Origin of the sequence: Nonomuraea polychroma (assembly GCF_004011505.1) — a bacterium.
Lineage (GTDB): Bacteria > Actinomycetota > Actinomycetes > Streptosporangiales > Streptosporangiaceae > Nonomuraea > Nonomuraea polychroma.
This window is the reverse complement of the sequence record NZ_SAUN01000001.1, coordinates 229,761-286,227: the sequence shown is the minus strand read 5'-3', so window position 1 is coordinate 286,227 and position 56,467 is coordinate 229,761. Positions and strand designations below refer to the sequence as shown.

The 56,467-nt window shown below is 69.8% G+C and carries 50 protein-coding genes and 2 pseudogenes (2 of these 52 only partly in view); 27 read left to right on the top strand and 25 right to left on the bottom strand.

The features are described from left to right. From EDD27_RS01260 to EDD27_RS01240, 5 genes are all read right to left on the bottom strand, one after another. A protein-coding gene (locus EDD27_RS01260) for a carbohydrate ABC transporter permease (RefSeq protein ID WP_206641192.1) crosses the window boundary here: on the bottom strand, positions 1 to 640 show its 5' portion. It extends 239 nt beyond the left edge of the window; the window shows 640 of its 879 coding nt (coding positions 1-640); it begins with the start codon at positions 638 to 640; its stop codon lies beyond the left edge, outside the window. Continuing rightward, positions 641 to 1,897: an extracellular solute-binding protein gene (locus tag EDD27_RS01255; RefSeq protein ID WP_127930673.1), complete on the bottom strand. Its 1,257-nt coding sequence runs from the start codon at positions 1,895 to 1,897 to the stop codon at positions 641 to 643. A gap of 57 nt (positions 1,898 to 1,954) precedes the next feature. Continuing rightward, positions 1,955 to 3,322 carry a cellulose binding domain-containing protein gene (locus tag EDD27_RS01250; protein WP_127930672.1) on the bottom strand — a complete coding sequence of 456 codons (1,368 nt, stop codon included), beginning with the start codon at positions 3,320 to 3,322 and terminating at the stop codon, positions 1,955 to 1,957. 89 nt (positions 3,323 to 3,411) lie between these two features. After that, on the bottom strand, positions 3,412 to 4,158 hold the full coding sequence (locus tag EDD27_RS01245; RefSeq protein WP_127930671.1) for a sugar isomerase domain-containing protein: 747 nt from the start codon (positions 4,156 to 4,158) through the stop codon (positions 3,412 to 3,414). Continuing rightward, entirely contained in the window at positions 4,155 to 5,024 is an 870-nt protein-coding gene (locus EDD27_RS01240) for a MurR/RpiR family transcriptional regulator (protein ID WP_241563796.1), read from the bottom strand. Before EDD27_RS01240 ends, EDD27_RS01245 begins: the two co-directional genes overlap by 4 nt. Before the next feature lie 60 nt (positions 5,025 to 5,084). Between EDD27_RS01240 and EDD27_RS01235 the strand changes: the two genes are divergently transcribed. After that, on the top strand, positions 5,085 to 6,170 hold the full coding sequence (locus EDD27_RS01235; RefSeq protein ID WP_127930669.1) for an N-acetylglucosamine kinase: 1,086 nt from the start codon (positions 5,085 to 5,087) through the stop codon (positions 6,168 to 6,170). Positions 6,171 to 6,174: 4 nt separating this feature from the next. Here the strand turns inward: EDD27_RS01235 and EDD27_RS01230 are convergent, their stop codons facing one another. Continuing rightward, positions 6,175 to 7,248 carry a thiolase C-terminal domain-containing protein gene (locus EDD27_RS01230; protein ID WP_127930668.1) on the bottom strand — a complete coding sequence of 358 codons (1,074 nt, stop codon included), beginning with the start codon at positions 7,246 to 7,248 and terminating at the stop codon, positions 6,175 to 6,177. A gap of 138 nt (positions 7,249 to 7,386) precedes the next feature. Between EDD27_RS01230 and EDD27_RS01225 the strand changes: the two genes are divergently transcribed. Beyond that, positions 7,387 to 8,235 (top strand): LysR family transcriptional regulator, encoded by an 849-nt coding sequence (locus EDD27_RS01225; RefSeq protein WP_127930667.1) that lies wholly within the window; start codon positions 7,387 to 7,389, stop codon positions 8,233 to 8,235. Between the two features lie 15 nt (positions 8,236 to 8,250). Then, entirely contained in the window at positions 8,251 to 8,868 is a 618-nt protein-coding gene (locus tag EDD27_RS01220) for a MerR family transcriptional regulator (protein ID WP_127930666.1), read from the top strand. Positions 8,869 to 8,890: 22 nt separating this feature from the next. Here EDD27_RS01220 and EDD27_RS01215 read toward each other — a convergent pair whose 3' ends face one another. Then, complete coding sequence (locus EDD27_RS01215; protein ID WP_127930665.1) at positions 8,891 to 9,778, bottom strand: hypothetical protein; 888 nt, start codon at positions 9,776 to 9,778, stop codon at positions 8,891 to 8,893. A gap of 131 nt (positions 9,779 to 9,909) precedes the next feature. Between EDD27_RS01215 and EDD27_RS01210 the strand changes: the two genes are divergently transcribed. Next, the gene (locus EDD27_RS01210; protein ID WP_241563795.1) at positions 9,910 to 10,323 is read left to right on the top strand and encodes a TIGR03668 family PPOX class F420-dependent oxidoreductase; all 414 of its coding nucleotides are present in this window, start codon (positions 9,910 to 9,912) and stop codon (positions 10,321 to 10,323) included. Here the strand turns inward: EDD27_RS01210 and EDD27_RS01205 are convergent. Then, positions 10,313 to 10,987, bottom strand: coding sequence for a ThuA domain-containing protein (locus EDD27_RS01205; RefSeq protein ID WP_127930664.1), 675 nt, complete (start codon positions 10,985 to 10,987; stop codon positions 10,313 to 10,315). The genes EDD27_RS01210 and EDD27_RS01205 overlap by 11 nt on opposite strands. 113 nt (positions 10,988 to 11,100) lie before the next feature. On the opposite strand from EDD27_RS01205, the gene EDD27_RS01200 reads away from it, so the two are divergent. Together EDD27_RS01200 and EDD27_RS01195 are read left to right on the top strand one after the other, a co-directional pair. Further along, positions 11,101 to 11,946: an RNA polymerase sigma-70 factor gene (locus tag EDD27_RS01200; RefSeq protein WP_241563794.1), complete on the top strand. Its 846-nt coding sequence runs from the start codon at positions 11,101 to 11,103 to the stop codon at positions 11,944 to 11,946. A gap of 25 nt (positions 11,947 to 11,971) precedes the next feature. Beyond that, complete coding sequence (locus tag EDD27_RS01195; RefSeq protein ID WP_127930662.1) at positions 11,972 to 12,733, top strand: SDR family oxidoreductase; 762 nt, start codon at positions 11,972 to 11,974, stop codon at positions 12,731 to 12,733. On the opposite strand, the gene EDD27_RS01190 is transcribed toward EDD27_RS01195, so the two are convergent. Further along, the gene (locus tag EDD27_RS01190; protein ID WP_127930661.1) at positions 12,723 to 13,295 is read right to left on the bottom strand and encodes a TetR/AcrR family transcriptional regulator; all 573 of its coding nucleotides are present in this window, start codon (positions 13,293 to 13,295) and stop codon (positions 12,723 to 12,725) included. The two genes, EDD27_RS01195 and EDD27_RS01190, sit on opposite strands and share 11 nt — an antisense overlap. Positions 13,296 to 13,380: 85 nt before the next feature. Here EDD27_RS01190 and EDD27_RS01185 point away from each other — a divergent pair, with 85 nt between their 5' ends. The 3 genes from EDD27_RS01185 to EDD27_RS01175 all read left to right on the top strand — a co-directional run bounded on the left by EDD27_RS01185 (position 13,381) and on the right by EDD27_RS01175 (position 17,858). Beyond that, complete coding sequence (locus EDD27_RS01185) at positions 13,381 to 15,030, top strand: NAD(P)/FAD-dependent oxidoreductase (protein WP_127930660.1); 1,650 nt, start codon at positions 13,381 to 13,383, stop codon at positions 15,028 to 15,030. Further along, positions 15,027 to 16,451, top strand: coding sequence for an ATP-binding protein (locus EDD27_RS01180; RefSeq protein WP_127930659.1), 1,425 nt, complete (start codon positions 15,027 to 15,029; stop codon positions 16,449 to 16,451). The genes EDD27_RS01185 and EDD27_RS01180 overlap by 4 nt, the downstream gene beginning before the upstream one ends. A gap of 273 nt (positions 16,452 to 16,724) precedes the next feature. Then, positions 16,725 to 17,858 (top strand): M20 family metallopeptidase, encoded by a 1,134-nt coding sequence (locus EDD27_RS01175; RefSeq protein WP_338324628.1) that lies wholly within the window; start codon positions 16,725 to 16,727, stop codon positions 17,856 to 17,858. A gap of 3 nt (positions 17,859 to 17,861) precedes the next feature. On the opposite strand, the gene EDD27_RS01170 is transcribed toward EDD27_RS01175, so the two are convergent. Next, positions 17,862 to 18,896 (bottom strand): ROK family transcriptional regulator, encoded by a 1,035-nt coding sequence (locus EDD27_RS01170; RefSeq protein WP_241563793.1) that lies wholly within the window; start codon positions 18,894 to 18,896, stop codon positions 17,862 to 17,864. Between the two features lie 73 nt (positions 18,897 to 18,969). Between EDD27_RS01170 and EDD27_RS01165 the strand changes: the two genes are divergently transcribed. Continuing rightward, the gene (locus EDD27_RS01165; protein ID WP_127930657.1) at positions 18,970 to 20,199 is read left to right on the top strand and encodes an MFS transporter; all 1,230 of its coding nucleotides are present in this window, start codon (positions 18,970 to 18,972) and stop codon (positions 20,197 to 20,199) included. A gap of 67 nt (positions 20,200 to 20,266) precedes the next feature. On the opposite strand, the gene EDD27_RS01160 is transcribed toward EDD27_RS01165, so the two are convergent. Then, positions 20,267 to 21,304: a trypsin-like serine peptidase gene (locus EDD27_RS01160; RefSeq protein ID WP_127930656.1), complete on the bottom strand. Its 1,038-nt coding sequence runs from the start codon at positions 21,302 to 21,304 to the stop codon at positions 20,267 to 20,269. A gap of 594 nt (positions 21,305 to 21,898) precedes the next feature. Here EDD27_RS01160 and EDD27_RS01155 point away from each other — a divergent pair. The 3 genes from EDD27_RS01155 to EDD27_RS01145 are packed head-to-tail and all read left to right on the top strand — an operon-like array spanning position 21,899 to position 24,772. Next, entirely contained in the window at positions 21,899 to 22,096 is a 198-nt protein-coding gene (locus tag EDD27_RS01155; RefSeq protein ID WP_127930655.1) for a hypothetical protein, read from the top strand. A 46-nt stretch (positions 22,097 to 22,142) separates the two neighbouring features. Beyond that, positions 22,143 to 23,201 carry an LLM class flavin-dependent oxidoreductase gene (locus tag EDD27_RS01150; protein ID WP_127930654.1) on the top strand — a complete coding sequence of 353 codons (1,059 nt, stop codon included), beginning with the start codon at positions 22,143 to 22,145 and terminating at the stop codon, positions 23,199 to 23,201. Positions 23,202 to 23,203: 2 nt separating this feature from the next. Further along, the gene (locus tag EDD27_RS01145) at positions 23,204 to 24,772 is read left to right on the top strand and encodes an AMP-binding protein (RefSeq protein ID WP_127930653.1); all 1,569 of its coding nucleotides are present in this window, start codon (positions 23,204 to 23,206) and stop codon (positions 24,770 to 24,772) included. Here EDD27_RS01145 and EDD27_RS01140 read toward each other — a convergent pair. The 3 genes from EDD27_RS01140 to EDD27_RS01130 all read right to left on the bottom strand — a co-directional run bounded on the left by EDD27_RS01140 (position 24,757) and on the right by EDD27_RS01130 (position 27,547). Continuing rightward, positions 24,757 to 25,365 carry a TetR/AcrR family transcriptional regulator gene (locus tag EDD27_RS01140; RefSeq protein ID WP_127930652.1) on the bottom strand — a complete coding sequence of 203 codons (609 nt, stop codon included), beginning with the start codon at positions 25,363 to 25,365 and terminating at the stop codon, positions 24,757 to 24,759. The two genes, EDD27_RS01145 and EDD27_RS01140, sit on opposite strands and share 16 nt — an antisense overlap. 54 nt (positions 25,366 to 25,419) lie before the next feature. Continuing rightward, a complete protein-coding gene (locus tag EDD27_RS01135; protein WP_127930651.1) occupies positions 25,420 to 26,562 on the bottom strand; it encodes a phosphatidylinositol-specific phospholipase C1-like protein in 1,143 nt (380 codons plus the stop codon). Between the two features lie 76 nt (positions 26,563 to 26,638). Further along, positions 26,639 to 27,547, bottom strand: coding sequence for a cyclase family protein (locus EDD27_RS01130; RefSeq protein ID WP_206641191.1), 909 nt, complete (start codon positions 27,545 to 27,547; stop codon positions 26,639 to 26,641). 30 nt (positions 27,548 to 27,577) lie between these two features. Between EDD27_RS01130 and EDD27_RS01125 the strand changes: the two genes are divergently transcribed. Beyond that, on the top strand, positions 27,578 to 28,771 hold the full coding sequence (locus EDD27_RS01125) for a serine hydrolase domain-containing protein (RefSeq protein ID WP_127930649.1): 1,194 nt from the start codon (positions 27,578 to 27,580) through the stop codon (positions 28,769 to 28,771). Positions 28,772 to 28,929: 158 nt separating this feature from the next. Beyond that, positions 28,930 to 30,036: an RNA-guided endonuclease InsQ/TnpB family protein gene (locus EDD27_RS01120; protein ID WP_127930648.1), complete on the top strand. Its 1,107-nt coding sequence runs from the start codon at positions 28,930 to 28,932 to the stop codon at positions 30,034 to 30,036. A gap of 97 nt (positions 30,037 to 30,133) precedes the next feature. Here the strand turns inward: EDD27_RS01120 and EDD27_RS01115 are convergent, their stop codons facing one another. Together EDD27_RS01115 and EDD27_RS01110 are read right to left on the bottom strand one after the other, a co-directional pair. Continuing rightward, positions 30,134 to 30,874 (bottom strand): SDR family NAD(P)-dependent oxidoreductase, encoded by a 741-nt coding sequence (locus EDD27_RS01115; protein WP_127940399.1) that lies wholly within the window; start codon positions 30,872 to 30,874, stop codon positions 30,134 to 30,136. Next, positions 30,874 to 31,464, bottom strand: a complete 591-nt coding sequence (locus EDD27_RS01110) for a cysteine hydrolase family protein (RefSeq protein ID WP_241563792.1) — start codon at positions 31,462 to 31,464, stop codon at positions 30,874 to 30,876. Before EDD27_RS01110 ends, EDD27_RS01115 begins: the two co-directional genes overlap by 1 nt. A gap of 162 nt (positions 31,465 to 31,626) precedes the next feature. Here EDD27_RS01110 and EDD27_RS01105 point away from each other — a divergent pair, with 162 nt between their 5' ends. From EDD27_RS01105 to EDD27_RS01075, 7 genes are all read left to right on the top strand, one after another. Continuing rightward, positions 31,627 to 33,402: a serine/threonine-protein kinase gene (locus EDD27_RS01105; protein WP_127930647.1), complete on the top strand. Its 1,776-nt coding sequence runs from the start codon at positions 31,627 to 31,629 to the stop codon at positions 33,400 to 33,402. Positions 33,403 to 33,495: 93 nt separating this feature from the next. Continuing rightward, the gene (locus EDD27_RS01100; RefSeq protein ID WP_127930646.1) at positions 33,496 to 33,858 is read left to right on the top strand and encodes a Zn-ribbon domain-containing OB-fold protein; all 363 of its coding nucleotides are present in this window, start codon (positions 33,496 to 33,498) and stop codon (positions 33,856 to 33,858) included. Further along, on the top strand, positions 33,855 to 34,178 hold the full coding sequence (locus EDD27_RS01095) for a VOC family protein (protein ID WP_164903417.1): 324 nt from the start codon (positions 33,855 to 33,857) through the stop codon (positions 34,176 to 34,178). Before EDD27_RS01100 ends, EDD27_RS01095 begins: the two co-directional genes overlap by 4 nt. Before the next feature lie 34 nt (positions 34,179 to 34,212). After that, positions 34,213 to 35,733: a class I adenylate-forming enzyme family protein gene (locus EDD27_RS01090; protein ID WP_127930644.1), complete on the top strand. Its 1,521-nt coding sequence runs from the start codon at positions 34,213 to 34,215 to the stop codon at positions 35,731 to 35,733. After that, positions 35,730 to 37,757, top strand: a complete 2,028-nt coding sequence (locus EDD27_RS01085) for an acetate--CoA ligase family protein (protein WP_127930643.1) — start codon at positions 35,730 to 35,732, stop codon at positions 37,755 to 37,757. The genes EDD27_RS01090 and EDD27_RS01085 overlap by 4 nt, the downstream gene beginning before the upstream one ends. Continuing rightward, the gene (locus EDD27_RS01080) at positions 37,744 to 38,493 is read left to right on the top strand and encodes a glucose 1-dehydrogenase (RefSeq protein WP_127930642.1); all 750 of its coding nucleotides are present in this window, start codon (positions 37,744 to 37,746) and stop codon (positions 38,491 to 38,493) included. Before EDD27_RS01085 ends, EDD27_RS01080 begins: the two co-directional genes overlap by 14 nt. Positions 38,494 to 38,751: 258 nt before the next feature. Further along, positions 38,752 to 40,554: a CHAP domain-containing protein gene (locus tag EDD27_RS01075; RefSeq protein WP_127930641.1), complete on the top strand. Its 1,803-nt coding sequence runs from the start codon at positions 38,752 to 38,754 to the stop codon at positions 40,552 to 40,554. Positions 40,555 to 40,593: 39 nt separating this feature from the next. Here the strand turns inward: EDD27_RS01075 and EDD27_RS01070 are convergent, their stop codons facing one another. The 3 genes from EDD27_RS01070 to EDD27_RS01060 are packed head-to-tail and all read right to left on the bottom strand — an operon-like array spanning position 40,594 to position 43,509. Continuing rightward, complete coding sequence (locus tag EDD27_RS01070) at positions 40,594 to 41,424, bottom strand: TIGR03619 family F420-dependent LLM class oxidoreductase (RefSeq protein WP_127930640.1); 831 nt, start codon at positions 41,422 to 41,424, stop codon at positions 40,594 to 40,596. A 13-nt stretch (positions 41,425 to 41,437) separates the two neighbouring features. Further along, positions 41,438 to 42,400 carry an acyl-CoA dehydrogenase family protein gene (locus EDD27_RS01065; RefSeq protein ID WP_127930639.1) on the bottom strand — a complete coding sequence of 321 codons (963 nt, stop codon included), beginning with the start codon at positions 42,398 to 42,400 and terminating at the stop codon, positions 41,438 to 41,440. Next, positions 42,397 to 43,509, bottom strand: coding sequence for an acyl-CoA dehydrogenase family protein (locus EDD27_RS01060; RefSeq protein WP_127930638.1), 1,113 nt, complete (start codon positions 43,507 to 43,509; stop codon positions 42,397 to 42,399). The genes EDD27_RS01065 and EDD27_RS01060 overlap by 4 nt, the downstream gene beginning before the upstream one ends. Before the next feature lie 67 nt (positions 43,510 to 43,576). On the opposite strand from EDD27_RS01060, the gene EDD27_RS01055 reads away from it, so the two are divergent. Beyond that, positions 43,577 to 44,629 carry a helix-turn-helix domain-containing protein gene (locus EDD27_RS01055; protein WP_127930637.1) on the top strand — a complete coding sequence of 351 codons (1,053 nt, stop codon included), beginning with the start codon at positions 43,577 to 43,579 and terminating at the stop codon, positions 44,627 to 44,629. Here the strand turns inward: EDD27_RS01055 and EDD27_RS01050 are convergent. Further along, positions 44,607 to 45,581 carry an alpha/beta hydrolase gene (locus EDD27_RS01050; RefSeq protein ID WP_127930636.1) on the bottom strand — a complete coding sequence of 325 codons (975 nt, stop codon included), beginning with the start codon at positions 45,579 to 45,581 and terminating at the stop codon, positions 44,607 to 44,609. The genes EDD27_RS01055 and EDD27_RS01050 overlap by 23 nt on opposite strands. A gap of 95 nt (positions 45,582 to 45,676) precedes the next feature. Beyond that, a complete protein-coding gene (locus tag EDD27_RS01045; RefSeq protein ID WP_241563791.1) occupies positions 45,677 to 46,345 on the bottom strand; it encodes a type 1 glutamine amidotransferase domain-containing protein in 669 nt (222 codons plus the stop codon). Between EDD27_RS01045 and EDD27_RS01040 the strand changes: the two are divergent. Together EDD27_RS01040 and EDD27_RS53825 are read left to right on the top strand one after the other, a co-directional pair. Continuing rightward, positions 46,326 to 47,213: pseudogene (locus EDD27_RS01040) on the top strand (LysR family transcriptional regulator); the annotation flags it as partial. The gene EDD27_RS01045 and the pseudogene EDD27_RS01040 sit on opposite strands and share 20 nt — an antisense overlap. Before the next feature lie 17 nt (positions 47,214 to 47,230). Then, positions 47,231 to 47,329 (top strand): annotated as a pseudogene (locus EDD27_RS53825). Positions 47,330 to 47,596: 267 nt separating this feature from the next. Here the strand turns inward: EDD27_RS53825 and EDD27_RS01035 are convergent. Beyond that, positions 47,597 to 47,800: a hypothetical protein gene (locus EDD27_RS01035; RefSeq protein WP_127930635.1), complete on the bottom strand. Its 204-nt coding sequence runs from the start codon at positions 47,798 to 47,800 to the stop codon at positions 47,597 to 47,599. Positions 47,801 to 48,256: 456 nt separating this feature from the next. Further along, positions 48,257 to 48,490, bottom strand: a complete 234-nt coding sequence (locus EDD27_RS01030; RefSeq protein ID WP_127930634.1) for a hypothetical protein — start codon at positions 48,488 to 48,490, stop codon at positions 48,257 to 48,259. Between the two features lie 168 nt (positions 48,491 to 48,658). Here EDD27_RS01030 and EDD27_RS53820 point away from each other — a divergent pair, with 168 nt between their 5' ends. Beyond that, positions 48,659 to 49,159 (top strand): transposase family protein, encoded by a 501-nt coding sequence (locus EDD27_RS53820; protein WP_164903416.1) that lies wholly within the window; start codon positions 48,659 to 48,661, stop codon positions 49,157 to 49,159. A 100-nt stretch (positions 49,160 to 49,259) separates the two neighbouring features. Here the strand turns inward: EDD27_RS53820 and EDD27_RS01020 are convergent, their stop codons facing one another. Beyond that, positions 49,260 to 49,649 (bottom strand): hypothetical protein, encoded by a 390-nt coding sequence (locus EDD27_RS01020; protein ID WP_127930632.1) that lies wholly within the window; start codon positions 49,647 to 49,649, stop codon positions 49,260 to 49,262. A 67-nt stretch (positions 49,650 to 49,716) separates the two neighbouring features. Next, a complete protein-coding gene (locus tag EDD27_RS01015) occupies positions 49,717 to 55,173 on the bottom strand; it encodes a LamG-like jellyroll fold domain-containing protein (protein ID WP_127930631.1) in 5,457 nt (1,818 codons plus the stop codon). 178 nt (positions 55,174 to 55,351) lie between these two features. Here EDD27_RS01015 and EDD27_RS01010 point away from each other — a divergent pair, with 178 nt between their 5' ends. Continuing rightward, positions 55,352 to 56,467, top strand: partial view of an IS1380 family transposase gene (locus EDD27_RS01010; protein WP_241563790.1) — the 5' portion only. 312 nt of this gene lie beyond the right edge of the window; 1,116 of the gene's 1,428 nt are visible here — the first part of the coding sequence; it begins with the start codon at positions 55,352 to 55,354; the stop codon falls past the right edge of the window.

Genomic DNA, 56,467 nt, shown 5'->3' with positions numbered 1-56,467 from the left:
TGAGTATCGGCAGGGTGACCTTCCAGAACACCTGCCATCCGGTGCCGCCGTCGATCCTGGCGGACTCGTACAGCTCGGCCGGGATCGTGGTCAGGCCGGCGTAGAGGGTGAGCGCGGCGAACGGCACCGACTGCCACACCACGAGGATCACGAGCACGGCGAACGTGGCCGTGCCGTTCGCGAACCACGTGTAGCCGCGGAACGAGTCGAACCCCAGCGTGACCAGCAGCCAGTTGACCACTCCGAGCTCCGATTGGAAGAGCCATTGGAAGACCGTGGTGGCCGCGACGATCGGCGTGGCCCAGGCCAGGGCGAGGGCGCTCATCAGGGCCAGGCGCAGGCCGCGGCGCAGGCGGACGAGCATGAGGGCGACGCCCGTGGACAGGACCACGATGAGCACCACGTTGATCGCGGTCCACACGACAGTGCGCCACAAGACCTGCCAGAACTCCTCGCCGGCGAGCAACTCGGCGTAGTTGTCCAGGCCGGCGAACGCGGCCCCGCCCCTGATCAGCTCGCCCATGCGGAAGTGCTGGAACGAGATCACCGCCGCCTTGAGCAGCGGGTAGAGCAGGAGGAAGGCCCCGCCAGCCACCGTCGGCGCGATGAGCAGGTAGGGCCACAGGCTCCTCGTGCGCATTCAGGATCCGCTGTTCAGCGTCGTGGTGATGGACTCCGAGACCTTCTTCGCCTCCGTCGCGGGGTCGCCGCCGGTGAGCACGGCGGTCATGTACTGCTTGATCACGGAGGTGGCCTCGACGGCCGCCCAGTTCGGCGTGTTCGGGGTGGCCCGGCCGTGGGCGGCGCCCACCGCCATGGCGGCGGTCCCCTCGTCGCCGGACAGCACGCCGGCCAACGAGGTGCGATTGGGCACGAAGGCCATGGTCTTGGCCAGCTCGGTCTGGAACTGTTCGCCTGCCAGGGCCTTGACCAGCTCGTACGCCTGCTCCTGGCGCTGGGACGCGGCCGGGATGATGAGGTCCGAGCCGCCGGTGAAGACCGCGCCGGGCTTGTCGGCCGTCTTGCCCGGAATGGGGAAGAAGCCCATTTTGCCGTCCATCGTCTTGTCCACCTCCAGCACGCGGGCGGCGATGCCGGGAACGGCGATGATCTGGGCCACCTTGCCCTGCGCGAACACCTCGTGCTGCGGCGGGTTGGCCTCGTCGGCGTCCTTGGGGCCCTTGCCGAAGGCGTGGAGGCGCTTGTAGAAGTCCATGCCGGCCAGGGCCTGCGGGGTGTCGAGGGCGCCCTTCCACTTACCGCCCTCCTGGACGGCCAGGTCGCCGCCCTCGTCCCAGACGAAGCCGGCGAGGGCGTACCACGTCTGGCCGGTCAGGTAGATGCCCTGGTTACCCCCCTTGTTGAGCTTGGCGGTGATCTCCAGCCACTCGTCGCGGGTCTTGGGCGGCTCCTTGATACCGGCTTCGGCGAAGAGGTCCTTGTTGTAGACGACCACACGGTTGGCGGCGTACCAGGGGATCCCGTACTGCTTGCCGTCGATGTTGCCGGGCTGGGCCAGGCCGGGCAGCCAGTCCTCGCCCTTGAGGTCGGCGACCTTGGCGGTCAGGTCGGTGACGCCGCCGCTGGCGGAGTACTGCGCGACCTGGGTGTTGCCCACCTCGATCACGTCAGGGGCGTCGGTGCTCGCCAAGGCCGCGGTGACGCGCTCGCCGATGCCGTCCCACGCCTGGATCTGGATGTCGAGGTCCACGCCCTTGTGCGCGGCCTCGTACTCGGTCTCGAACTTCTTCAACAGCTCCTGCGTGACGCTGCCGTCCATGATCCAGACGGTCAGCTTGGCAGGGGCGCCGGACGCTGCCGCCTTGGGCTCCTCGGCGGCGGTGCCGCACGCGGCGAGCGCGAACACGGCCGCCAGGGCCAGGATGCGGTTCTTCATGGCGATCCTTCTGATGGGGGTGCCCGCGCCCGCGCTGAGGCGGGCGCGGGGGCTTGCTCACGGGTTCGGGACGGTGTCCCTGAAGGCGGTGCCGGAGGCGCGCAGGGAGGCGACGCGGCTTTGCACGTCGGCGGGCGAGACGACCTCGTTCTTGCTGTGGTAGAGCCAGTCCACCTGCTGGCGGTACGTCCGGGTCCCGGTCACGCTCTGCAGATCGATGAACCACTGGTTGAACATGATCCACATGGGCGTCTCGGGGTAGTAGATGTCGCCGTGGTCGGCGAACAGGCGGCCGTCCACGTAATACTTGATCCGGCCGCCGGAGACCTGGATCACCAGGTCGTGCCAGCCGGCGAAGCTGGTGCGCTCCTCGGTGTGCGTGTTGACGGCCTGCCAGGGGTCGCCCTGGTAGGTCTCCCAGCTGGTGGCGTACAGGATGTTGGACGGCTCGCCCCAGCCGCCGTTCGGCAGGTACTCGAAGTCGAGCTCGCCATAGTCGGGGTCCAGGTTGAAACGCAGCGGCGTGATGGTGAAGAACGTCTGCACCACGTGCTCGCCGTCGGGGCCGCCGGCCGGGGCGTCGCTGAAGCGGACGCGGGCGGCGTAGGTGCCCTCGAAGAACTTGCGGTTCGCGGTCGACAGCTCCGTCTGGACGGTGCCGGAGGCGGTGCCGTTGGTGGAGGAGTCGAGCGTCAGCAGACCACCGGGGAACGAGACGCCCGCGGGCGACCAGGTGGCGCCGGGCACGCCGGGGCCTCCCGAGCTTGAGCGGACCGTCCAGCCGCGCTGGGCGAGGAGCGGGTCGCTGGAGCCCGAGTACGTGAAGTCGTCGAACAGCACGCCGGCCGAGCCCGTCGGGGTGACCGTGGGCGTGACGGTCGGGGTCGGCTCCGTGCCCGTCGGCTTGCCCCAGGCCAGCTGGCCGTTGACGTAGACCGTGACCTTGTCCCAGGTCGTGTAGGCGGTGTTGGGGCCGTAGGAGTAGTCGTCGCTCTGCGTGAACGTCTGCCAGTCGGCGCGGTAGAAGCGCAGCTGCATGTCGCCGGTGTTCGCGCCGGGCGCCAGGCTGCCCGAGCTGAAACCCACCTCCAGGTATTGGTCAGCGCCGGTCTGGCGGACGAACTGGCCGGTCACGGTCGAGCAGCTGACCACCGCCCAGGAGCAGGCGAAGCGGTAGGTCTCCGCGCCGGTCAGGTAATAGCGGATCTTGACCTGGTTGAGCGGGATGGCGGTGGTGCCGGTGTTGAAGAGCCGGAGCCAGGGCTCCGCCTGGGCGGTGGTGGCTCCGGGGGCGCTGGTGCGGTATTCGAGGCGTACGGACTGCTGGGCGTTGGCCGGGGCGACGAGGGCCACGACGACGAGGACGAGAGGGATGGCTAAGGACAGCAGAGCTTTTCCGAAATTTCGGGACATGCTTGAGGACATGAGTGGGGTTCTCCTTGGTTGTGCGGCCCCCGAATGTCGTGCAGGCGGAACAGAGCTCGTGGCGGTGGGTGGGTGGGCGGGTTCGCGGTTCAGGCGCCACGCCGGATGCGGCCGGCGTACAGCGCTTCCAGCTTCAGGTTGTGGGCGTCGCCCCCGGGGACGTTGGCCGAGAGGTAGACCGGCGGCGTCTCGCCTGCTTCGAGCAGGTTGCGTACGGTCTGGGCCACGACCAGCTGGGCCAGCAGGGCGGAAGTGATCGTGGAGACGGCTCCGGTGGCGCCTCCGTCAGGCAAGGACAGCACGGCGTCGCCGTAGGGAGCGCGGTTGTCCAGGACGACGTCGGCCACGTCGGCGAGCTTGCGGCCCGAGGGGTGGCGGGACGCGACGGCTTCGCTGTGGGCGCGGGAGGTGATCGCGATCAGGTCATGGCCGCGCTCCTTGACGAGCGTGGCGAGCTCGACGACCACGCCGTTGACGCCCGAGTTGGAGATGATGACGAACAGGTCGCCCCGCCGGACCGGGGCGAGGTCGAGGATGGAGCGGGCGATGGAGGGGTCGCGTTCGAGGTCGTAGCGGTCGAGCTCGGAGCGGGGGGCGTCGCCGTACAAGACGATGTCCCTCAGCGCGAGCCGGTTGGTCGGGACGAGGCCGCCGGCGCGGCCGGCGATCTCCATCGCGACCGCCTCGGAGTGGCCGGAGCCGAACGCCTGGATGACGCCGCCTCCGGTCAGCGCTTTGGTGAAGAGGTCGGCCGCCCGCTCGATCTCCGGGTCATCGGGGATGGCCCGGACGAGGCCGGCGACGTGGCGGGCGAAATCTGTCGGATCTATCGTCATAAATCCCCTTCTGGGAGACGGTGTCCGGCGACTGCCCGGACGGTGACGTCAAACGCCTGCTTGGTGCGCTCGTACGTGCGTTGCGCGACGGACACGTAGACGACGTCGAGCACGAGCAGCTGCGAGTGGATCGCGGCGAACCCCTCCGACCGGAAGCTCGTCGCGCGGCTGGCCGTGGTCAGCACGAGCTCCGCCACCTCGGCCAGGGGCGAGCGCGGCTGAGAGGTCACCGCGACGGTGATCGCGCCGTGGCTGCCCGCTTCCGCGAGCACCTCGATGACCTCGCGCGTCCGGCCGCTGTGCGAGATCCCGATCGCCACGTCGCCCTGGCCGAGCAGCGCCGCGTCGGTGAGCGCGCTGTGGGCGTCGGACCTGCTCCAGGTCGGCACCCGCATCCGCTGCAGCCGGTATTCCATCTCGCTGGCCACGGCGGCGCTGCTCGACACCCCGAACAACAGCACCCGCCCGGCCCTGGCCACCGCCTGCGCCACCTTCTCGACCACGGCCAGGTCGAGCTGGTCGGCGGTCTCCTGGATCAGGCGGATGTCATTGCCGGACACGACGCCGAGCACCTTGTCGAGGTTGTCGTCGGGGAGGATCTCCTGGCCGATGTCGGTCTGCCAGGTCTGCTGCGCCTTGCGGCCGGTCTCGGTGGCGATGGCCACACGCAGCTCGGCGTACCCGGCGAAGCCGAGGGCGCGGCAGAAGCGGGTGATGGTCGCCGTGGACGTCCTGCTCCGCTCGGCCAGGTCGACAATGGTCAGGCGGGCCGCCTCCGCGGGAGCGGCCAGGATCGAATCGGCCACTTTGCGCAGCGCCTCAGGCATGTCGTGCCGCTCGGCCTCGATGCGGTTCAGGAGTTCCACATGGCGGAAATTATGCTCAGGATCTAGTGCCGTCAAGTCGATTGGGCAATAATTTTTGACATGCATCTCGTTCTGGGGATTGACGCCGGCGGCACGTCCTCTCGAGCCGCGCTCTTCACCGTGGACGGGGAGCCGGTGGGGAGCGGGCGGGCGTCCGGGGCCAATCCGGTGACTCTCGGCATGGAGCGTGCCGGCGCCAACCTCACCGCCGCCGTCGAAGCGGCCGCACCGGCGACTCTCCTAGCGCAGGTCGAAAGCGTTGTGGTCGGGCTCGCGGGGCATCCGGGCCGCTGCCGGGCGCTGGCCGAGCAGGTCTTTCGCCGGCTCCTTCCCGACGGCCCGCCGGTGCGGGTGGTGGGTGACGTCGTCACCGCCTTCGCCGCCGGCACGGCCGCGCCGTCGGGCACCGTGCTGATCTCGGGGACGGGAGCGATCGCGGCAAAAATTACCAACCATGAGCGGACGGCGACCTCTGACGGGTACGGCTGGCTGCTCGGGGACGAGGGCTCGGCCTTCTGGCTGGGCCACGCCGCCGCCCGCACCGCCATCCGGGCCCTGAGCCCTGCCACCCGCCCCACCGTCCGGGCCCAGAGCCCTGCCACCCGCACCGCCATCCGGGTCCTAAGCCCTGCCACCCGCCCCACCGTCCAGGCTGCCCACTCTGGGCACGGCACGCTCGTGGCGCTCGTCGTCCGTCACCTGTTGCCGCGAGGGGCGGGCGAGGATGCGGTCGAGGAACTCGCCGCGGCGGTGCACGCGGCGCCGCCGCTCGCGCTGGCCGAGCTCGCGCCCCTCGTCAGCCTGGCCGCCGAGGCCGGCGACCCGGCGGCCTCGGCCATCGTCGCCGAGGCCGCTTCGCGCCTGGCGCGGACCGCCGCCGACGTGCACGAGCCCGGCCTGCCCATCGTGCTGGCCGGAAGCGTGCTGACGGAGAGCGCGCAGGTGCGGCGGTCAGTGACGGAGTTGCTGGCGGGCGAGACGGTCGCGATCGCGGGCGACACGGCGGGAGCGGCGGCCTGGCTCGCGGCGGCCCCGCTGCTGCGCCCCGAGGAGGCGGCCCGCACCCATCACCGCTTCGTCGCGCCCGCCGCTCACGAACCGGCCCGATCTGATTCATTGGGCCCGCCGGCGACGGAACCGGCGTGATCTCTCACCGCGTGAGCAGGGCCGCGCTGCCGTAGCTGCCGCCGAACCCGGTCACCAGGGCCACCTCACGCTCCCCCGCCCGCAGCTCCCGCACGCCCTGGGCCACGTTGTTCAGGCCGTGTACGTAGCCTTCCGAGAGCAGGCCGCCGTGCGGGTTGACCCACGCGTGCCGTCGCTCCAGCAGGTACGCCCCCAGGTCCGCGCGCTCGACCAGCCCGAAGTCCTCCAGCTGCCGGGGCACCAGCCATGAATACGCGTCATACGGCAACGCCACGTCCACGTCGGACGGCCGCATGCCGGACGCCTCCCAGAGCATGGGCGCCACGTACGCCGAGAAGATCGCGCTCACGTCGGGCGAGCGATCCATGGAGGAGCAGCCCGGACCTCCGCCGCGGACCACCGCCTGGATGCGCGGCCCGTCGAGCACGCCGCTGACGAGAAGCGCGCACGCCCCGTCGGTCTCCTGGCAGCAGTCGGCGGTGCGCAGCGGGGTGCACACGTACGGCCTGGCGAGGTAGTCGGCGAGCTCCAGCGGCTCGCGGCGCAGCGCCCGCGGGTTGGTTTTGGCGTTGTCCCTGGACTGGGCCACGACGGCGTGCAGGTGTTCTTCGGTCAGCCCCGTGTCGTGCAGGTAGCGGGTCGCGGCCAGGGCGAACAGCGGGATCGGGCCTGCCAGGCCGTACGTGAAGCGTTCCTGGGGGCCGGTGGAGACGGTGTTCATCCGCTTGCCCGAGCGGCCGTTGAGCGCGCGAAATATCAAGATATTTCGGGCCAAGCCCGCGTGCACGAGCATCGCCGCGTCGCCCAGGATGGACGCCGCCTGCGTGCCGCCTCCGGCGATGTCGTTGTGCCAGCCGAGCCGCTCGATCCCCAGGGCCCTGGCGACCTGCACGACGGGCGCGGAGTCGTTCATGTGATAGCTGAGCATCGCGTCCACGTCGCGCGGGCCGATGCCCGCGTCGGCGCAGGCCGCTCGGCACGCCTCGACCGCGAGCTCCAGCTCCGTGCGTCCGGACTGCCTGCTCAGCGGCGTCATCCCGATCCCGGCCACGGCCGCCCGGCCGGCGAAGGGCTGCATGCCCGACACGCTAACATAGCCAAGCGCTTGTTAGGTTTACTGGCCAGGGTGACAGTGTGTCTTCACGGAAACTGTCTCGTCTTGTAATACGGAGGTGCGATCTACCGATAGCTCATCATCATCACCCCGAGGTGAGCGATGGATCTACGCTACGTCCGGTACGCGATGGCGATCGCACGCGCCGGCAGCCTTCGCCGGGCCGCCGCCGCGCTGCACATCGCCCAGCCCACGCTGTCCGAGCAGCTGAAGGCGCTGGAGAAAGAGATCGGGGTGGAGCTGTTCAGCCGCTCCTCCAGCGGGGTGCAGCTCACCGAGGCGGGCGAGGCGTTCCTGGCCCAGGCCACCGTCGCGGTCGACGCCTTCGAGCGGGCCGTGGCCGCGGCCAGGAGCAAAGGTGACACCTCGCGCCTGGGCGTGGCGGACGGGCTGGCCGACGTGGTCGCCAGACTGCTCTCCCAGTTGCAGAGCGTGCGCCTGCGGGTGGTCCCCATGGGCACGGCCGAGCAGATCGTCTCGATCGTGGACGGCTCCCTGCAGGCCGGAATGGGATATGCGCCGGGCTCGCTGCCCAGAGGCGTGGCCAGGATGCTCATCCACCGGTTCCCCGTACGCGCGCTGGTCCACCGCGACCACCCGCTGGCGGCCTCCGAGGCGGTGTCGCTGGCGGACCTGGCCATGGAGCCACTGGTCATGCCGGAGTCCGACGCGGTGGCCGGCGCCCGCCGCTTCCTGGAGGGCTTCGTACGCCACCGGCTCCACCCCAGGCTCGGCCCGGCGGCGGCCACGCACGACCTGGCGATCTCCATGGTGGAGCGGGGGGCGGGTTACACGCTCAGCGTGCACGAGGGCACGCCGATGCCGGAGGCCCTGGTCTTCGTCCCGATCAAGGAGGACGTGCCTCCACTGGAGGTAGTCTTCCTCTGGAATCGCCAGGCCGACGTGCCGGAGCTGGTCAGCGCGGCCCGTCATCTGGCGCGCTCTGGATAGCGCTATTATCTAGCAATGCGCATCTCCGAACTCAGCGCCCGGTCCGGTGTGGCCCTCCCGACGATCAAGTACTACCTGCGGGAGAACCTGCTGCACCAGGGCGAGCAGATAGCCGCGACCCGGGCCGAGTACGACGACTCGCATCTGCGCAGGCTCCGCCTGATCCGGGCGCTGCTGGAGGTGGGCAAGCTCCCGGTGGCCTCGATCAAGCGGATCATCGCCGCCGTCGACGACGAGTCGCTGCCCATGCACGAGATGCTCGGCACCGCGCACTACGCGCTCGGCCCCACCGTCGAGCCGGAGCCGGGCGCGGACTGGGAGGCGGCCCGCGCCCAGGTGGACCGCCTCATCACGGACCTGGGCTGGGCCGTGCACCCCGACGCCCCGACCCGGGACGAGCTGGCCCAGGCCCTGGTCAGGATGCGCCAGCTCGGCGTGCCCATCAACCTGGGACCGTACGTGGAGGCGGCGCAGAAGCTGGTGTCCGAGGTCGAGATGGGCGCCGTACCGTTCGACGGGCCGCGGGACGCCGCCGTGGAGGCGATGGTGCTGGGCTCCGTCCTGTACGGCAAGGCGTTCGACGCGCTGCGCCGCATGGCCCAGGAGTCGGAATCCGCCCGCCGGCTCAAGTGACGCCGCCTCACATGACGCCGCCTCAGATGACGCCGTTCGCGCGCAGGATTTGGACGGCGTGCACGGTGATCGCGCCACGCCAGTCGAGCGAGCCGGCAGGCGAGATCCGCGCGTAGTCCACGGTCCACCCGCCGTCGTCCTGCTGTCCGTCGGTCAGCCTCATGAGGTCGGCGGCGATCACCTCGGGTTGGAACAGGTCACGGACCGGCCGGCCGGGGTGCGGGGCGAAGTCCAGGGGCCGCAGCGCCTCGTTCGCGGTGCCGCCCTCGACCGGCACCCGCCCGTCCTCCGGGATGTAGGCGCCGAGCCGCTTGAGCAGGTCGGCGGCCCGGGGGTGGGTGTCGTAAACGGCGTCGAGGAACAGCACCGCGAACGACAAGACGTACGCGTGCGGCCGCTCCTCCAGTGCCTGGATGGCGTCGAGGCAGTAGCGGGTGGCCTTCTCCAGCCAGGGGTGCGCGGCGACGGCCGGATCGTGGGCGGCGACGCGGTGGGCGGCGGCCGCGGACACGGCGGTGATCTGCAGCGACGAAGTGGTCCCGTCAGCGCTTGCCCACCAGGGGGCGGTGCCGTGGGACACGGTGACCGGCAGGCCGAACGGCAGGCCGCCGTCAGGCAGCGAGATCGCGTCCAGATAGCCGCACAGCTCCGCGGCCCGCGGGGAGGTCTCCGGCGCGACGTCCTCGAACACCTCGAAGGCGTGCAGGGCCGCGCCTGGCTGGCTCTCCGGGGAGCGCAGGTCGGGTTCCAGGCCCCAGCCGTATCCGCCGTCGGGGTTGCGGTAGGCCTCCAGGGCCGCCAGCACGCCGTGCGCGTCGCCGTCGCCCATGAGCAGGTCGTAGCGGCGGCGGTCGAGCACGCGGGCATGGGTGGCCAGGAAGCCGGGGATCGCGGCAAGGTTGACGTTCATGTTCGCCATCGTGCCCGTGGCGCGGAGGTGCAGTCTTGTATGTTCCGGACACGGTGGGCCGGACACGGTGGGCCGGACACGGTGGGCCGGACACGGTGGGCCGGACACGGTGGGCCGGACATACTGGGACCGTGGACGACGGCATGGCCCGCGCGAGGTTCGCCAGGGCGCGCGTGGCGCGGCTCGGCACGGTGGGCCGCGGCGGGGCGCCGCACCTGGTGCCGGTCGTGTTCGCCGTGGTCGCCGAGACGGTGGTGTTCGCGATCGATCACAAGCCCAAGACCACCGCGAATCTCCGCAGGCTCCGCAACATCCGGGAAGATCCCCAGGTCAGCCTGCTGGCCGATCACTACGAGGACGATTGGGCGCAGCTCTGGTGGGTGCGGGCCGACGGCCTGGCCCGCGTGGTCGAAGGCGGGACGGAGCGCGAGGCGGCACTCGACGCGCTGGCGAGCAAATACCCCCAGTATCGCGAGCGCCGCCCCGCAGGACCGGTGATCGTCGTGACCGTGACCCGCTGGACCGGGTGGTCGGCTACTCCCTGATGGTGACCGGCCGCTTCAGCAGCCAGAGCGCGGCCCGCTGGAGCATCGTCCTGTGGACCTCGTTGTCGTACGACCTGGTGTCGTGGCCGAGCGCGTCATAGAACACCCGGCCCCGCCGCACCGGCCGCGCCCAGATCAGCGGCTGGCCGTTGGACGAGGCCAGCGGCTCGACGTCCGGCAGGATGTCGAGGTCACTGTAGACCTCGTCCACCACGTCGAAGTCCCGCAGGCCGTCCACCACCGGGTGCTTGCCGTGCACGCGCACGCTTGTCCACCCCAGCGGCGGATGGTGGGACTTGGGCCACGTCCAGCAGCCGCCCAGCACCCGCGACCAGCCCTGCCAGTCGTCGAAGCAGATCGACGCCGCGTGCATGCACAGCAGCCCGCCACCCCGGTCCAGGTGGTCGAGGATCGTCGTGCGGGCCTCGGCCGGCAAGCCGAAGCTCCACTCGGCACGCAGGTCGGCGAACCGGTCCTGACCCATCTGCCAGCGCAGCGCGTTGACGGTGATGAGCTGGACCTCCGACGGCTCGCTGAGCGCGCCCGCGATGTCCTCGGTGATCTCGGACTCGACCCCCACCTCGGCGAGCACCTCCGCGAGGGCGGCCGACGTGGCGGCGAAGTCGTGGAAAAGGCCTCCTGACAGGATCAGATTTCTCGCCACTGGCCCAGCTCATCATGGTTGACGCGGCATTTCTACCCGTGAGCCGTCACATCCGGGCCGCCGTTCCCGGCCCCGGCAGGCTTCGTTCTTCGGCGAGACGGCATGATTTTGTCGTGGACTTCGAGGAGTACCGCCCGATGTTGCTGGGGCTCGCCTATCGCCTGCTCGGCAGCATGTGGGACGCCGAAGACGTCGTGCAGGAGGCGTGGCTGCGCTGGCAGGGCACCGACCGAAGCGAGATCAGGGAGCCGCGGGCCTTCCTGGTGACGGTGGTCTCGCGGCTGGCGATCGACCAGTTGCGCTCGGCCAGGGTGACGCGGGAGGCCTACACCGGGCCCTGGTTGCCCGAGCCGGTGATGACGTCGGAGGCGGGGCCGCTGGACACGGCCGAGCTGCGTGACACCGTCTCGTACGCGACGCTGCACATGATGGAGCGGCTCTCGCCGCCGGAGCGGGCGGTGTTCGTGTTGCGGGAGGCGTTCGGGCTGCCGTACGACGAGATCGCGGACATCGTCGGCTCGTCGGTGGCCAACGCCAGGCAGATGCACCACCGGGCCTCCGTGCGGGTGACGGAGGGGCGCGACAGGTTCCGGCCGTCGTCGGAGGACCACGCCAAGCTGCTGATGAAGTTCATGGACGCGGCGGCGGGCGGCGACCTGGGCGCGCTCACCGACTTGTTCCACGACGACGTCGAGGCCTGGAACGACGGCGGCGGCAAGGTCAGGGCGGCACTGCGGCCGATCATCGGCAAGCGCAAGGTGCTGGCGTTCCTGGGCGGGCTGCTGGCGCGCTACGACTTCTCCGACGCGCGCCTGCTGGACGTCAACGGCCGGCCGGCGATCTGGACGCGGGTCGCGGGCACCCACCAGCTCGTCATGATCGACATCGTCGACGGCCGGATCAAGGACATCTACGGCGTGCTGAACCCGGACAAGCTGGCCCGCGTCCACCCTGGCTGAGCGGGATCACTCTATAGTCGCCCGTATGGATCTCGGCATCTCGGGCAAGGTCGCCCTCGTCACCGGAGGCAGCGCGGGCATCGGACTGGCCGCGGCCAAAAGCCTGGCGCGGGAGGGGTGCGACGTGTGCGTCACCGCCCGCAACCCGGAGCGGCTCGCGGACGCGGTGGTGGAGCTGCAGGAGTTCGGCAAGGTCGTGCACGCCGTCCTGGCCGACGTGGAGGATCCGTCCGCCGCGCGGCGGGTCGTCGAGGAGACACGTGACGTGCTCGGCCCGATCGACATCCTCGTCGCCAACGCGGGCGGTCCGCCGGCGGGGCGCTTCGACGAGGCGAGCCTGGCCGACTGGGACGTCGCCGTGCAGCGTAACCTGCTCGGCACCGTCAGGCTGATCCATGCGGTGCTGCCCGAGATGCGCTCGCGCGGCTGGGGCCGGATCGTCACGATCACCAGCCGGTCGGCCCGCGAGGCGCTGGACGGGCTGGCGCTGTCCAACGCCACCAGGTCCGCCGTGGCCGGCATCGTGCGCACGCTCGCCAGGGAGGTCGCCGGCGACGGCGTGCTCGTCAACAACGTGATGCCGGGGCCCATCGACACCGAGCGGCTGCGGGATCTGGCCGGGGGCGAGGAGGCGCTGGCCGCGCGGGGCCAGGCGGTGCCGGTCGGCCGGATCGGGCGCACGGAGGAGGTCGGGGACGTGGTGGCGTTCCTGGCCAGCGAGCGGGCCTCGTACGTGAACGGGATCTCGATGCTCGTGGACGGCGGGGAGAGCCGCGTCATCGCCTGAGGAGGGTGCCGACGACGCCGGCGGCCCAGCTCCGGGTGTCTTCGGGCAGATCCACGTAGTAGGACAGGTTCGCCCGGTGGAAGCAGGCGCCCATCAGCATGGACGCGGCGGCCTGCGCGTCCATGCCCGCGTCGATCCTGCCGCCGTCCTGCTCCGCCTCGATGATCTCGGCCAGCGCCAGGATCGGCACGTGCGGTCCGCTGCCGGCCTTGGCGAGCATGATCCTGAAGCCCGCCATGAGCGAGGGATCGGCCAGCACACCCGAGGCGATGGTCGCCGCCTTGGTATAGAACTCGACGGCCGCGACCGCGAAGAGGGACAGGTTGGCGGCCACGTCGCCCTCGCCCACGGCCAGCCGCAAGCGGGCCAGAGCGTCGCCGAGCGTGGGCTGCCGCTCCAGCAGCACCGCAAGAAGCAACGTCTCCTTGCTGGGGAAGTGTTTGTAGAGCAGGGCCTCGGAGCAGCCGGCCTGGCGCGCGATCCGCTTGGTCGTCGCCCCGACGATGCCGAACTCGCGAAGGGCCTGCTCGGCGGCGTCGAGGATACGCTCGCGGGTGCTCATCGGGTCATGATATGAGCGAGTGCTCACCTACCCGGCAGCGCATGACATGCTTCCTGATAGGGACCACTGGGAGAAGGTAGGGGGCATGGAGAAGCCGGTCATCGTGACGGTGGACGACGACCCAGGCGTCTCGCGGGCGGTCGCCCGCGACCTGAGACGCCGCTATGGCCAGGAATATCGGATTGTTCGCGCCGAGACGGCCAGGGACGGCATCGAGGCGGTCAAGGAGATGCGGCTGCGCGGCGACGACGTGGCGGCCATCCTGGCCGACTACCGCATGCCGCAGATGAACGGGGTGCAGTTCCTCGAGGCCGCCATGGACATGTATCCGTATGCGCGCCGCGTGTTGCTGACCGCCTACGCCGACACGGATGCGGCGATCCAGGCGATCAACGTGGTGGACTTGGATCATTATTTGCTGAAGCCTTGGGATCCGCCGGAGGAGAAGTTCTACCCGGTGATCGACGGGCAACTGGACGCGTGGCTGCGTACGGAGCGGATCGAGCGGTCGGAGCTGCGGGTGGTGGGCGACCGGTGGTCGGCGCCGTCGTACCGGGTGCGCGACTTCCTGGCCCGCAACCACGTGCCGTACCAGTGGATGCTGGCAGAAGACCCCGAAGGCGCGCAGCTGGTGAAGGCGGCCGGCGAGGACTGCCGGCTGCCGCTGGTGGTGACGGCCGACGGCACCACGCTGGAGTCGCCCGACCAGGCCGCGCTGGCCACGGCGGTGGGCCTGTCGACGACCCCGGCCACCGACTTCTACGACCTGATCGTGGTGGGGGGCGGCCCGGCCGGGCTGGGCGCCGCCGTCTACGGCGCCTCTGAGGGGCTCAACACCGTGCTGGTCGAGGCCTACTCGTCAGGCGGCCAGGCGGGCCAGAGCTCCAGGATCGAGAACTACCTGGGCTTCCCGGACGGGGTCTCCGGGCAGCAGCTGGCCGACCGGGCGCGCAGGCAGGCGCTGAAGTTCGGCGCCGAGCTGCTCACGGCGCGCAAGGTGACCAAGCTGGAGCCGCGCGGGCAGGCCCGCGTCGTCGGGTTCAAGGACGGCGGGGAGATCGCGGCGCACGCGGTGATCCTGGCGACCGGCGTCACCTACCGCCGCCTGGAGGCGCCGGGGCTGGAGGAGTTCGTCGGGCGGGGCGTCTTCTACGGCGCGGCGCTGACCGAGGCGCCCGCGTGCAAGAACACCGAGGTCTACATCGTGGGCGCGGCCAACTCTGCCGGGCAGGCGGCCGTCTACCTGGCGGGATTCGCGAGCAAGGTCCACTTGTTGGTGAGGGGTGATGGTTTGGAGAAGTCCATGTCTCACTACCTCATCGAGCAGATCGCCGCGCTCCCCAACGTCGACGTGCATCTCCAGACGGAGGTCGTCGGTGGTGGCGGCACGGGTCATCTGGAACGGCTGACGCTGTCGACCAAGGGCGAGGAGCGTACGGTCGACGCGCAGTGGCTGTTCGTGTTCATCGGCGCGGAGCCGTACACCTCGTGGCTGGGCGAGACGGTCGAGCGGGACGCGAAGGGGTTCGTCCTGACGGGACCCGACCTGGTCCAGGGCGGGCAGCGGCCGCGTAACTGGCCGTTGCGGCGCGAGCCGTACTACCTGGAGACCAACGTGCCAGGAGTCCTGGCCGCAGGTGACGTACGGGCGGAATCGATCAAGAGGGTGGCCTCCGCCGTCGGGGAAGGCGCGATGGCCGTCGCGCTCGTGCACCGCTACCTGGAGAAGCAATGAGCATCGACATCGACGAACTGCGCAAGCTCTTCCTGTTCGAGCGGCTGACCGACGAGCAGCTCACCAAGCTCGCGAACAGCGGCCAGGTGAAGACGTTCGAGGCCGGCCAGGACATCGTCTGCCAGGGCGAGCCGGCCGAGTGCTTCGCCGTGCTGATCGAGGGCGAGGTGCAGATGCTCAATGAGACGGTCAGCGCCGGCACCGTCGCGATGCCCCGTGCGTCCCAGCCCGGCGTGTACGGCGGCGCCACCTCCGCCTACCTGGGCGACCGGGCGCCGCAGACGTACCAGCACACGTTGCGTGCGACCGCGCCGTCGCGGGTCTTCCTGCTGCCGGCCAAAAAGTTCGCCTACATCGTGGCCGAGTGGTTCCCGATGGCCATGCACCTGCTCGACGGCCTGTTGTCGGGGGGGCGCATGCAGCGGGAGATCATCGACCGGCGGCAGCGGCTGACCGCGCTCGGCACGATCACCGCGGGGCTCACGCACGAGCTGAACAACCCGGCCGCGGCCGCGGTGCGGGCGGTGGGCGAGCTGCGTTCGCTGATCAAGGCCACCCGTCTCCATCTCGCCCAGCTGGCCGAGGACGGCATTCCGCCGGAGAAGCTGCGGACGCTGATCGAGGCGCAGGAGGCGTGCATGAGCAAGCTGGGCAATCTGCCGCCGCGTTCGCCGCTGGAGATCTCCGACGCCGAGGACGAGCTGGGCGAGGCGCTGGACGAGCTGGGCGTGGAGGATGCGTGGGATCTGGCGCCCGCGCTGGTCAACGCCGGCTTCTCCAACAAGGACCTGGAGAAGATCCGCGGCAAGGTGGGCGAGGAGCACGCGCCGGCGGCGCTGCGCTGGCTGGCCGAGGCGATCGAGATCTCGCAGATGCTGAGCGAGGTCACCGAGGCGACCGAGCGCATCACCTCGCTGATCCGCTCGGCCAAGCAGTACTCCCAGATGGACCGGGCGCCGTTCCAGGAACTGGACGTGCACGACCTGCTCGACAGCACGGTCGCGATCTTCCGCGGCAAGATCCCGCCGGGCATCACCGTGGTCACCGACTACGACCGCACACTGCCGCTCATCCCCTGCTACGGCGGCGAACTCAACCAGGTGTGGACGAACCTCATCCACAACGCCCTCGACGCGATGGGCGAATCGGGCACGCTGACCATCCGCACCGCACACGACGAGGACGAGGCGATCATCGAGATCGGCGACACCGGTCCCGGCGTCCCGGACGCGATCAAGGACCGGATCTTCGAGCCGTTCTTCACCACCAAGAGCGTGGGCCAGGGCACGGGGCTCGGCCTCGACATTTCCTACCGGATCGTGGCGGGGCGGCACGGCGGCGAGATCAAGGTCCGCTCGGTGCCCGGGGAGACCTGGTTCGAGGTACGCCTGCCGCTGAGGGAGCTCATCCCGGCCGCCTGAGCTCGGGCAGCGCGTTGCACGACTGCGCCCCCGCACCCCGGAGAGCGACCGGGGCGCGGGGGCTCTTCTTTCGCGCCATCCACGGACACGGCGGTGCTCTCGAAGCAGTTCACGGTGAGTTGCCGGATGGATCCGACTTGTCAGGAGTGGTCACAAGCCCATGTAATGGATGACCGTAATCTCGAAAGGAGGCGGGCCGGTGAGCACGTCCGAGGCTACGACATCCCGCTCGGCCCCGGGGCGCCCGTTTCCTAGTTGCGTGGAAGGATTCCCGTGTTGATCACCGACTGGACCCGGCAGGCCCTCCCGGCCATGCTCGACGACCTCAGGGCCGTGGTGGAGCTGGAAACCCACAGCTACGACAAGGCCATGCTGGTCAAGGGGCTGCGGGTGATCCGCGCCCGGGCCGTCGATCTGCTCGGCACGCCGGACGAGGAGGTCCTGCACGACGGCGGCCAGTTCGGCGACATCCTGGAGCTGACCTATCAGGGGACCGTGCCGGGGACCGTGCTCATGCTGAGCCACTACGACACGGTCTGGCCCATGGGGACGCTGGCGGGATGGCCGTTCGCGGTGGTGGAGGACAAGGTCACGGGGCCCGGCGTATTCGACATGAAGGCGGGGCTGGTGCAGTCGATCTGGGCGCTGCGCGGGCTGCGTGAGCTGGGATTGCCTCATCCGAGCGTGCGGTTCCTGTTCAACGGGGACGAGGAGATCGGCAGCCCGGCCTCGCGCGAGCACATCGAGGCAGCCAGCTCCGACGTGCTGGCCAGCCTGGTGTTCGAGGCGTCGCTGGACGGGGCGCTCAAGACGGCCCGCAAAGGGGTGGGCCTGTTCAACGTGCGGGTGACCGGGGTGGAGGCGCACGCGGGGCTGGATCCGTACGCGGGGGCGAGCGCCATCCACGCGCTCGCCGAGATCATCACCACCCTGGCCGGGGCCGCCTCCCGGGACCGCGGCACCACGGTGAACGTCGGCCTGATCAGCGGCGGCACCGGGCGGAATGTGGCCGCCGGGCGTGCGAACTGCGGTGTGGACGTACGGGTGACAGACCCGTCGGAGATGGCACGGATCGACGATCTGTTCGCCGGCCTCCGGGCCTCGGATCCGCGCGTCACGATCTCGGTGACCGGTGAGTGGAACCGGCCGCCCATGATCCCGAACCCGGCTTCCGAGCGGCTGTTCAAGGAGGCGCAGGAGGTGGCGGCGGAGTTCGGGTGGCTGCTGGACGAGGCGTCGGTGGGCGGCGCCAGCGACGGCAACTTCATCTCGGCGCTGGGCCGGCCGGTGCTGGACGGGATGGGGGCGGTGGGTGACGGCGCGCACGCCCGCCACGAACACGTCCTGATCGACCAGATCCCCGTACGTACGGCGCTGACGATCGGCCTCCTCACGGCCCTGGCGTAGCGCTCAGCCGAAGACGCGGTCGCGGGTCAGGTCGAGAGCGGTCAGGACGGCGCCCTGGAGGACGGCGTTGCCCTCGACCGTGCTCGCCCGCACCTCCGTCGGCGCCGGCGCCAGCTCACGCAGCCGCTCGGACACCAGGGCCGCCAGTTCGTCGCCGCCCTCGTGCCCCGTCTTGCCGCCGAGCACGACGAGCCCCGGGTCGAGGAGCGTGACGAAGGCGGAGGCACCCTTGGCGATCCGGTCGACCACCGTGGCCCGGCCGAGCCTGTCCAGGACCCGAGCCTCCACCAGTTCGCAGTACGGCACGCCGCCCATGTCCAGGAAGCCGACCTCCCCCGCGCCACCGGACGCCCCCCGCCGCAACCTCCCGCCGAGCACCACGGCCGCCCCCACACCGTCGTCCAGCCAGAGCAGCACGAAGTCCTCGCTGCCCCGCGCCGCGCCGTTGCGAAGCTCGGCGATGGCGGCGAGGTTGACCTCGTTCTCCAGGACGACGGGCACGTCGAGCCGCTGACGTACGGACCCGACCACGCCGCGCCGCCACCCCGGCACCTCGCCCTCCCCGGATATGAGCTCGCCATCACGCGGATCCACCAGCCCCGGCGCACCGATCACGACGGAGTCCAGCACCCGCTTCCCCGCCGCAGCCGTGACCGCGTCCACGATCAGAGTCGCCAACGAGCCGGGTGAGGAGGAGTCGTCGATCGCACGGGTCGCCTCGCCGACGACCTCCCCGGTGATGTCGGCGACCGTGACGTTGACGGCGGAGCGCCGCAGATCGACACCCGCCACGTGGGCCCGATCCGCCACCAGCCCGTACAGCCGCGCGTTCGGCCCCCGCCTGTCCTCGCCGTACTCCCCCGTGACCTCGATGAGCCCGGCCACCATGAGCCGCTCGATCAGGTCGGACACGGTGGGCCTGGACAGCCCCGTCAGCGTGCGGAGTTGGGGGGCGGTCAGCGGGCCGCGCTCCAGCAGCAGGTCGAGGGCCAGGCGGTCGTTGATCGCACGGGCCATCGCCGGGGTCGCGGTCTTCACGGTCCCCATAATAATCAGGGAGCCTGCCTAAAACCGCTTTTCATCAGGAAGCCTGCCTGTTAATTTCGTGGGCATGAGTCCTCATCGTGCGCTCGCGGCGGTGTTCGCCGCGCACGGCGCCGTCGCCGGCAGCCTGTTCACCCGCATCCCCTGGATTCAGGACAGCCTGGACCTCAGCCCCGGCGCTCTCGGCCTGGCGCTCTTGTGCCCGCCGATCGGCGCCTTCGTCGGCATGCCGACAGCCAGCCGCCTGGCGTACCGCTTCGGCAGCCGGGCCGCCACCCGCGTCCTGCTCGCGTTGTGGTGCGCGGGACTGGCCTTTCCAGCGCTCGCGCCGTCGCCTGCGTGGCTGTTCGTGGTGTTCTTGCTGTTCGGGGCGGCCGCGGGCATGTCGGACGTGGTGATGAACGCTCACGCCGTCGTCCTGGAACGACACCTGGGCCGCTCGATCATGTCCGGCCTGCACGGCATGTGGTCCGTCGGCAGCCTGGCCGCCGGCGGACTCGGCGCTCTCGCCGCCAGCGCGGACATCGACGCCAGAGTGCACCTCGGGGCCGTGTCGATCGCCTTGCTGGCCCTCGGCGCAGCAGCCGGCCACGGCCTCCTCCCCGACCACGCGGGCATCCCTGGCAGCGGGGCACCCGAGCACAAGCCCGCCGACACACCACAGGCGCCGCCACGGCACTTCGCACTGCCCACGCGCGGGATCCTGGGCATCGGCCTGGTCGGGTTCTGCGCGACCTTCGCCGAGGGCGCCAGCTCCAACTGGTCGGCCGTCTATCTCACGGAGGTCGCCGACGCAGGCCCCGGGATGGCCGCTGCCGGATACACCGTCTTCATGCTCTGCATGGCGGGCATGAGGCTGACCGGCGACCGTCTCATCCGGCGGGTCGGTCCCGTGGCGGCGGTCAGGACAGGCGGAATCGTGGCGGCCGCCGGTGGCATCGTCGTGGTCGCGGCACGTACACCAGCGCTGGCCATGGCCGGATTCGCCCTGATCGGGCTGGGCTTGGCGGTGATCGTACCGCTGGTATTCACGACAGCGGGCAATGTGGGAGCGACCCCGGGCGAGGGGGTGGCGGGCGTGGCCACGATCACGTACCTGTCAGGCATGATCGCCCCGGCCGTGACAGGCTGGCTCGCCGACACGCTCGGCTACCCGGCGGCATTCGCCCTGATCACCGGCGTGATCGTGCTGCTGCCCCTACTCGCCCCCGCCCTACGCCGCCCCTCACCAGACGCGCGCGCACCGCTCGCCCCCAAGGACCATGAGGAACCCGTAGACAGATGCCTCCATGCGTGACTTCCTGCGCACTTCGGCGGATGAGCCACCGCCGCACCCGCCCGGATGGGGGTGCGGCGTCGGCGGCCTATATGAGGATGGAACCGGACCAGTACTGGGCGGCAGCCTTGTAGATCGCGGCCGTCTCGCCGTCAAAGTACGGCGAGACGCCGGTGTCGTAACGGTTGTCGCCGTCGGTGTCGGAGACGCTGATCGTGATGCCGTTGAGGTAGCCGGCGCGCGCGTCCTTGCTGTAGTGCTCCAGCCAGGATGAGCCGAGGGAGCCCGTGCCGGGGAACGGGGAGTCGACGCCGATAGGCCGGTCGGCGGGGAGATCGGAGAGCGTCATGGCGAACGTCGGCCCGGCGGACCCTTCAAGGGTCTCGCCCGTGTAGGACTTGGTTCCGTCAGGGTTGGAGCCTGCCGGGTAACCGAAGACGTTCCTCGAGGAACCTATCGGCTGATTCCAGGAGAAGCCCTGCCCGCCGACGTTGTCGACGAGCCTTCCTGTGTTGGTCAGCACGCCGTCAGAGGACAATACGACGCCGTTGTACACGTTCACGAAGGCGAAGTCGCGGTCGTAGTCCTCGTACACGTCGAAGTCGTAATGGGCGAAGACCTGCTTTCCGACGTACAGGCCCCACGGGGTCGCGCCCTCGGAGTAGCCGGGGATGAAGACCCACTTGTCGAACGTGGCATCAGAGCGCTCGATGTCGTGCACGCAGTGACCGGCCGTGGCGACGAGGTTGCGATATTGCGACTGAACGGCGGTACCCGTACACCAGTGCGGCTGACCGTCGGCGCCGACGAAGAACACCTTGCCCAAGGTCGTGGGCAGATTCCCGGTCGCCGAGACCGGGCTCGCCACCGGCGAGACCTTGCCGGAGATGCCGTCCTGCAGGTTGGACGAGCGCTGTCCCTGGACCACGGTCTGCACGGCGTAGGGCGTGGCATTCTTCAGGTTGGCGGCCCCGCCGGCGAGCCAGAAGTCCGCTACCTCTCGAGCGACCGTCGAAGTGGCGGCCAACGGGGTCGACACAACGTTCGCGGCGTGAGCCGGCGCCGTGACGACGGTTGATCCGAGCAGACCCAACCCGATGCCTAACGCGATCACTGTACGCCTCATATTGATCTCCCCATTCAGGCAGGGGCGTCCTGCGCGACGCCCTCGTCAGCATGAAAAATCGTCCGAGTGATCAACTCGGCTGTTCCGAGGATGATCGTAACTGGCACGGGATGCGACGTGAAGGCATTTCCCGATCATATGTTCGACATATAGATCGCCGACAACGGGCGCGCGATCACAGGCGACTGTCGAACTGCTGGTCGGCGACGTGGTGACGCAAGGGTTGACCGGTCATGCTGATTGCTGTGAGTTTGCTGGTAATTGCGCTGATGCACTGAGAGGTGGTCTCCCGCCCTGCGCCCGGCTCTGGACAAGCCCGCCCATGAACGGTGGTGCAGCAGCGCGACGTCGTCCCAGGTGGCAACGGGGACATCGTGCAGTGCCCCAACTTCCGCAGCCTCATCACCGCCCGCCTGGCCGGCCAGTCGCTCATGGAAGCCCACCCGCACTAGCAAGCTAGCGGTGCCGCGCCGGGGTGCGCCCCTCGCGGACGGAGACCGAATTGGCGTGGGCGGGAAAGCCCTCGTGCTCCGCCAACGTGCGGATCGTGGGGGCGAGCCGCCAGAACTCCTCCCCCCCAGCCTGGCGACCGCTATGCGCGTCAGATACGTGTGGACGGAGACGCCGCTGACCGCTTTCGCGAACCCCGTGGTGGGGAGCGTCGCCGCGGTGCAGGGGGTGGTCAGCTCGCCCGGCTGGATCGCCTTCGTCGAGTCCCTTGCGCAGTCAGCGGTGGAGCGCCCCGTTGTGGAAGTCCGTGCTTTGGCCTGGGGCCGCCCCGGGTGGGCGTGATACGCTCCCAAGCGAGCGCTTGGTTTTCCGGCAGAGGGGCCGCCGCATGAAGTTCTCGACCTTCCACCTCTTCCACCGTTTCGACGGGCAGAGCTTCAAGGACGTCTACGACTACCACCTGGAGCTCGTCGAGCTGGCCGAGGAGCTGGGGTTCGACGGGGTACGGCTGGCCGAGCACCACTTCCGCGACTACGGCGTCGTCCCGAACCTGTTCACCATGCTCGCCCACGTCGCCGCCCGCACCTCCCGCATCCGGCTGGGCACGGGCATCGTCGTGCTGCCCCTGCACAACCCGATTCACGTGGCGGAGGAGGCTGCCCAGGTCGACGTGCTGTCTGGTGGGCGGTTGGACCTGGGGATCGGGCGGGGGTATCAGAGCTTCGAGTTCGAGGGGTTCGGGATCGATCTCGCGGAAGCGCGGGATCGGTTCAACGAGGCGCTGGAGGTCATCGTCGGGCTCTGGACGCAGGAGGCGTACCAGCACGAAGGGAAGTTCTACAAGACCGGGGCCGAGGTGTCGCTCGTCCCTCGGCCCTTGCAGACCCCGTATCCGCCGCTGCACGTGGCGGCCGTCTCCCCCGAGACCGTCACCATGTACGCCGAGCGCGGGCTGCCCATCCTCGCCGATCCGGCGGCCACGTTCCGGAAGGTCGTCAAGGCGGCCGAGACCTGGCGAGAGACGGCGGCGCAGGCGGGGCATCCGGACGGGGCCGACCTGGTGGTGGCACGCAGCGTGTACGTGGCCCCGACGCTGGAGCAGGCCCGCGAGGACCAGGCGCGGTTCGAGGCGTCGTTCGACCGGTCGCGCATCTTCAACGACAAGAGCGCGCCCATCGACCCCAAGACCGGCCGGGCCGCCCAGGGCTTCGAGTACTACCAGGACCGCTACCTCAAGGGCGGCACGGTGTCGGCCGACTTCCGGTGGGAGCAGCTGGAGGTCATCGGGGATCCCGCCCGCGTCGTCGAGCAGATCTCGCTGCTCAAGGACGCCGGCTTCACCAACCTCCTGTGCGACTTCGGCAGCACCAGGCCGATGCCGCTGGAGGACATGAAGCGGGTCATGCGCTTCTTCGCGACCGAAGTCATGCCGGCCTTTGGAGACTGACGATGATCCACAGCCTGTCCCTCTCAGACGTCCTCGCCGAGCACGCCCGCAGCCGTCCCCAGGTGACCGCGGTGGTGGACGGGGATGTCCGGCTCACGTACCCCGAGCTGGATGCCCGGGTGACCCGGCTGGCCTCCGCCCTGGCCGACCGAGGGGTCGCCGCGGGCGATCGGGTTTTGTGGCTCGGGCAGAACGCGCATGCGGTGCTGGAGTTGCTGCTGGCCTGTTCCCGGCTGGGCGCGATCTTCTGTCCGGCCAACTGGCGGCAGTCGGAGGACGAGCTGCGGTTCATCCGCACCGACCTGACCCCGGCCGCGGTTGTCTGGGAGCCGTCGGACGCCACGACTTCCCTGCACGCTCAGAGCACCGCCGCGCCGGCGTCGTCTGAAGGGAGCGGTGAGGGCCAGGCTCCCTCGGGCGCCGGCGCGGCGGAGAACGGCACGATGGTGTGGGTGCGAGCGGGTGAGGACTACGAGGAGCTGGTGGCGAGCGGGTCCGTCAGGGAGTTCCCGCAGGTTGCCGATACGGAGCCGACGCTCGCCCTCTACACCGCCGCCTTCGCGGGGCGGCCCAACGCGGCCCTGCTCAGCAGCGCCGCGCTGATCGCGCACAGCGCCTCCCTGCTCGTCGTCCGGCAGATGGAGCCGGGCTTCACCTTCCTCAACAACGGGCCGCTCTTCCATGTCGGCACGATGATGTTCTGCCTGGCCACGCTCCAGATCGGCGGCACGAACGTCTTCACGCCCGCCTTCGACGCAGAAGAGGTCTGCCGGCTGATCGACGCCGAGCGGGTGACGCAGGCGTTCCTGTTCGGCCAGATGATCGACGCCGTGGTGAAGGCGAACGCGGGCGGCAAGTACGACCTGTCGTCGCTCAGGTTCGTCTCCCATTCGGCCGAGTGGGACAGCATGATCACGGTGGATGACTCGCCGTGGTGCCGCTCCAAGATGGGCGGGTACGGGCAGACGGAGGTGGGCGGCATGCTCACCTTCCTGGGGCTGGCCGAGGGCGGGGCCGGGTTCGCGGGGCGGCCGTCGCCGCTGGTCCAGGTACGCATCCTGGGCCCGGACGACAGCGAGATGCCGCCCGGCGAGGTGGGCGAGATCTGCGCACGCGGCAAATCCCTCTTTTCCGGATATTTCGCCCGGCCCGACTTAAATGCGGAGAAGTCGCGGAATGGCTGGCACCACACCGGCGACCTCGGCCGCCGCGAGCCCGACGGCACGATCACGTTCATCGGCCCCAAGCTTCGCATGATCAAATCCGGGGCCGAGAACATCTACCCGGCCGAGGTGGAACGCGCGCTCAAGTCCCACCCTGCCGTCGCCGACGCCGCGGTGATCGGCATCCCGGACCCGACGTGGCACCAGGCGGTCAAGGCCGTGGTGGCTCTCAAGGCTGACGGCGTGGCGACCGCCGACGAGCTGATCGAGCACGTCAAGAAGCAGGTGGCCTCGTACAAGAAGCCTCGGGAGGTGGCGTTCGTGGACACCATTCCCAAGCGCGGGTTCACCCCCGACTACGACGCCCTGGACGCCGCCCACGGCGGGGGCAACTATCCCGGACTCTGATCCTTCCGGCTGATCGGCAGGCCCGCGTCCAGATGGGCGAGGGCCCTGTCGAGCTCGCCAGCGACCTCCTTCGAGGGATCCTTCGCCCAGTCGAACCAGAGCGCCCAGATCACCCCCACGATCGCCCCGGTGACGTTCCGGATCTCCGGATCGCCGGCGTCGCGACCGGCGCGTGCCGCCAGCTCGTCCCGCAGGATCGTGAGGACGCGGCGGATGTTCTCCAGGCTCGCCGCCCACAGCTCGGGGACGGTGAGCATGAGCTTCTCCCGCTCCACGCTGTCGGCGCGCTCCTCGGGCGTCTGCCCGTCCAGCGCCTGAAGCATGGCGACGCGTACGGCCTGCACGGGATTGAGCTCAGGCGGCGCCGCCCTGAGCGCGTCGAGGAAGGACGGGAACTGGTCGACCAGCACCAGGTCCTCCTTCGTCGGGAAATAGCGGGAGACGGTGCTGGGCGCCACCTCCGCCGCCTCCGCGATCTGCTCGACCGTCGTCGCGGCGTACCCCTGCTCGCGGAAGAGCCGTAGCGCCTCCTTCTGGATCAACGCCCTGGTCTTGGCCTTCTTCCGCTCCCGCAGGCCGGGTCGCTCGCTCATGCCTCCGCATTCTGAGCGGTTGCCTGCGCGCACGTCCACTTATGGAGATGGTGACTACTTGATCGTGATCCGCTCCAGGGTGTGGTCGCGGCAGCCGGTGGGCGCGTTCACCGGGTTGCAGCGGACGGTCGCGCCGCCCGGCAGCTCGGCCGTGTAGTCGCTGCCGTGCCTGGCCGACAGCCCGATCACCGGGAAGTCGGTGCTGATCATCTGCGCGCCGCTGTCCAAGGCCGCCTTCAGCCGTCCCGTGTCGCCCGACCTGGCCTCGGTGAAGGGCACGTCGGACCGGGTACGCACGTAGTAGCCCTTGCGTACGAGGTCCTGGATCTGAGCGGTGTTGGCGCCCTGCGGCTCGTTCCAGCCGACGAAGGCGGCGTCGGACCGGCCGGGGCGGGAGTTCGTGAACAACACGCGGCCTTCCAGGCTCGGCCGGCCCGCCAGGTAGGGCTGCTGGATGGCGGTCGCCTGGTTGTCCATGAAGAACATGATCTTGCCGCGGGACGCGTTCAGCTCGGGCCAGCCGTGCTTGAGCACCGACTGCTCCAGGGTGAGGCCGGGCTTGCGGACATCGTCCGGCGTGATGAGCCGGTCGTCAGGGAAGACGGAGCGGATCTCGGTGTCCAGGGCGTCCATGAGCGCGGTGTCCCAGGCCGGGCTCTTGGCCCCGCCCATGGCCTCCTTCTTCGGATCCGTGCTCTTGAACTCGGTCAGCACAGTCAGCGGCACGTGACCGGGGTTCTTGTCGGACCACTCGCGTACCTGGCGCAGGCACGTGACGAGGGTGGAGCAGTTGGTGCCGTAGTCGTGGTCGGCCCAGTGCAGGACCTTGAAGCCGGGCTGGGCGAGCGCGGGGTCGTTGAGCGCCGGGAGCCCGGCGTCGCGGCGGACCAGCGGGTTGGTGTAGAGACCGCCCTTGGGGTCGGGGAAGACGTCCAGCTCGATGCCGCGCACGCGCTGGGCGGCGAACTGGTTGGGCAGGGCGGTGTGCGAGTACTGCAGGTTCCACCAGTTGGCGTCGGTCCTGCGCTGCACGTCCTTCTCGGCGTCGGTCAGCTCGCGGTGGTAGCTGTTGTGGGTGGCGATGGTCTGGACGTGATTGATCCGCAGCGAGGCGCGGCCCGCCGTCGCAGCGTCAGCGGCAGGTACGGCGGCGAGCGCGGCCATGGCGGCGGCGACGACGAGGGCGAGGGGACGCATGGGACCGACCTTCGAGGAGGCGGTTAACGGATCATCGCAAAATATCCAAACAGGTCGGGAAAAGTGCGCGAATCTCTCAAAGGATGGCCAGCGGGGTGATCGGGCTCCCCGTGCCGCCCTCGATCCTGAGCGGCGCCGCCACGAACACGAACTCCGTCCGCCCGGACGCCCCCAGCTCCTCCAGCCAGAGCATCTCGATCAGGTGGATGCCGTGCCGGTGGAGCAGGAGCAGATGCAGGTCGTCCGGCAGCCCCTCGTCGGCCATCCCCCGCGCGTTGAGCCCGCCGATGGCGGCGTTGTCGCAGGCCACCACGGACACGTCGTGCGCCGCCAGCCAGCCTCCCGCCTCGGCCGACAGGCCGGGCTGCCCCGACCAGTACTCCTCCTTCGACCGCTCCCACACCAGCGGCCAGCCAGTACGGATCACCGCCACATCCCCCGGCCGCGGCGTGGCGATCTCCTCCAGCAGCTGGGCCGGGATGCGGAAATCGGCCGGCAGGTGGTCGAGGCCGAGCCGGCGCGGCACGTCGAACAGCACTCCCCTGGCCACCACGCCGCCCACGTGCTCGATGCCGCACCGGGTGGCGCCGTACGAGCGGACCCGGGCCGCCGGGTGGCCGTTGTAGACCTGGTCGCCGGACCACATGTGGCACAGCGCGTCCATGTGGGTGGTGGTGCCGTGCGGGGTGACGATCAGCGCGTCGTCGGCCACGTACAGGCCCTCGCCGATGGGCCGGGCGCCGGCCGCGTAGTCGCCGCCGTCCACCGACATGAAGTGTTGCGGCAGCGGGCGACCCCGCAGGTGCGGCACGGTCGTGGGGGCGGGTGAGGAGGTGGCGCCCCTGATCGGCATGGCGAGGCTGAGCACCTCGCCGGTGGTGGCGGCGCGCAGGGCGGCGAGGACCACGTCCGGGGTGAGGAGGTTCAGGGTGCCGCGCTGATCGTCTGGGCCGAATCGCCCCCAGTTGTTAGGCTCGTGAACCAAGTAAGCGCTTCCTTTCTCTGCGGAGGTCTGATGCACTGCGATCCTCGGTTCTCCCGCGTACGAGAGGTGTTCGAGCGGCATTTCACCGAAGGTGAGGAGCTGGGTGCGGCCTTCGCCGTCTACCTGGACGGCGAGCTCGTCGTGGACCTGTGGGACGGGGTCGCCGACCGGCACACGGGGCGGCGCTGGGAACGCGACACACCGGCCTTCGCCTACTCCTGCACCAAGGCGATCACCGCCACCGTCCTGCTGCGGCTGGTGGAGCGGGGAATGGTCGACGTGACGGCGCCGGTCGCGGACGCGTGGCCGGAGTTCGGGGCCCGCGGCAAGGGCGCGATCACCCTTGAGCAGGTGCTGACCCACCAGTGCGGGCTGCCGGTGCTGGAGGAGCCCGTGCCGGTGGAGGAGTTCGAGGACCAGGCGGCGATCGCGGCCCGGCTCGCCGGTCAGGCGCCGTTGTGGGAGCCGGGGTCGGCGCACGGCTATCACGCGCTGACGTACGGGTTCCTGCTGGGCGAGGTGATCAGGCGGGTGACCGGGACGTCGGTGGGCGAACTGGTGGCCGCGGAGATCGCCGGGCCGCTGGGCCTGGAGCTGTGGGTAGGAGCCCCTGACGAGGTGATCGCCCGGACGGCCCGGCTCAAGGCCGGCGACCGCCCGCGGTTCCTCACCGCCACCGAGGCCCCGACCGGCGCGGGCCCGAAGTCCACCGCGGCCACGGCCGATGATCGGCCAGAGGACGCGCTGGCCGCGATGGCCAGGGCGGCGCTCGACCCCCAGAGCCTCATGAACCGGGCACTCGGTAACCCGGGCATGCACCTGCTCAAAGGCGGCGCGAACCACCCCGTCATCCTGCGGGCCGGCTGGCCGGCGGCCGGGATGGTCAGCACGGCCAGGGGCCTGGCGGGCTTCTACCGCGCGCTGATCGCCGGTGAGCTCCTCGGCCCGGGCACGCTGCGGGACGCCCTGCGCACCCGGGTGAAGGGCCCGGACCGGGTGCTGTTCCTGGACAGCGCGTTCGGGCTCGGTTTCATGCGGCCGTCGCTCACCTTCCTGATGCCGTCGGAGACGGCGTTCGGCCACTCGGGCCTGGGCGGATCCATCGGGCTGGGGGACGCTGAGCGGGGTCTGGCGGTCGGGTACGTCATGAACAAGATGGCCAACGCGGTCTCCGGCAACCTGCGCGGCATCCGCCTGGTGGAGGCGGTCTACAAGTCGCTTTGAAGCGTTCATCGGAGACTTCAGAGCAATCCCTCACCTTCAGACGAGGGAGGAATCGGACTCCTGCGGAGCAAAGCAGGAGCAAGCGCTTTGCCGCCAGACACAGCATCATCTCGAACAAGCATACGATTCTTAACTGATCGTGCGGTATGATGTGAGGCATTGCGCAGATCGTGAAGCGGGCCTACAAGTACCGCTTCTACCCGACCCCCGAGCAGGCCGAAGAGCTTGCCCGGACGTTCGGCTGCGTCCGCCTGGTCTACAACAAGGCGCTGGAGGAGCGCACCCGCGCCTACATGACGGAAGGCCGCCGCGTCTCCTACGTGGAATCGTCGGCCAGCCTGACGCAGTGGAAGCGCAGCGGAGAGTACGACTTCCTGTCGAAGGTCTCCTCCGTCCCGCTCCAGCAGGCGCTGCGCCACCTTCAGGCGGCGTTCTCCAACTTCTTGGCCAAGCGGGCCAAGTACCCGACGTTCAAGTCCCGCAAGAAGTCCCGCGCGTCGGCGGAGTACACCCGATCGGCGTTCCGCTGGCGCGATGGGCGGCTCATCCTGGCGAAAATGGACACCCCACTGAACATCGTCTGGTCGCGTCCGCTGCCTGACGGCGCGCAGCCGTCCACGGTGACAGTGAGCAGGGACGCGGCCGGGCGCTGGTTCGTCTCCCTCCTCGTGGAGGAGACGATCCGCCGCCTGGATCCGGTGGCCGCCCAGGTCGGGGTGGACGCCGGGCTCACCGCCCTGGTCACCCTGTCCACGGGGAAGAAGGTCACCAACCCCCGGCATGAACGCCGTGACCGACGCAGGCTGGCCAAGGCCCAGCGAAACCTGGCCCGCAAGGCCCAGGGATCGAACAACCGGGCCAAGGCTCGCCTGCGCGTCGCCAGGGTCTACGCGCGGATCACCGACCGCCGCCGCGACGTCCTGCACAAGCTCACCACTCGACTCGTCCGTGAGAACCAAACGGTCGTGATCGAGGACCTGACCGTGCGCAACATGGTAAAGAACGGCTCGCTGGCCCGCGCCATCTCGGATGCGTCCTGGCGGGAGCTGCGCAGCATGCTGGAGTACAAGACCGCTTGGTACGGGCGGGAGTTGATCGTGATCGATCGGTGGTTCCCCTCCTCCAAGCTCTGCTCGGCCTGCGGGGCCCTGCACGAGAAGATGCCGCTGGGCGTCCGCGCCTGGCAGTGCGCCTGCGGGGCGGTCCACGACCGGGATGTCAACGCCGCGAACAACATCCTCGCCGCCGGGCTGGCGGAGAGGTAAAACGCCTGTGGAGCTGATGTAAGACCTCAAGAGGAATCCTCCTCGGCGGGCAGCCGGCGGTGAAGCAGGAATCTCCTCCCTTCGGGGAGGGGAGCAGTCAACCGTGCATGGTGACACCGCCGCTGACCGACAACGTCTGGCCGGTGATGTAGGCGGCGCGGTCCGTGCACAGGTAGGCGACCAGCCCCGCCACGTCGGCCGGGGTGCCGAGGCGGCGCAGCGGGATGCTCCGTGCGATCTTGTCGACCAGTCCGGGCTCGGCCGCCGACACCCGCCGCAGCATGGGCGTGTCGGTCGGGCCCGGGCAGACCACGTTGGAGGTGACGTGGGCCTTGGCGGCCTCGCGGGCGAGCGTCTTGGCCAGCCCGAACAGCCCGCTCTTGGTGGCCGCGTACGCGCCCTCGCCGCCCGACCCGGCTCTGGCGCCGTCGGAGGAGACGAACACCAGCCGCCCCCACCGCCTGGCCATCATGCCGGGCAGCAGCAGCTTGGTCAGCAACATCGGCCCGCGCAGGTTGACCTGCCACATGAGGTCCCAGCCCGCCGGGTCGCTCTCGGTGAACGGCTCCACGATCGCCACCCCGGCGTTGTGCACCAGCACGTCCACGTCCCCCACCGCCCCGCCGAACGCTTCCACGGACGCCGGCGAGGTCAGGTCCACGGCCGCCGCCCGCGCTCCCGGCAGGCCCGCGGCCACCTTTTCCGCGCCCGGCAGGTCGAGGTCGGCGAGCACCACCTGCGCGCCGAGACCGGTCAGGTCCGTCGCGATGGCCGCGCCGATGGCGCCCGCTCCCCCGGTGACGACGGCCACACGCCCGTCCAGGCGTAGCCCGTCCATCATGTCCACGCCTCGATCAGGTCGGCGGCGGTGGCGCGGGCGGCGAGCAGGGCGATCGTGTTCTTCAGTACGGCCTGCGCGTACTCCTCCGGGATGCCCGCCACCGCGTCCGTCACCACCGTCACCCGGTAGCCCAGATTGACGGCCTCCAGCGTCAGCCCCGGGATGCCGAGGTTGAGCGAGACCCCGGCGGCGACCACGGAGGAGATCCCCAGCGAGCGCAACGTCATGTCGAGCGAGGTGCCGGTGAACGGCGAGAATCCGTGGTGTCGCCGGCTTTCCAGATCGGCGGGATCCCGCAGCTCGGGAAGCACCTCGACCGCGGCCGTGCCCTCCAGCATGTGCTCCGGGTCCTTGAGCAGGGAGACGATGAACGGGCAGTTGGCGGTGTGCGAGCCGGCCCGGTCGGGGCGGAAGGCGGCCGTGCAGTGGATCACCGGGATCCCGGCCGCCCTGGCGGCATGGAGGAGCCGGGCGGTGTTGGCCACGACGTCGTGCCGCTCGCAGGCGGCCACCAGGTCCGGAAATTTCGTGAGATCACCGACGACGCCCCGCTGCATCTCCATCACGAGCACGGCCACGCCTTCCACCGGCGCCTCCCGCCTTATTAGCCGAGCGCTTGCTTGGTATGGCGGAGCATATCATCCACCACATAGGGTCATTCACGGTTAACGTAGGGCGAAATATGTCCACTCGTGACAACCCGCACCCGGGGTGAGACCGTCGAATCCAGGACGGCTGCCTTATGGGGGTTGGACTTGGTCCCTGGTTACCGCGAAGTACGCCAGCTCGGCGCGGGCCACACCGGCCGCGTGTTCCTCGCTACCTATCAGTCGACCGGCGCCTACGTGGCGATCAAGTACCTGAACGCCACCCTGCGCAGGGACACCGAGTTCATGGACCGCTTCCGGTCGGACACCCACCACCTGGTCGAGATCGACGAGCCGAACGTCGTCAAGTTCTACGAGTACATCGAGACCTCGACCCGCGCGGCCGTGGTCATGGAGCTGGTCGACGGCGTGTCACTGCGTACCCTGCTGGCCGAACACGGCAGGACCAGCCCCGAGGCCGCGCTGGCCGTGCTCAAGAGCACGCTCCTGGCCCTGGCCGCGGCCCACGACAAGGGCGTGCCGCACCGCGACGTCAAGCCGGAGAACGTGCTGGTCCAGGCGGACGGCACGACCAAACTGGCCGACTTCGGCGTCGTCGTGCACGCCGAGGAGCCCGGCGTGCCCGCGGGCACGCCGGCGTACATGTCGCCCGAGTTGTGGACGCAACACAAGAGCGGCCCGCCTGCCGATCTGTACGCGGCCGCCTGCGTGCTGTTCGAGGCCGTCAAGGGGCGGCCGCCCTTCCGCGCGTACAAGGAAGGCGAGGACGGCGAGCTCGACGTGCCCGCGACCCGGGACAAGCACCTGGTGGAGCCGGTGCCGCTGGAGGTCGTGCCGGACACGCTGCGCGACCTGCTCAGGCGGGGGATGGCCAAGGACCCGGCCGCCAGGTACGCCTCCGCCAGGCAGTTCGCGGCGGAGCTGGAGGAGGACGCGGTCGCCGGGTACGGCCCCGACTGGGAGAAACGCGGGCGGCGGCATCTGGCGGAGCTGGCCACGTTGCTCGCCCTCCGCTTCCCGCTGGCCAGGACCGACCGCGACGCCGGCGGATCGACGATCACCCTGCGCGATCGCGTCATGAGCCTGCCCAGGCTGCCGCCGCACCTGTGGGTGGCGGGCGCGACGGTGGTGGCCGTGGCGATCGCGCTCGTGTTGTCCGGCGGGCGGCTGCCGCCGGGGCCGGGCGCGATCCTGATGCCGCCGCCGGAGGAGCGGAGCGAGCCCGCGCCCTCCCCGGCCGACGTCACCACATCGGGGCCTTCCCGGACGCCTCAACGGACGACGGCCGCCCCCTCGGCGACCCAGGCGCCACAGTCTCCCGCCGGCACCCCTCCCGCCAGTACGCCTCCTCCGCCGCCGCCCACGGCCGGGCAAGCCGCGACCAGCGTGCCGTCACCTGTCGTGCAGGCGGCCAGCATCGTGCAGTGGAGCGGCACGTCGGGCTCGATCAGGGTCGCGGCGAACGGGACGGGGCCGGTGCGGCTGCGGATCACGTACACGCAGCGGGACGGGGACGACGGGGCGGCCAGGACGGTCCGGCAGGAGAGCCGGACCCTGCGCGGCAACACGGTCTACACCAGCAGCGTCACACACGATCCCGGAGAGGTCGCGTGCGGGCGGCGGGCGTATTTCGGGATCCTGGTGATGACGGAGCCCGCGTCGGGCAACGGGCCGCAGGTGAGCGAGGCCGCCGTGGACGGTCCTGCCTGCCCCACGCCGGCGCCGACCGACCGCTCCGCCCCGCCGGTGCCGACTCCCACGCCGACGGAGGAGCGGAGCACGTCCGCCATCGGCACCCCCACCCCGTCGGCCCCGGAGCCTGCGAACGCACCGATGACCCATCTCTCCACCGACCCCTCGACGCAGCCACCGGCCCCCCTTGCGGAAGACCCCCTCCCGGCTCCTACGGACCGCTGATCATGCCCGCGGTTCACGACGGAGTCGATCCAGGCAAGCACCGGGACGAGGGGGCCTTGCCCGGTAACCAAGCGTGCGCTAGCTTGGCAAGCGATGAGCGCCGACACCTCCGCCTATTGGGCGGCCTGCGGCCGCGGCGAGCTGGTCATCCAGCGTTGTGCGGCCTGTGACGGGCGCGTGCACCTCCCGGAGGCGATCTGCCCCTGGTGTGGCGGCGGCGACCTCGTGTTCGAGCCGGTCTCCGGCGAGGGCGTGGTGCACACGTTCACGGTCGTGCACCGCTCGTTCGCGCCCGGCTACCGGGGACGGGAGCCGTACGTGATGGCCTGGGTGGACCTGCCGGAGGGCGCCCGCGTGTTCGGGCACGTGGTGGGGTGCGCACCGGAGGACGTACGCATCGGGATGCCGGTGCGGGTCACGTTCGTGGACGACTTACCGCATTGGAGGCCGGCGTGAAGCTCGGCAACGTGCTGATCCCCGTCGCCGACCTGGACGAGGCGATCGCCTTCTACGGGCTGCCGGTGAAGTTCAGGGACGGCGACAGGTTCGCGGCGCTGGACGGTGGCGGGGTCACCGTGGCGCTGGCCGGTCCCGCCGAGCACGTCACCGCGTCGGCGGCGCCGTCGTACAAGGTGGACGACGTGACCACGGCCATGCGGGAGATGTCGGCGCGCGGGGCAGAGGTGGTGCGCGGACCCGAGGCGGGACCGCATGAGACGCGCGCCGTGCTGCGTGATCCCTCAGGAAACGTCTTCGTGCTCTATTCCCCTCACTGAACATTCGCCCCTCTGCACACTGGAGGCACCCCCCATGGCGCGATCACCCTACGGCAACTACGGCCACGCGATCTTGACCGCCGGCGCGATGCGCACGCCCGACCGGGTGGCGCTGACGTACTGCGGCGAGCAGAGCTTCACCTACGAGGAGCTGAACAGGAACGTCAACCGCCGCGCCAGCGCCCTCCTGGCGCGGGGGATCACGCCCGGGCAGCGGGTGGCGGCGCTGCTCAACGAGACGCTGCTGGTGGCCGAGGTCTACCTGGCGCAGGCCAAGATCGGCGCGATCACGGCGGCGCTGAACCCGTACTGGCCGGTGGAGACGTTGCGTGACGTCGTGGCGGCCTCGGGATGCACGGCGTTCGTCTATGACGCGACGGTCGAGCAGGTGGTGGAGCAGATCAAGGGGTCGCTGCCGGCCGTGACGACGTGGATCGACGCGCGGGAGCTGGTGGGAGACTCCGACGAGGAGCCGCCGCCGGCCGGGTTCTCCGACGATCCGCTGGCCCTATACTACACCTCGGGCACGACGGGCCTGCCGAAGGCGGTCGTGCACACGCACGCGTCGTCGCTGGCGACCGCGCAGATCTGGCTGGACGTGCCGCGCGGACCCGACTCGGTGTTCGGGACGGGCGCGATCATCTGGGGCATCGGCTTCCCCGCGATCGTCGGGCCCGCGCTCTACGCCGGGATGCGGCTGGTGCTGGAGCAGGACTGGGGTCCGGCGAACTTCCTGCGGGTCGTCCCGCGCGAGCGGGTCACGCATGTGTCGCAGATCCCGTCGTTCTACGCGGCCCTGCTGGGCTCGGCGGAGCACGAGGACGTGGACCTGTCGTCGATCCAGGTGATCATGCTGGGCGGGGAGCCGCTGACCGCCACCATGCTGGACCGGATCAAAGCCAGGCTGCCGCAGGCGGGGGTGTTCTCGTACTACGGGCAGACCGAGGCTCCGTACACGTGCATGGGGCGGGTGGACGACGGCTCGACGCCGCTGGGATCCTCCGGGCGCGCCCGCACCGGCAACGCCGTGCGGATCACGGACCCGCAGGGCAACCGGGTGATCGACGAGGTCGGGGAGATCAACCTGGCCGGGCCGCACCGGATGGCCGAGTACGACGGGCTGCCGGACAAGACGGCGGAGGTGCTGCGCGGCGAATGGTACGTGGGCGGCGACCTCGGCACGCTCTCGGCCGACGGCGTGCTGCGTGTGCTGGGCCGGCGGGAGGACTCGATACTCAAGGCCGGCGTGTGGTCGCAGCCGGTCGCGATCGAGGAGGCCGCCTCGGCACTGGACGGGGTGGCCGAGGCCGGTGCGGTCGGGGTGCCCGAGGGCGCCTCCGAGCAGCGGATCCTGCTGGCTGTCGTGCCGCGCGCCGGGCATTCGCTGGACGCCTCCAAGCTGGCGCTCGCCCTGGCCGACTCCCTTCCCGCACATCAGCGGCCCGATCAGATCGTGGTGGCCGAGCAGTTGCCGCACTCGCAGGATGCCTCGGGCGGGCCGGGCAAGCTGCTGCGCAGGGGGATCCGTGAGCAGTACGGGCACCTGCTGGCGTGAGCGTGTACGAGCACGAGGTCAAGGCGCTGCTGAGCGAGGCCGGGGTGCCGGTGCCGCGCGGCGTCGTCATCCATGAACGGGACTTCACGGCCGCAGGGCAGCTGGCCGAGCCGCTGGTGCTGAAGGCGTTCGGTCCTGGGCTGGTGCACAAGTCGGACGCCGGGGCCGTGATCCTCGGCCTGCGCGCGGCCGACCTGCCGGCGGCCGCCGCGGAGATGCGGTCCAGGCTGCCCGACGTCGCGGGGTTCCTCGTCGAGGAGCAGGCGGACGCCGGGGTGGAGCTCATCGTGGGCGTGGTCAGGGACGTCGCGTTCGGCCCCGTGCTGCTGGCCGGTCTCGGCGGGGTGTGGACGGAGGCGTTGCGGGACACGGCGCTGGGGCTCTGCCCGGTCTCCGAGCGGGACGCGCGCCGCATGCTGGACTCACTGCGTGGGTCCCCGCTCCTGTACGGCCTCCGCGGCGCACCCCCCGTGGACATGGACGCCCTGGTCAAGCTGCTCATGACGGTCGGCGGTCCCGGTGGGCTGTGGGAGCGTCTGGAGCTGGGCGAATTCGAGCTGAACCCGGTCATCGCAGGGCCGTCCGGCGTCGTGGCGGTCGACGCCCGCTACGTCCCCGCCGAGTCCGGGGAGGCGTCTCCGGCGGTGCGCCCGGGGACCGCGGACTTCCTGCCGCTCTTCGAGCCGAAGGCGGTGGCCGTGGTCGGGGCCTCCACCACCAGGCCGAACTTCGGGAACATGTTCCTCGACTTCTACAAGAGCGCCGGAATCCCGCTGGTCGCCGTGCACCCCGAGGCGGACGAGGTGGCCGGGGTGCGGGCGGTGCCGTCGCTGGCGCACGCGGACGTCGATTACGCGCTCGTCGCCGTACCGGCCGACCGTTGCCCCGACGTGGTGCGGCAGGCCGTGGGCGTGTCGTTCGTGCAGGTGATGAGCGGCGGCTTCGCGGAGGCGGACCGCGCCGGGCTGGAGGACACGCTGGTCGAAGCCGCCCGCGCGGCCGGGACACGCCTGCTCGGACCCAACTGCATGGGCGTTTACTGCCCGCGCGGCCGGCAGACCTTCGTGGGCGGCGGGCTCGGCCCGGCGGGATCGGTGGCGCTGATCTCGCAGAGCGGCGGCCTCGCCGGAGAGGTCATCAAGGTCGGGGAGCGGCGCGGGCTGGCCTTCAGCCGGGTCGTCACCGTGGGCAACGCGGCCGACGTGACCCCCGCCGAGTTGCTGCGCTGGCTCGCCAAGGACCCGGAGACACGAGCCGTCGGGCTGTACCTGGAGGATCCGCGCGACGGGCGGGAGCTGTACGAGGCGCTGCGCGCGACGGACCTGCCCGTGGTGCTGCTGGTGGGCGGGCGCAGCGGGCAGGGACAGCAGGCGGCCGCCTCGCACACCGGCGGCATGGTCAGCGACCGGCGGATCTGGGAGACGGTGGCCGAGCAGGCCGGTGCGGCGCTGGTGTCCAGCCAGGACGACCTGATCGGGGTGCTGACGTTCTTCCAGGCGCACGGCTCGCGGGTCACCGAGGGCGACGGGGTGCTGGTGGTGGGGCCGAGCGGGGGCGCGAGCGTGCTGGCCGCGGACGCGTTCGACGCGGCCGGGGTGCGGCTGGACCCGCTGCCCGCCGACGTGCCGGCCGAGCTCCGCGGACTCGGGGTTGTGGCGTCCGGCAACCCCCTGGAGGTGCCGGTGGGCCCGCTCGGCAGGGCCGGGCTGGTGCCCGAGGTCATCGACGCGATCGTCCGGCGGCGGCCGTGCCGCGACGTCGTGGCCCACGTGAACGTCCAAGCGTTCTTCACGTACGGGAACGCGGCCGAGCCCTTGTACGCCTACACGCGGGCGCTGGCCGGCGCTCAGGGCGCGCTGCCACGCACGCGGGTCACCCTGGTCACCAGGAACGGCGAGTGCGCGCCCGCGGGCGTCGAGGACGAGGTACGGCGGATCGCGGCGGCGGCCGGGATCCCCGTGTACAGGACCATGGAGGCGGCCGCGGTGGCCGTCGCGGCAGGAGGTCGTCATGGGGCTGCTTGACGGGAAGGTCGCGCTCATCACGGGCGGGGCGCGGGGCATGGGCGCGGCGCACGTGCGGCTGTTCCTCGAGGAAGGCGCGCGGGTGGTGTTCGGGGACGTGCTGGACGAGGAGGGCAAGGCGCTGGCGGAGGAGACCGGCGCCACGTACGTCCATCACGACGTGCGGAGCCTGGGCGAGTGGGAGCGCGCGGTGGCGACTGCCGTGGAGGAGCACGGCAAGCTGGACGTTCTCGTCAACAACGCCGGGATCTTGAAATTTCGGCGCATCCACGAGATGTCGCCTGAGGAATTCGACCGGGTGATCGACGTCAACCTCAAGGGCGCCTGGCTGGGGATCAAGTCGGCGATCGAGCCCATGAAGGCCGCCGGGCGGGGCGCGATCGTGAACATCTCCTCGATCGAGGGCTTCGTCGGCGCCGAGGGGTTGTCGGCGTACGCGGCCTCGAAGTTCGGGATCCGGGGTATCACCAAGTCGGCGGCCCGGGAGCTGGCCCCGTTCAAGATCCGGGTCAACTCCGTGCACCCCGGAGCGATCAACACGGCCATGGCCATGGACCCGGACCTCGCGAAGGAGGTCGACGCGGAGGCGTTCGTGAAGTCCATGGTCATCAAGCGCTTCGCCAAGCCGGTGGAGGTGTCCCACGTGGTGGCGTTCCTGGCCTCTGACCGGGCCAGCTACTGCACGGGGAGCGAGTTCACCGTGGACGGCGGGCTACTGACGGGCGCGGGCTACTGAAGGACTCAAGGTAGATCTTTTTGCATTAAACCACCCGCGTTTGGACATTTCTGGCAGCATCTTGACCTGGGCTTCCACTGCCTGGCCAAGGCGTGACCCTTTCTTGGAACGTGCTTGACCTGCGCTACGGCACGGTAGCCTCACTCATCACGTAAGAAGACAAGCCTCCGGTTTTGTCACGTGCGTCCCTGGTCGTCCCTTTACCCAGGGCTGCATGGATAAACCCGGTCTTGCCCGGAAGGTTTCCCCCATACTTCCATGACGCCAGAGATGCAGAAGTTCATCGAGTTGCTCGAGAGCCAGCTCGGCTACGCCGAGAAGGCGAGCGGGTACACCAAGTTCGGCGAGTGGTACGGCAAGAACGTCGAGTTCGACGCGGACTACAGCGGCGCCCCTTGGTGTGAGATGTACCTGTCCTGGGCCGCTCACAAGCTCGGCTACGAGGAGTGGGTCGGGCAGTTCGCGTGGACGGTCGCGCACGCCAAGTGGTTCAAGGAGCAGGGAGCCTGGGGTAAGAAGCCCAAGCCCGGCGCTTTCGTCTACTACGACTGGAGCGGGTCGAACGACGTCGACAACATCGACCACGTCGGCGTCGTCACCAGGGTCGAGGGCGACACGATCTTCACCATCGAGGGGAACATCGACGGCGGCGTCGCCAAACGTAAGGAACGTGACACAAGCAAGGTCGTCGGGTACGGGTACCCGGAGCAGATCAAGGCCCGTCTGGACGAGGACGCCGCCCGTGAGGCCGCGGAGGCCCAGAAGAAGGCCGAGGAGCAGGCGTCCCTGCCGCCCGGCCCCGGCACCGACGTGGGCGTGCTGCAGATGCCGGGCGAGACGCTTACCGGGCTGATCCCCCAGACCGAACGGGAAGAAGCCGCCAAGCCTCCGCTCGCCGGCCGCCCCGAGCCCAAGCGGACCAGCGCGGAGAAGACCCAGGAGGCCGCTCCCGCCCCGGCCGCGACCTCTTCCTCGGCCGCCGCGGGCAAGAGTGTCACGAAGGGCAAGCACGCCAAGCCGTCCACTGCCGACACGACGTCGGTCACCGCCGAGCCGCTCCCGACGCACGCCGATGCCTCGGCCACGGGCCCGCTGCCGGTCATCGAGTCCCCGACGCTGATCGGCTCGGCGCTGATCGCCGCACTGGCCCTGCTGGCCGTCGCCAAGACCCGCCAAGTCCGGCTCCGCCCGGCCACCGCCACCGCCGACCGCCCGCCCCGTTCCGGCCCTGCCCACCGGCGCCGTCGCCGGCGCGGCGCGCCCAAGCCCGCCGACGCCCCGCTGTGGACCGCGCAACTCCGAGACCCCCTCGAACCCGCCGCCACCCCCGAACGACCTGCCACCGCCGCCCGCGCCGAACTCGCCGCAACCGCCGGACAGGCGTCTGAGCAGGTACGGCGACTGCTCGGCAGCCGGCCCTTCGACCCGGTCGCGGACGTCGCGCCGCGCCGCGCCGCCGCTTCGGACCGCCGCACCACCGCCGACACGGGTCCTTTCACTCCTGCCTTCGACACAGGCTCCTTCGAAGCGCCCCTCGACACAGGCCCCTTCGAGCCCTGCTGGGAGACCGGGCCCATGCGGCGCATCCGCGACAGCGACCCCTTCGAGGCCGAGTTCGACAGCAACCGGTTCGAGTTCACCGACGAGACCGGGCCGTTGCCGCGCATCCGCGATACCGGACCGTTCGAGCCCGTCCACGGCGCCGGGCCGCTCGTCGTCGACACCGGGCCTTTCCAGCGTGTCGTCATCCCGGGGGCGACCAGCGCGTTCGACGCCTTCGCCCCGGTCGCGAGCGCCGTCCCGGGTGGGGACATCCTCAACTCCCCCGACGTCGGCACGGCGGCCTACCGGGGACGTCGCCGGCGTCAGGAGCCGTTTGTCGAGGAGCGGTTCGCCGAGGAGCGATTCGCCCCCTTCACCACTGACCTCGCCCCGCGCGGCCGTCGTCACCGCTCCGCCGGGTCCCCGCCGCCCTTTCCCGGGCAGGGCGGCCGCGAGCTGGTCGGCGCGATCAGCGCCACCTCCACGGGCCGGCCCAGAAGGGGCCGCCACCGCGCCTGAGTCCGCCCCCGGGTGCCGGGGCCTGCGGCGTGGTCGTTGTCAGCCCGCCGGAGCTCGGCCGCCGACCCCGTACCGGGCGGCGAAGTCCGTCAGACCGGCCACGGCGTCGCGGCTGCGCGTCCACGGCCGGACGATCAGGCGTTCCACGCCCAGCGCCGCCCAGGCGGGCACCTCGTCCGGCGAGGACAGGGAGTAGGCGTGCGCCGTCACAGGCACGCCCGCTGCCAACCGGTCGAGCTGCGGCTTGATCGATTCGAGGGTGTGCGGCATGCTGATCCACCCGTCGCAGAGCCGCGCCGCCCGGCGCAGCGCGGCCGGCGACTCCCCGCCCGCGAGCATGGGCAACCGCCGCTGCACCGGCTTGGGCTCGAAGGCGACCTCGGGGAAGGAGTAGAACGTCCCGGAGTGGGTGACGACCGGCTCGCTCCAGAGCCGCCTGACCACCTCGATCGCCTCGTCCAGCCGCGCCCCGCGCGTGCCGAACGGAATCCCGGCGGCCTCCCACTCGCCCCGGTACCAGCCGGCCCCGACCCCGCAGATGGCCCGCCCGCCCGAGACCACGTCCAGGGTGGCGAAGGCGCGCGCGGACACGAACGGGTGACGCAGGGCGAGCAGCTGCACTGCCGTGCCGAGCCTGACGTGCGAGGTGAAGGCGGCCAGCCAGCACAGGTACGCGGGCGCGTCGAACAGCGGCGTCGCAGGCTTGATCGCCGGCGCGGAGGTGCCGGGGTAGGCGGCCAGTGACAGGTCGGTGGCGAAGACGAGGTGCTCGGGCAGCCACACCGACTCGAACCCCAGCTCGTCGGCGGCCACCGCCACGTCCTTCCACGCGGCGGGATGCAGCAGCCCGAGCGGCACGCCGAACTTCATCACAGCCTCCGCCTCACGGGTACCTCCGCACATCGCCGCCCAGCACAGCGGCGCGCACGCGCTCGCGGTGAGCGGCCGTGGTGCCGTAGGCGGCCGACAACGACCAGGCCCGGGCGATCCAGAACCGGAGATCCAGCTCCTCGGTGTACCCGATGGCCCCGTGCACCTGCAGCGCCACCCTGGCCGCCAGCGTGGCGGCCTCCCCGGCGGCGGCCTTGGCGGCGCTCACGTCCCGCTCGACGGTGGCGGCGTCGCCGTCCACCGCAAGCGCCGCCCGGTACACCAGCGGCGCCGCGAACTCCACGGCCACGGCCACGTCGGCGAGCTGGTGCTTGACCGCCTGGAACGACCCGATCGCGGCGCCGAACTGCGTCCGCACCTTGGCGTAGGCGACGGAGACCGCGAGCAGTTCCCTGGCGACCCCGATGAGCTGGGCGGCGGTCGCGACCGTGGCCCGCCGCAACGCCGGACCGGCCGACCCGCCCAGCCTTTCGGACTCCTCGAACGCCACCTCGAACAGCGGCCGGCACGGATCGGCGCCGGGCCGGGGCGTGAGACGGGCCGATTCCCGCGCGACCAGCCGCAGGCCGTCGGCGCCCGCCACGACGATCACGTTCGCCAGGTCGGCGTCGGGCGCGTACACCTGCCCGGGCAGCAGCACGCTCACGCACACGGTCCCCGAGGCGAGCTTCGGGGCGCCCGCCACGAGGTACGGCGCCGCGACGGCGGTCTCCACGACCGGCCCGGGAAGGCACGCCCGCCCGGTCTCCTCCAGCGCGGGCACCACGTCGGCCAGGCCGAGCCCCAGCCCGTCGCTCTCGGGAGGCAGGAGCAGCCCGAAGAATCCCAGCGCGGCCAGTTGCTCCCACCCCGGCCGCCGCTCGGAGCGCAGCGCGGCCGGCGGGCAGTGCGCCCGCAGCACGTCACGCACGGTCGCGGCCAGCGCGAGCTGCTCGTCGGTGAAGGCGAAGTTCATCTCGGCAGCCCCAGGACCCGCTCGGCGATGATGTTGCGCTGGATCTCGTTCGTGCCCGCGTAAATGGGCCCGGCCAGCGAGAACAGGAATCCGTCCAGCCAGGGCGTCTCCCCCGCCCGCTCCCCCAGCAGCTCCATGGCGAGCGTGTGCATGCGCAGGTCCAGCTCCGACCAGAAGACCTTGCCCATGCTGGCCGCCGCCCCGACCTCCTCCCCCGCCATGATCTTCCGTGCGGTCCCGAAGGTGTGCAGCCGGTACGCCTCCGCCTCCGTCCAGCACCGGGCGGCCCGATCGGCGAGCGCGGGGGCGCCGGCGGCCGAGCTCCGGCGGGCCAGCGTGACGAGCCGGTCGGCCGTGGCAAGGAAGCGGCCGGGGCTGCGCAGGGTGAGGCCGCGTTCGGAGGAGGTGGTGGCCATCGCGATCCGCCATCCCTCGCCGACCTCGCCCAGCACCGTGGAATCGTCGACGAACACCCCGTCGAAGTGCAGTTCGGCGAAGCCGGGCAGCCCGTCGAGCTGCGCGATCGGCCGGACCGCGACGTCGTCCATCGGGAACATGAAGTAGGTCAGTCCCTTGTGCCGCGTCCCCGACGTGCGGAACAGGCCGAATCCGTGGCTGGCGTACGCGGCCCGCGAGCTCCACGTCTTGTGCCCGTACAGCCGCCAGCCGCCGGGCGCGGGCTCGGCCCGGGAGATGAGCGCGGCGAGGTCGCTGCCCGCCTCCGGCTCGGACCAGGCCTGCGCCCACACGTCGTCGCCCCTGGCCATCCTCGGCAGCCAGCGTTCGCGCTGCTCCGGCGTGCCGAACCGCATGAGGCACGGCGCCAGCAGGAAGATCCCGTTCTGGGTGACGCGGGCGGGGGCGCCGGCGGCCCAGTACTCCTCCTCGAAGATCAGCCAGTCGATCAGGGAGGCGCCGCGGCCGCCGTACTCCTCGGGCCAGGAGACGACGGACAGCCGAGCGCCGGCCAGCCGCGCCTCCCACGCGCGGTGCGCGGCGAAGCCCTCGGGGGTGTCCATGGACGGGAGCGGTCCCGGCGCGTGCGTGCTGAGCCAGTCGCGAACCTCGGCGCGGAATTCCCGCTCGGCCGGGGAGAAGTCGAGATCCACGACCACCAACCTAGCGCACGCTTGGTTCGCTCGCCAGGCCGCCGTGCACCCAACTACTCTGATGGTTGTGCAGGGACTACTGCTCCGGCTGTCCACGCTGGACGCCGACGCGGAGAGCGCGGTGCGGGTCATCGCGTACTTCGACTCGCTGGTGCGCGACCACGTGAGCGTGCCCGTCCTGGTGCACGCCACGGCCCGGCTGGCGCAGTGCCCGGTGGGGCTCTTCGACGCGGCAACCGGCCGGCGCATCCGCACCTCTCCCAGCGGGGTCGCGGACCGGCCGGCGACGCCCCCCGCCCAGGTCAGGGAGCTGAGCTCCGGGCTCGGGTCGGTCTGGATGGAACGCGAGGGCGCCGCCCACGGGCTCGACGAGATCGTGCTCGAACGGTACGCGGCCGCCGCCGAGGTCACTCTGGAACGTGCCGCCGCCCTGGCGCAGGCGGGCCAGGACCCGGCGCTGGTCGAGCTGGTGTTGTCGGCCGAGACCGGCGAGGCGGAGCGGGCCAGGGCGCTGCGGCTGCTCGGCTTCGCCCCGTCCGCTCCGCTGCAGGCCCTCGCGATCGCGCTGTCCGACCAGGGGCTGGCGGCCGGGCTGCGCACGATGGGTCACCAGGTGCGCGAGGCCAGGATCGGCGACACCGAGGCCGTCCTGGTGGCGACCAACCTGCCGGATTCCGTCGTGCCCGACGGCGCGCGGGTGGGGATCGGGCCCTCGCTGCCCGGCGCGCAGGCGGCCGAGTCGTGGGCCGGCGCGCGTACGGCGCTGCGCTTCACCGGCCCGCACGACCCCGTGATGCGCTGGTCCGAGCTGGGCGCGCTGGCGTTGTTCGCCGACCTGCCCGAGGCGGCGATCGCCGGGCTGGCCGACGTCCGGGCGGTGGAACGGCTCGGCGAGGAGGCGGCGGCCGTGGTGCGGGCGCTGTGCCTGGCCGGCTCGATCCGCGGCGCGGCCACCTCCATGCACCTGCACCACAGCTCGATGGCCGCCCGCATCGCTCGCGCCGAGTCGGTGCTGGGCTTCTCGCTCGCCGACGCGCCGGGGCGCCTGCGCGCCCACCTGGCCCTCGCCCTCGCCCGCCTGCGCGCGAACCTTCCCGCTACAGGCCGTACGCCCGCTTGAGCGCGGCCAGGCGGGCCGCCTTGGCCCGCTTGCTGAGCTCGGCGTCCGGCACCATGCCGTCGAACCCGTGGAAGGCGCCCGGGTAGAGGTGGAACTCGGTGGACACGCCGGCCTGCGACAACCGCAACGCGTAGTCGATGTCCTCATCCCTGAACACCTCCAGCTCACCGACGTCGATGAACGCCGGCGGCAGCCCGGACAGGTCGGTGGCGCGGGCCGGGGCCGCGTACGGAGGCACGTCGTCCGTGCCGATCCGGTCGCCGAGCAGCGCGGTCCAGCCGAAGATGTTCGCCGCCCTGTCCCAGACGATGGCCTCGGCGAACTCGTGGCTGGACGGGGTGATGTTGCGGTCGTCCAGCATCGGGCACACCAGCAGCTGGAACGCCACGTCGGGGCCGCCCCGGTCGCGAGCCAGCAACACGGTCCCCGCGGCGAGCCCGCCGCCCGCGCTGGCGCCGCCGACGGCGATCCTGGCCGGGTCGATGCCCAGCTCGCCGGCCGCCTTGGCGGTCCACACCAGGCCCGCGTAGCAGTCCTCGACCGGGGCGGGATACGGGTTCTCCGGCGCCAGGCGGTAGTCGACGGAGACCACGACGGCGCCGAGCTGCTCGGCGTAGCCGATCATCATCGCGTCGTCGATCTCCGGCACCCCGATGACCATCCCACCGCCGTGGATCCAGTAGAGCCCCGGCCGGTTGGTCGGGGCTCGGCCCTCGCCGGCCGGGCGGTAGATCCGTACCCGGACGTCCGGCGCGCCGTCGGGTCCCGGCACGTGCCGGTCCTCGATCACCACGTCGGTGTCCGCGGGCGGCGCGGCCGCCAGGAACGCGTTGATCTGCGCTCGGAGCCCGTCGAGCTCCTCGGGGGCCACGCTGGGCAGGTCGAACACCGGCAGCGGCGTCTGCTCGAGCGCGATGCGGATTTCCGGGTCGAGGTTGGGGTGGTGTGCCATGCGGTTAACCTTCCACGGGTCGCGGGGCGTCACTCCTCGATGGTCCGAGCCCTCACCCGGTGCTCACAACCGCCATCCGGCGGTGTTTGTTCAGCTCACGCCCACCGTTCGGCGAGGAGCTCGAGGACCCTCTCGGCGAGAGGGGCGGCGCTGGCGGGGTTCTGGCCGGTGACGAGCCGGTCGTCCACGACGACCTGGGCCTGCCAGTTCGGGCCAGGCTCGTGCTTGGCGCCCCGGTCCACCAGCTCGTCCGCCAGCAGGAACGGCACCACCTGCGCCACGCCGCGCAGCTCCTCCTCCTCGTTGGTGAAGGCCGCCACCCGCTTGCCCGCCACCAGGTACGACCCGTCGGACAGCGTGAGGTTCACCAGCGCGGCAGGACCGTGGCAGACGGCGGCCACCACGCCGCCCCGCTCGTACACCTCCCTGCCGACGCGGAGGACGCCGGGATCGCCGGGGAAGTCCCACATGGTGCCGTGGCCGCCGGCGTAGAGCACGGCGTCGTAGCGGGAGGCGTCGACGTCGGCCAGGCGCGCGGTGTCGCGGGACTCCGGCGAGGCGAGGAAGGCCACCTGGGCGGGGTCGTCCGGGTCGAAGCCGTCCTGGGGCGGCTCGCCACCGCGCACGCTGGCGACGTCCACCTCGTACCCGGCCTGGCGGAAGATCTCCCAAGGGTGGGCCGCCTCGGGCACGTAGTATCCGGTCTTCTCCACCCCGCCGAGGTCGTCGTGGCTGGTCAGTGCGATGAGAATGCGCTTGCTCATGCCTGACAGCATGGCCTGCGCCTGCCATCAGCGACAAATAACCAAACATCCCCCGAGCCATCAGAATAGTGATATGTCGCCTGTCTCGCTGGACCTGCTCCGGACCTTCCTCGCGGTGCACAGGACCGGCTCCCTCACGGCCGCGGCGCAAACGCTCGGCCTGTCGCAACCGGCGGTGACCGCGCAGGTCAAGACCCTGGAGTCGGCGCTGGACCGGCCGCTGTTCGACCGGTTGCCGCGCGGCGTCGCCCCCACGCCGGCCGCCGACGAGCTGGCCCGCCGGGTGGCGGCCGCACTCGACGCACTGGACGAGGTGGTGGAGTCGGAGCTGCCCTCGGACGAGGCCGTGCATCTGGGCGGGCCGGCCGAGTTCCTGTGCGAGGTGGTGATGCCGATGCTCGCGCCGCTGGTCGAGGACGGGCTGCGGCTGCGTACGACGCTCGGCCTGACCGACGACCTGCTGGCGGACCTGGCGGCCGGGCGGCTGGACCTGGTGCTGTCCACGATCCGGCCCCGGGTGCGCGGCGTGCAGGCCGACCCGGTGTACGACGAGGAGTTCCTCCTGGTCGCCGCGCCGCCGCTGGCCGCCACGTGGAGGGACGCCAAGGCCGGCGTCCCGCTGGTGGCCTATGCGGAGGACCTGCCCATCGTGCGCCGCTACTGGCGGACCGTGTACGGCAGGCGGCCGGCGATGGCGGCCCAGGTCGTCATCCCGGACCTGCGCGGCGTGCTCAGCGCGGTCCGGGCCGGCATGGGGGTCTCGGTCCTGCCCGCGTACCTGTGCCGCCGCGACCTGGACGCGGGCACCCTGGTCACTCTGGCCGACCCGGAGGAGCCGCCGATCAACACCGGATACCTGGCCGTCCGCTCAGGTGCCCAGGCCAGGCCCGCCGTGGCCAGGGTGCGGGCTCACCTGCTCGAAGCCTTCCGGGCGAACCCGCTGTACTGAAGCGGGTGCCGCAGGTTCGAATCCTGCCGGGGGCACTCATCTCCACCAGGCTATTTGCCCTCTGACCTGCGGTTTCTCTGCCGCAGGTCTTTTGCTTGCCATGCCCCGAGGGCACCCGTATGCAGCCGTAGGACCTTGATCACGGGATACATACGGGATGATCTTGGACGCATTTCCTACTCGCGGGTATCTGCTGGACCAGCGGCGAGAGCTTCGATTCGGCAGAGCCGCAGGCCGCACCCCGCCCGGGAGTGCGCGGCGGAGGCAGTGCAGGGATCACGTCGCCCCACCGCGCAGCCATGTCAGTTGCCGCCACCGGTCCCGGCCGTGTCGATGGGCCAGACGGCCAGCATGTAGCTTTCGCCGCGCTCCCTGGCGACCATCGTCGGCGACAGGCGGTGGGAGCGGCCGTGCACCCGAACGCCGTAGCGGCCCGCGCCCTGGTAGGCGAGGTTGAGATAGGGGGTCGGGTCGTCGTCGATGGCGATGAAGTCAGGCAGCTGCATAATGCCGGTGGTAGTGACGAATTGGCATCCTGGGACGCCTGCCGGCTCTTAGCGGGCATCCGAGGCGCCTCGAAGCTGAAGTTCACCCGCATGTCGGCGATGCCATCTGCGACAGCGGAGATGATCACGATCACGTCGGGTGCCGTGGCCATCCATCCGCCCTCCCTCAGTTTCGGGCAAGCCGGTCGGCTGCCGGTTGAGATTGCAGATCACGACGCGTCCTTCACGCACTCTGATCCGGCCGACCAGCACGTCCGGAGGGGGAACTGGCCATTGGTCGCGCCCCTGCGCGCGGTAGCCGATCTCGCCTTCTGGGCCGGCGGCTAAGGCGGCCTGTCCTGGCTTTCGGGCCATCTCCTCTGCTGCAGCCGGTGACTCATACAGCGGCCACACCGTGAACAGGAATCGCTCCAGAGGCTCTTCGGTCGCGTCTCGGCCATGGCTTCGGCCTCTGGCCTAGACCCGCAAAGAGTAGCGACCCACCCCGCGATGAGCCAGGTTAGGCAGATCCGACGACGAGCCGGCCATCATGCCGCGCACGAGGAGACTGCCCGTCGTCGAGGTCACAGTGACCTCCTCGGCCTCCTCCCACTCTTGGCTGGACAGGGGCGGCTCGTACGCCGCCAGCTGGACCACTACCCCGACGACGCCCGTGTGCACGCCGGCAATGACGACACCTCCAACCACCAAGCCATTGAGGTGATCTCAGCGAAATTGTTCGGACGATTGGGATTTCTTGGACGTCGTTGCCGACGTTCCGGGCCTTTCGGGAGGAGTCGCCGAAGGCCGGAAACAGGCATGGAGCCCCCGGTAAAAGAGCTCTCACCACAAGACGCTCAACCGGCCGGAAGGCTCCACGTGATTGCTCATCGTGCCACGCTCGACGTCTCCCGCGCACTCGTTCAGTACGTCGCCCGCCTCCTGCACGAAGAACGCCGCCTGCGTGGCACCCCGAAAGGCAGCCGGGTCTTGAGCCCGTTCCGGCAGGCGGTCATGGTGGTGCGCTGGTTCCGCGGTGAGCATGACGTTCCCAAGCTCGGCCGTGATCACCGCGTCTCCCGGGCCACCGCCTACCGCTACATCCACGAGGGAATCGAGGTTCTCGCAGCTCAAGCGCCGGATCTGTCCCAAGCCATCGAGCGCGCACACGCTGAGGGGCTGGCGTACGTGATTCTCGATGGCACCCTGATCTCCATCGACCGCTGCGCCGAGCAGACCGTCAGCGTCAAGGGCGAACCCATCGACGCCTGGTACTCAGGCAAGGCCCACCAGCACGCCGGCAACCTGCAAGCGCTCTCGGCACCGGACGCCGGGGGAGGGAGGTCATGTTCTCGATGCCACCGAGGTCTGCTCAGATGACGACAACCGCGACGTAGAAAGGACTACGGTGAGAATACGGTTGTCGTTCTGAACCTTCAGCAAAGCTGGCCTCCCTTAAAGTTCTCGCTCACTTTCCCATTTAACCAGCAGGTATCCGCGTCACATCGCCACCAGAGCGGCGCACTAACAGAATCACCACTAATACGGCTATGACTAAATTCACCATCAAGAAGACATTTAGTCTATTCAAGCTCACAAGGAGCGAATAGGCCGATACAATCACCTCAACGCCAATGACAACACCCGCCCCCCATCGGATCCGCCGTGTGACGACGAAGCTCAGGATGGCCGGCAGAAAGCCGCTCGCTAAAACGAAGATCGACAGGGGCGGCAGTACGCTCATCTCCCGATCGACTGTATATCCACTGACAATCAGGCCGATCTTGACCGCGAGACCGACCAGTGCAATGGCGGATTGCAACAGCATGAGAGCACGGACACGCCGTGTTGTGCGATCAGTGAGCTTCACTGGATATACCTTTCCCAATCGCGAAGCCGCCGGTGGCCTGCGAGGCCACCGGCGGGCTCCTACATGCTTAGAAGTACTTCGTCGATGCCCTCACCCAGCAACTCTGCAGGTTCATCGGGTCGGAGGCCAGCGGCCCTCCCTTCATCGGGAATTGTACAGTGACATTCATTATGTGTCGGATGCTGTCGAACCAGCATAGACCGAGTATTCCCTCACAGTCCACTGTGAACGGCCTGATCTTGCCGGGAACCGGTATTTGCACCCACAGGTTTCCTGCTTCGCCGTCTACTGAGTAAGAAGCCGAGTCGTTTGTCTTACTGAATCCGGCTCCACCCACTCCCGTGTCGAGGCTAATGCTTCCCACCGTCATTGAGAATTTTGCGGTGCTGGCGAGTTTAACCTTGATGTTCTTCACTAGATTCTTGTTCGCGGCTTTGAAGGCCGACGTCATCTTGACATGACTCCAGCCCTGAAGTTCTTCGACCCGCACGCTTGTCGGGCCACCCAGCGTGTAATTGTGCACCCCCGACCAGCGCAGGACTCCGCCCGATTCGAAGCTCATACCAGACATAACGTTCTGCTTGCCGTAAGTGTCGATACGGCAGATGTCCTGCCCGAAGTCGCAGTTGACCCTGTAGCCGAAAACGGTGTCGCCGTTCTTGCCCTTACCGCACAAACTCTGCGCCGACGCTGCCGCGGCCACGCCTTGTGCGAGTGCGGGGGTGCTTCCGCACCCGTCCGGCCCCGGGCCTTCGAGGATCATGTCCATGTCACTAACGTCGACGTCGACGACCACGGATATATGCCTAATGTGGCCGCAGTCCGTGAAGGAATAGTCCAAGGTGTCGGTCAACTCACTCGGCTTCGACAGTTGATTGCCGTCTTTATCCGTCGTGACGTCGGTCCAACTTCGACTGAAGGTAGCCCGAAGTGTGGGACTTCCGTCCGGCGACGTATACGCAAGCGTATTACTGAGAGAAACGGACGTGCCGGTCCGCTCTGTGTTGCTCTTCTCCAGACCTTCCTTCTCTTCAACCAGAATGGGGTTGGTAAGCGACAACTTCGCGGTGACCGGGCTCCGCGGATCCAAGCCGTCCGATTGGTTTTGTGTGTTCGCCGTGCTCACGCTGCTTGACCAGACATCCGGATAGGTGCCTTCCACGACGCCGCTCTGTCGCAAATAGTATTCCTGCACCGTCACTTTGAGAGACCCCTGGCTGACCGCTGATTCGCATTCTGCGGGGGGAGCCGGCAGAGCCCGTGGAGTCAGCGAGATGCTTTCCCACTCTCCTCTGCCGAAACGCGTCTTCGCAGCGACTTTGATCGTGTAAGTCTCACCATTCGTCAAGCCGGTGATAGTAGCCGAGGGCATCGTTGTCTGGACGGAGCGCACGCTCTCGCCCGTCGACGAGACCGCCTCTACCTCGTAGCCCTCCAGCAGCGCGAGAGAACCGGTGCTGGACGGGATGGCCCAAGAGACGATGACTCCCCCATCACCGGGCTGACCGGAGAGATCTTGGACCTTACTCGGCGGACCAGCGGGCGTGTAGCCAATCTTCAGGCTAGGCGGCGTCGAAGCGGTCGGCTCCGCAAATGTGACCGTTGTCGGATTGTCGGTCTTCACCAACAGCCATGAGTACTGATCTCCGACGATGTCAACCTTGGGCTGAGCGATGGTCACGGAATACTTTGAGGCATCGTTCGTGGTCTCGACGACAGTGCCGATCGTGGTCTCAGTGGTGACCGACGAGTCCAGACGCGTGATCGTTATCGGCGTGTCCTGAGGACACGAACCGCCGGAACACGTTGGTGTGCCGAGATCCAGCAGTGCCTCGACCGGTAAAGCGTCGTCTGGAAGTTCGTCCAGCCTGAATCCGATCATCGCGGCGGTCTTGTCGGCACCGCTACCGCCGATCCGTATCATCGAGTCATCGGTTACTGTACATGGTGACCCGCCGCAGGCGGTGGGGTCGGTCTTGGCCGTCTTGATGACGAAGCTGTCTTTGCCCAGTGTCAGGTGCCGGACATCCCCAGTGGGCGGCGGCGGAGGTGTGCCAGGGGTCGTGAAGGAAACCGCAGCGGTCTTGGAAGTGCAAACTTCCTCGACAAATTCGTCTGAGGTAGCGCCACTGACCGGCCCTCGCTGCGCGGTAGCCGCGGCTGTCGTTCCGCCGAGTGGGGTGTTCATGTCGGTGGTGATTTCGGCGGCGCTTTGGGCGCGGTTGTAGACGCGTACTTCATCGATCGCGCCGTTGAAGTACTCGCCCCACTTGGCGTTGCTGCCGATCCGGAGCGCGCCGCCGTCGTCGACCAGGCTGCCGGTCATTGTGAGTTGTCCGGTCTGAGTGCCGTTGACGTACAGCTTGGCGATGCTGCCGTCATAGGTGACGGCGAGGTGACTCCAGACGGTCACCGGCAGGGCAGTGGTGCCGTTGACCGTCTGGTGACCGGTGGCGTCGGGCTTGAGCAGCCAGGCCGATGGCACCGTTCCGTTGGAGGCGTACAGACCGTACGCGGATCCGGCGGTATGGCCCTTCATCGCCACGGTTCGCCAGCTGCTCACGGTGGTGGGGTTGACCCAAGCGGAGAGGGTCATGCCTGTGGTGAGCCGGAGCACGCTGCTGTGGGGGATCGTAACCGTGCTCGTGCTGCCGTTGAAGGACAGTGCCTTGCCGTGCTTGCCCGTGACCCAGGTGGTGTCGGCCGTCGTGCCGGTGCCGGCCTTGCCGGAGGCGTCGCCGATGCTGGTCCCGCTGCCCTCTTCCATGCCGTAGGCCGCGACAAGTCCCTCCGGTAGCGGCGTGGGTGTGGGGGTTGGTGTGGGAGTTGGTGTCGGGTCCGGAGGCGTGGTCTCGCCGGCCTGCCCGACGGCGCAGGCCACCATCTGCCACTTGTACGTGGTGCCGGGCTGGACGGTGTTGGCGGGGATCTGGAAGGAAGCGCGCTCACCGCCGTTGACGCTGCGCGTGCCGAGCGGTGCGGCGCCGACGGGCGTGCCGTTGCTGTCGTACAGGTAGTACTTCGTGGTCACCGGGCCGCCGGAGGGGCGGTTGACCATGCCGGACAGAATCGGCTGAGAAGGTTCAGCCATGCCGGTCTCGGTGTCCGTCGGGAGCATCGGCGCATCGGAAGTGATCCGGTAGGCCGGGCTTTCGTTGCAGGACGGCGGGATTACGCCGGTGCGGCAGGCTTTGACGACGAATTTGAAGCTGGCCGGGTTGTCCAGCGTGAACACCTTATCCAGCACCTGGCCGGAGGGGATGTTGTTGTGCGTGGTGGTGCCGGGCACACCGACGAGGGCGCGGATGTCCTGGGCGGTAAGGACCCGCTGGTAGACGTGCACATCGTCCACCGCACCGTCCAGATCCCCGGCCAGGGCGCGCCCCTGGCCGATCTCGAAGACACCCCGGGCGTTCCAGGTGGCGGTGTGGTCGCGTTCGCCGGCCAGAATGCCGTCCACATACAGCCGGATCTTGCCGGCGGCGTGGTCGTACTGGGCGGCCACATGCGTCCACTCGTTGATCTTCGCCAGGTCCTTGGACTGCACGACGGTTTCGTAGATGCGGTCTGCCCGGTCCTCTTTGATCATGGACAGCAGCCAGCGCTGGTCGTACTCGGGCGCTGAGGAGGTGCGGTAGGACAGCGTGAAGCCGGGCAGGTGGACGCCCATCTGGGACAGCACTGCCTGCTCGGTGGTGCTGTTGTCCAGGCGCACCCAGGCGGTCGCGGTAAAGCTCTGGTTGGTGTTGATGACCGGACCGGTGGTGGCGGCGTACGCACCGTCGGTGAACTTCACCGCCTGACCGAGCTGCCCCGGAATCCGGGTGTAGGACCCGGTCAGGGTGGCCGGGAAGTTCTTGCCGGAGGAGTCGGCGGCGGTGGCGCCGGAGGTCTCATCCAGCTTCCAGTACGCCTGCTCACCCACGGGTAGCTGGGTGGCCGGAGGCGCCATGGTGGAGTCGTTGACGGTCACCGTGTAGTTCAGCGGCGTCGCCTCGGGCACGCTGGACTTGTAGCTCACCTTCACGTTGGTGCTTCGCGCGATGGCGTCATTGCCCACCATCGAGTCGATCGACTCGGCGGTTACGGTGGGGATCTCCGGCGGCAGCACCCAGTCCACGCTCAACTTAGGCACGTTCTGGCCCCACAGCTGCGCCCAGAAGGAGAAATCCTCCCACAGATCCTGGGGCACTGGACTCTCCTGGGACAGCCGGAGCATCAAGCCGTGATTCTGCGTCCCCGAGGCCCATGCCTGGGCCATCGGGGTGAGGTCCCAGCTCCACACGGAGCCTGCGGTGCCGGGCAGGGAGCAGGGGTCGATGGAGGAGCGTCCCTCGGCGGTGGTGGTGGGCTGGTTGCTCCAGGAGGTGTCGTCGGCCACCCAGGACTGAGTGATCCGGTGGGCGCTGATGCCCTGGAACTCGCTGCAGGATGTGACATCGGTACGCAACATCAGCTGCATGGTGGCCTTAACGACCTGGCGGCCGGTGATGGTCGCGGTGTCAAAGGCCATCAACGCCCGGCTGTTGTCCTCCTTTCTAGTGCAGGTCGGATAGGGATTGCAGGTCTGGTAGTTGCGTCGTCCGACGTATCCGGGGCTGATCTGGGCGTTGGGCGATCGGATCCCGACCTCTTGAGTGATCCCGAGCGTGGTGGTGGGATCCACAGTCACCGGGTATCGCGTGGCCGGGTCAGCCAGCCAGGCCGCATCCGGCTTCAGCACCAGCAGGGGCGAGCCCTTGCTGGTCTCGACCGACGTTTTGATCTTCGTCTGACGTCCCAAGTGCTCGGCGGTCGGCTTGCTGGCAGCCGCGTCCCACATCACAGGAGGCGGGGCGGAGGCCAGCGTTCGCTTGCCAGCAGTGAGCGTAAGGCCACCCGACTTGGTCACCTTGAGCGTGAGCCCCTCTGCCTGCACCGGCATCCGGAACTCTAGAGGACCGGTGGGCCGCTCACGCAGCACGACGTCGTGCCGGAACCCGGTGGGCAACGCGGTCACCACCAGATCCGCGCCCTTGCCCGCTGCGTCGACGTATCGGGCGACATTGCCGTTGACTTCCGGACGCGGCAAATGGGTGGGCCACGACAGGGCGAACCGCTGCCCTTTGGCGTGCTCCATGGAGACGAACGGCTTGTCACCGCCGAGTGAGAATTCCACATTCGCCTTGGCCAGCTTGGGCCTGAGCACTCCGTCCTGCTCGACGAGCGTAGGGTCCAGCCATGCCCAGGAGCCGTCGGCCTGCTTCGACTGAGCCGGACCGCCATAAGAGTGCGTGGTCAGATGCCCGTCGGGATAAGCCCAAACCCGCGACGTCTCGGTGAACGCCGCCTCGACGGGCACCGCTTTGTCCTGCTTCTTCGCTTCCTCGATGGCCGCACGTAGCGGGGCGTCAGGATCTTCGGGCCGCGGAAAGGTGGTTACGGAAGGAGAAGGCAGAGTTGGGGCTGGCTCCGGGTCGGCCTTCGCCGCACCTGAAACACCTGCTACCAGCAGCGATGCTGCCACCGTGAGCACCGTCGCCATCGCGAGGTGTCGGCGAGGCGGCCAATCCCGTCTCGCCGCGTCAACTAACTTGTCCACTAACCCCAGGTATTCAACCGAGGCGGTAGCTGTCCTCTAGAACATGAGAAAAGGTGCCCCTGAACTGCAAGGATTCGGGTGTCGAAGCCATATCCACTGCAGAAGCAGGTGCACCTTTCTGGTGAGTGAGCGTACCGGGTGGGACCGGCGGTTGTCTGTTGCCGCCGATGGAAAGGGACTGGTCGGTCACGCGGGCGCGGTGCTGTTGCACAAGATCGCTGACCGGGTGGGGCTGACCGAGGCACTCGGCGGCCTGTGGCCCGACGGACAGAGTGCAACCTGGCGCGATCGCGCGCACGTGCTGGTCAGCCTGGCCGCAGCGATCGTGTGCGGCGCGCGGAGCCTGCTAGAGGCCGAGCGACTGCAAGCCCACCAGGCGGCGCTGTTCGGAGTGGCGCCGTCGGACTCCACCACCCGCCGTGCGCTGGCCAGCCTGGACGAGCCGATGCTGGCCCGCATCGCCAAGGCCCGGGCAAGGGTACGAGGCCAGGTCTGGCAGCTGCTGCACCTGCGCCCCGGCGGCTTTCCCTGGCTGAAGGTGGCCGGCAAACGGCTGCTGGGCTGGATCGTCATAGACATCGACGCCACCATCATCACCTCGGTCTCCGACAAGCACGGGGCGGCCGTCACGTTCAAGAAGACCTATGGCTTTCACCCGCTGGCCTGCTGGTGCGCCAACACCCAAGAATCGCTGGCGATGCTGCTACGTGAGGGCAACGCGGGCAGTAACACCGTCGCCGACCACCTGCGCGTGCTGAGCGAGGCCCTGGCTCAGATCCCGAACTCCTGCCGGGCCAAGATCCTCGTCCGAGTGGACGGCGCGGGCGCCACCCATGACCTGCTGACCCATCTGGAAGGGTTGAACACCACCCGCCGCACCGTGCGCTACCTGGTCGGCTGGACCATCACCACACTCGACGAGCAGGCGATCGCCCGCCTGCCCGCCACCGCCTGGGCCGACTCCCTTGATCAGAACGGCGGCCTCCAGCAGGGCTATCACGTGGCGGAGCTGACCGGCCTGAACCAGCGCAACGGCTGGCCGGAGGGCATGCGGCTGCTGGTACGCCGGGTCCGCCCCTCGGCCCGCCATCGCAAGAACCTCACCGCATTCGAGACCCGCACCGGCTGGAAGTACTCGATCATCGCCACCAACATCGGCCGTATGTGGGGCATCGCCGGCTCCCACCATCCGCAGTGGCTGGACGCTCTGGCCCGCGCACACGCGGTGGTCGAAGAC

Bases quoted from the DNA above. Each gene is read 5' to 3' on its own strand.
- EDD27_RS01255 (WP_127930673.1), bottom strand. From the start codon at position 1,897: ATGAAGAACCGCATCCTGGCCCTGGCGGCCGTGTTCGCGCTCGCCGCG.
- EDD27_RS01250 (WP_127930672.1), bottom strand. From the start codon at position 3,322: ATGTCCTCAAGCATGTCCCGAAATTTCGGAAAAGCTCTGCTGTCCTTA.
- EDD27_RS01245 (WP_127930671.1), bottom strand. From the start codon at position 4,158: ATGACGATAGATCCGACAGATTTCGCCCGCCACGTCGCCGGCCTCGTC.
- EDD27_RS01235 (WP_127930669.1), top strand. From the start codon at position 5,085: ATGCATCTCGTTCTGGGGATTGACGCCGGCGGCACGTCCTCTCGAGCC.
- EDD27_RS01230 (WP_127930668.1), bottom strand. From the start codon at position 7,248: ATGCAGCCCTTCGCCGGCCGGGCGGCCGTGGCCGGGATCGGGATGACG.
- EDD27_RS01225 (WP_127930667.1), top strand. From the start codon at position 7,387: ATGGATCTACGCTACGTCCGGTACGCGATGGCGATCGCACGCGCCGGC.
- EDD27_RS01220 (WP_127930666.1), top strand. From the start codon at position 8,251: ATGCGCATCTCCGAACTCAGCGCCCGGTCCGGTGTGGCCCTCCCGACG.
- EDD27_RS01215 (WP_127930665.1), bottom strand. From the start codon at position 9,778: ATGAACGTCAACCTTGCCGCGATCCCCGGCTTCCTGGCCACCCATGCC.
- EDD27_RS01195 (WP_127930662.1), top strand. From the start codon at position 11,972: ATGGATCTCGGCATCTCGGGCAAGGTCGCCCTCGTCACCGGAGGCAGC.
- EDD27_RS01190 (WP_127930661.1), bottom strand. From the start codon at position 13,295: ATGAGCACCCGCGAGCGTATCCTCGACGCCGCCGAGCAGGCCCTTCGC.
- EDD27_RS01185 (WP_127930660.1), top strand. From the start codon at position 13,381: ATGGAGAAGCCGGTCATCGTGACGGTGGACGACGACCCAGGCGTCTCG.
- EDD27_RS01180 (WP_127930659.1), top strand. From the start codon at position 15,027: ATGAGCATCGACATCGACGAACTGCGCAAGCTCTTCCTGTTCGAGCGG.
- EDD27_RS01165 (WP_127930657.1), top strand. From the start codon at position 18,970: ATGAGTCCTCATCGTGCGCTCGCGGCGGTGTTCGCCGCGCACGGCGCC.
- EDD27_RS01160 (WP_127930656.1), bottom strand. From the start codon at position 21,304: ATGAGGCGTACAGTGATCGCGTTAGGCATCGGGTTGGGTCTGCTCGGA.
- EDD27_RS01155 (WP_127930655.1), top strand. From the start codon at position 21,899: ATGCGCGTCAGATACGTGTGGACGGAGACGCCGCTGACCGCTTTCGCG.
- EDD27_RS01150 (WP_127930654.1), top strand. From the start codon at position 22,143: ATGAAGTTCTCGACCTTCCACCTCTTCCACCGTTTCGACGGGCAGAGC.
- EDD27_RS01145 (WP_127930653.1), top strand. From the start codon at position 23,204: ATGATCCACAGCCTGTCCCTCTCAGACGTCCTCGCCGAGCACGCCCGC.
- EDD27_RS01140 (WP_127930652.1), bottom strand. From the start codon at position 25,365: ATGAGCGAGCGACCCGGCCTGCGGGAGCGGAAGAAGGCCAAGACCAGG.
- EDD27_RS01135 (WP_127930651.1), bottom strand. From the start codon at position 26,562: ATGCGTCCCCTCGCCCTCGTCGTCGCCGCCGCCATGGCCGCGCTCGCC.
- EDD27_RS01125 (WP_127930649.1), top strand. From the start codon at position 27,578: ATGCACTGCGATCCTCGGTTCTCCCGCGTACGAGAGGTGTTCGAGCGG.
- EDD27_RS01115 (WP_127940399.1), bottom strand. From the start codon at position 30,874: ATGGACGGGCTACGCCTGGACGGGCGTGTGGCCGTCGTCACCGGGGGA.
- EDD27_RS01100 (WP_127930646.1), top strand. From the start codon at position 33,496: ATGAGCGCCGACACCTCCGCCTATTGGGCGGCCTGCGGCCGCGGCGAG.
- EDD27_RS01090 (WP_127930644.1), top strand. From the start codon at position 34,213: ATGGCGCGATCACCCTACGGCAACTACGGCCACGCGATCTTGACCGCC.
- EDD27_RS01080 (WP_127930642.1), top strand. From the start codon at position 37,744: ATGGGGCTGCTTGACGGGAAGGTCGCGCTCATCACGGGCGGGGCGCGG.
- EDD27_RS01075 (WP_127930641.1), top strand. From the start codon at position 38,752: ATGACGCCAGAGATGCAGAAGTTCATCGAGTTGCTCGAGAGCCAGCTC.
- EDD27_RS01070 (WP_127930640.1), bottom strand. From the start codon at position 41,424: ATGAAGTTCGGCGTGCCGCTCGGGCTGCTGCATCCCGCCGCGTGGAAG.
- EDD27_RS01065 (WP_127930639.1), bottom strand. From the start codon at position 42,400: ATGAACTTCGCCTTCACCGACGAGCAGCTCGCGCTGGCCGCGACCGTG.
- EDD27_RS01050 (WP_127930636.1), bottom strand. From the start codon at position 45,581: ATGGCACACCACCCCAACCTCGACCCGGAAATCCGCATCGCGCTCGAG.
- EDD27_RS01045 (WP_241563791.1), bottom strand. From the start codon at position 46,345: ATGAGCAAGCGCATTCTCATCGCACTGACCAGCCACGACGACCTCGGC.
- EDD27_RS01035 (WP_127930635.1), bottom strand. From the start codon at position 47,800: ATGCAGCTGCCTGACTTCATCGCCATCGACGACGACCCGACCCCCTAT.
- EDD27_RS01015 (WP_127930631.1), bottom strand. From the start codon at position 55,173: ATGGCGACGGTGCTCACGGTGGCAGCATCGCTGCTGGTAGCAGGTGTT.